At 65.9% G+C, this 55721-nt stretch carries 59 protein-coding genes (1 of these 59 running past the window's edge); 33 read left to right on the top strand and 26 right to left on the bottom strand.

Annotated elements, in window-relative coordinates; translation table 11 throughout:
- Positions 1–929, bottom strand: partial view of an acyl-CoA dehydrogenase IpdE1 gene (gene ipdE1, locus CSQ99_RS18970; protein ID WP_099040555.1) — the 5' portion only. 220 nt of this gene lie to the left of the window's left edge; the window shows 929 of its 1149 coding nt (coding positions 1–929); the start codon lies at positions 927–929; its stop codon lies beyond the left edge, outside the window.
- Between the two features lie 47 nt (positions 930–976).
- Between ipdE1 and fadD3 the strand changes: the two genes are divergently transcribed.
- Genes fadD3 through ipdE2 form a run of 4 tightly spaced genes read left to right on the top strand, consistent with a single transcriptional unit; the run spans position 977 to position 5549 of the window.
- Positions 977–2521: a 3-((3aS,4S,7aS)-7a-methyl-1,5-dioxo-octahydro-1H-inden-4-yl)propanoate--CoA ligase FadD3 gene (gene fadD3 / locus CSQ99_RS18965; protein WP_099040554.1), complete on the top strand. Its 1545-nt coding sequence runs from the start codon at positions 977–979 to the stop codon at positions 2519–2521.
- A 7-nt stretch (positions 2522–2528) separates the two neighbouring features.
- Positions 2529–3653 (top strand): acyl-CoA dehydrogenase family protein, encoded by a 1125-nt coding sequence (locus CSQ99_RS18960; RefSeq protein WP_099040553.1) that lies wholly within the window; start codon positions 2529–2531, stop codon positions 3651–3653.
- Between the two features lie 4 nt (positions 3654–3657).
- Positions 3658–4611: an acyl-CoA dehydrogenase family protein gene (locus tag CSQ99_RS18955; RefSeq protein WP_099040552.1), complete on the top strand. Its 954-nt coding sequence runs from the start codon at positions 3658–3660 to the stop codon at positions 4609–4611.
- The gene (ipdE2, locus tag CSQ99_RS18950) at positions 4608–5549 is read left to right on the top strand and encodes an acyl-CoA dehydrogenase IpdE2 (RefSeq protein WP_099040551.1); all 942 of its coding nucleotides are present in this window, start codon (positions 4608–4610) and stop codon (positions 5547–5549) included. Before CSQ99_RS18955 ends, ipdE2 begins: the two co-directional genes overlap by 4 nt.
- Here the strand turns inward: ipdE2 and CSQ99_RS18945 are convergent.
- The gene (locus CSQ99_RS18945; protein ID WP_099040550.1) at positions 5546–6355 is read right to left on the bottom strand and encodes an alpha/beta fold hydrolase; all 810 of its coding nucleotides are present in this window, start codon (positions 6353–6355) and stop codon (positions 5546–5548) included. The two genes, ipdE2 and CSQ99_RS18945, sit on opposite strands and share 4 nt — an antisense overlap.
- Positions 6356–6415: 60 nt before the next feature.
- Here CSQ99_RS18945 and CSQ99_RS18940 point away from each other — a divergent pair, with 60 nt between their 5' ends.
- Together CSQ99_RS18940 and CSQ99_RS18935 are read left to right on the top strand one after the other, a co-directional pair.
- Entirely contained in the window at positions 6416–7153 is a 738-nt protein-coding gene (locus tag CSQ99_RS18940) for a phosphate/phosphite/phosphonate ABC transporter substrate-binding protein (RefSeq protein ID WP_099040549.1), read from the top strand.
- Positions 7153–8307 (top strand): pyridoxal phosphate-dependent aminotransferase, encoded by a 1155-nt coding sequence (locus CSQ99_RS18935; RefSeq protein WP_099040548.1) that lies wholly within the window; start codon positions 7153–7155, stop codon positions 8305–8307. Before CSQ99_RS18940 ends, CSQ99_RS18935 begins: the two co-directional genes overlap by 1 nt.
- Here the strand turns inward: CSQ99_RS18935 and CSQ99_RS18930 are convergent.
- From CSQ99_RS18930 to CSQ99_RS18910, 5 genes are read right to left on the bottom strand one after another with little or no spacing between them, the layout of a single operon-like run.
- Positions 8304–9737, bottom strand: coding sequence for an HNH endonuclease signature motif containing protein (locus CSQ99_RS18930; RefSeq protein WP_099040547.1), 1434 nt, complete (start codon positions 9735–9737; stop codon positions 8304–8306). The two genes, CSQ99_RS18935 and CSQ99_RS18930, sit on opposite strands and share 4 nt — an antisense overlap.
- Positions 9738–9793: 56 nt before the next feature.
- A complete protein-coding gene (locus CSQ99_RS18925) occupies positions 9794–10531 on the bottom strand; it encodes a class I SAM-dependent methyltransferase (protein ID WP_245908990.1) in 738 nt (245 codons plus the stop codon).
- A 2-nt stretch (positions 10532–10533) separates the two neighbouring features.
- Positions 10534–12429 carry an acetoacetate--CoA ligase gene (locus tag CSQ99_RS18920; protein ID WP_099040546.1) on the bottom strand — a complete coding sequence of 632 codons (1896 nt, stop codon included), beginning with the start codon at positions 12427–12429 and terminating at the stop codon, positions 10534–10536.
- Positions 12426–13172: a 3-hydroxybutyrate dehydrogenase gene (locus tag CSQ99_RS18915; protein WP_099040545.1), complete on the bottom strand. Its 747-nt coding sequence runs from the start codon at positions 13170–13172 to the stop codon at positions 12426–12428. The genes CSQ99_RS18920 and CSQ99_RS18915 overlap by 4 nt, the downstream gene beginning before the upstream one ends.
- Positions 13169–14545: an MFS transporter gene (locus tag CSQ99_RS18910; RefSeq protein WP_099040544.1), complete on the bottom strand. Its 1377-nt coding sequence runs from the start codon at positions 14543–14545 to the stop codon at positions 13169–13171. Before CSQ99_RS18910 ends, CSQ99_RS18915 begins: the two co-directional genes overlap by 4 nt.
- A 108-nt stretch (positions 14546–14653) precedes the next feature.
- Between CSQ99_RS18910 and CSQ99_RS18905 the strand changes: the two genes are divergently transcribed.
- From CSQ99_RS18905 to CSQ99_RS18890, 4 genes are all read left to right on the top strand, one after another.
- Positions 14654–15577 (top strand): LysR family transcriptional regulator, encoded by a 924-nt coding sequence (locus CSQ99_RS18905; protein ID WP_176561092.1) that lies wholly within the window; start codon positions 14654–14656, stop codon positions 15575–15577.
- Positions 15578–15666: 89 nt separating this feature from the next.
- On the top strand, positions 15667–16860 hold the full coding sequence (locus CSQ99_RS18900) for a L,D-transpeptidase (protein ID WP_099040542.1): 1194 nt from the start codon (positions 15667–15669) through the stop codon (positions 16858–16860).
- Between the two features lie 240 nt (positions 16861–17100).
- A complete protein-coding gene (locus CSQ99_RS18895) occupies positions 17101–17874 on the top strand; it encodes an alpha/beta fold hydrolase (protein ID WP_099040541.1) in 774 nt (257 codons plus the stop codon).
- 4 nt (positions 17875–17878) lie between these two features.
- Positions 17879–18127: a fibronectin-binding protein gene (locus CSQ99_RS18890; RefSeq protein ID WP_099040540.1), complete on the top strand. Its 249-nt coding sequence runs from the start codon at positions 17879–17881 to the stop codon at positions 18125–18127.
- Here the strand turns inward: CSQ99_RS18890 and hsaB are convergent.
- Genes hsaB through hsaA form a run of 4 tightly spaced genes read right to left on the bottom strand, consistent with a single transcriptional unit; the run spans position 18124 to position 21670 of the window.
- Complete coding sequence (gene hsaB, locus CSQ99_RS18885; RefSeq protein WP_099040589.1) at positions 18124–18675, bottom strand: 3-hydroxy-9,10-secoandrosta-1,3,5(10)-triene-9,17-dione monooxygenase reductase subunit; 552 nt, start codon at positions 18673–18675, stop codon at positions 18124–18126. The two genes, CSQ99_RS18890 and hsaB, sit on opposite strands and share 4 nt — an antisense overlap.
- Positions 18676–18686: 11 nt before the next feature.
- Complete coding sequence (gene hsaC / locus CSQ99_RS18880; RefSeq protein WP_099040539.1) at positions 18687–19586, bottom strand: iron-dependent extradiol dioxygenase HsaC; 900 nt, start codon at positions 19584–19586, stop codon at positions 18687–18689.
- Complete coding sequence (gene hsaD / locus CSQ99_RS18875; protein ID WP_099040538.1) at positions 19583–20473, bottom strand: 4,5:9,10-diseco-3-hydroxy-5,9,17-trioxoandrosta-1(10),2-diene-4-oate hydrolase; 891 nt, start codon at positions 20471–20473, stop codon at positions 19583–19585. Before hsaD ends, hsaC begins: the two co-directional genes overlap by 4 nt.
- Before the next feature lie 12 nt (positions 20474–20485).
- Positions 20486–21670, bottom strand: coding sequence for a 3-hydroxy-9,10-secoandrosta-1,3,5(10)-triene-9,17-dione monooxygenase oxygenase subunit (gene hsaA / locus CSQ99_RS18870; RefSeq protein WP_099040537.1), 1185 nt, complete (start codon positions 21668–21670; stop codon positions 20486–20488).
- A gap of 157 nt (positions 21671–21827) precedes the next feature.
- On the opposite strand from hsaA, the gene CSQ99_RS18865 reads away from it, so the two are divergent.
- Positions 21828–22892 (top strand): ferredoxin--NADP reductase, encoded by a 1065-nt coding sequence (locus CSQ99_RS18865; protein ID WP_099040536.1) that lies wholly within the window; start codon positions 21828–21830, stop codon positions 22890–22892.
- A 39-nt stretch (positions 22893–22931) separates the two neighbouring features.
- Positions 22932–23480: a hypothetical protein gene (locus tag CSQ99_RS18860; protein WP_099040535.1), complete on the top strand. Its 549-nt coding sequence runs from the start codon at positions 22932–22934 to the stop codon at positions 23478–23480.
- Here CSQ99_RS18860 and CSQ99_RS18855 read toward each other — a convergent pair.
- Positions 23477–25582 carry an acyl-CoA dehydrogenase family protein gene (locus CSQ99_RS18855; RefSeq protein ID WP_099040534.1) on the bottom strand — a complete coding sequence of 702 codons (2106 nt, stop codon included), beginning with the start codon at positions 25580–25582 and terminating at the stop codon, positions 23477–23479. The two genes, CSQ99_RS18860 and CSQ99_RS18855, sit on opposite strands and share 4 nt — an antisense overlap.
- Before the next feature lie 264 nt (positions 25583–25846).
- Between CSQ99_RS18855 and kstR the strand changes: the two genes are divergently transcribed.
- The 3 genes from kstR to CSQ99_RS18840 are packed head-to-tail and all read left to right on the top strand — an operon-like array spanning position 25847 to position 28126.
- Positions 25847–26452 carry a cholesterol catabolism transcriptional regulator KstR gene (gene kstR, locus CSQ99_RS18850; protein ID WP_176561090.1) on the top strand — a complete coding sequence of 202 codons (606 nt, stop codon included), beginning with the start codon at positions 25847–25849 and terminating at the stop codon, positions 26450–26452.
- Between the two features lie 2 nt (positions 26453–26454).
- Positions 26455–27201: a trehalose-phosphatase gene (gene otsB / locus CSQ99_RS18845; protein WP_099040533.1), complete on the top strand. Its 747-nt coding sequence runs from the start codon at positions 26455–26457 to the stop codon at positions 27199–27201.
- Positions 27188–28126 (top strand): phosphotransferase, encoded by a 939-nt coding sequence (locus CSQ99_RS18840; RefSeq protein WP_099040587.1) that lies wholly within the window; start codon positions 27188–27190, stop codon positions 28124–28126. Before otsB ends, CSQ99_RS18840 begins: the two co-directional genes overlap by 14 nt.
- Here the strand turns inward: CSQ99_RS18840 and CSQ99_RS18835 are convergent.
- Positions 28123–29220, bottom strand: a complete 1098-nt coding sequence (locus CSQ99_RS18835) for an Rv3575c family transcriptional regulator (RefSeq protein WP_099040532.1) — start codon at positions 29218–29220, stop codon at positions 28123–28125. The genes CSQ99_RS18840 and CSQ99_RS18835 overlap by 4 nt on opposite strands.
- Before the next feature lie 90 nt (positions 29221–29310).
- Between CSQ99_RS18835 and CSQ99_RS18830 the strand changes: the two genes are divergently transcribed.
- From CSQ99_RS18830 to CSQ99_RS18820, 3 genes are read left to right on the top strand one after another with little or no spacing between them, the layout of a single operon-like run.
- A complete protein-coding gene (locus tag CSQ99_RS18830; RefSeq protein WP_099040531.1) occupies positions 29311–30216 on the top strand; it encodes a metal ABC transporter solute-binding protein, Zn/Mn family in 906 nt (301 codons plus the stop codon).
- Positions 30217–30224: 8 nt separating this feature from the next.
- Positions 30225–31034: a metal ABC transporter ATP-binding protein gene (locus tag CSQ99_RS18825; RefSeq protein ID WP_099040530.1), complete on the top strand. Its 810-nt coding sequence runs from the start codon at positions 30225–30227 to the stop codon at positions 31032–31034.
- Positions 31027–31899, top strand: a complete 873-nt coding sequence (locus CSQ99_RS18820; protein ID WP_099040529.1) for a metal ABC transporter permease — start codon at positions 31027–31029, stop codon at positions 31897–31899. Before CSQ99_RS18825 ends, CSQ99_RS18820 begins: the two co-directional genes overlap by 8 nt.
- Here CSQ99_RS18820 and CSQ99_RS18815 read toward each other — a convergent pair.
- Positions 31873–32679, bottom strand: a complete 807-nt coding sequence (locus CSQ99_RS18815; protein ID WP_099040528.1) for a sulfurtransferase — start codon at positions 32677–32679, stop codon at positions 31873–31875. The two genes, CSQ99_RS18820 and CSQ99_RS18815, sit on opposite strands and share 27 nt — an antisense overlap.
- A gap of 30 nt (positions 32680–32709) precedes the next feature.
- On the opposite strand from CSQ99_RS18815, the gene bluB reads away from it, so the two are divergent.
- Together bluB and CSQ99_RS18805 are read left to right on the top strand one after the other, a co-directional pair.
- Positions 32710–33384, top strand: a complete 675-nt coding sequence (gene bluB, locus CSQ99_RS18810; RefSeq protein WP_245908989.1) for a 5,6-dimethylbenzimidazole synthase — start codon at positions 32710–32712, stop codon at positions 33382–33384.
- Positions 33372–34136: a LamB/YcsF family protein gene (locus CSQ99_RS18805; protein ID WP_176561096.1), complete on the top strand. Its 765-nt coding sequence runs from the start codon at positions 33372–33374 to the stop codon at positions 34134–34136. Before bluB ends, CSQ99_RS18805 begins: the two co-directional genes overlap by 13 nt.
- A gap of 10 nt (positions 34137–34146) precedes the next feature.
- On the opposite strand, the gene CSQ99_RS18800 is transcribed toward CSQ99_RS18805, so the two are convergent.
- Genes CSQ99_RS18800 through rpmB form a run of 4 tightly spaced genes read right to left on the bottom strand, consistent with a single transcriptional unit; the run spans position 34147 to position 35912 of the window.
- Positions 34147–35184, bottom strand: coding sequence for a CobW family GTP-binding protein (locus CSQ99_RS18800; RefSeq protein ID WP_099040586.1), 1038 nt, complete (start codon positions 35182–35184; stop codon positions 34147–34149).
- A gap of 22 nt (positions 35185–35206) precedes the next feature.
- Positions 35207–35512: a 30S ribosomal protein S14 gene (rpsN, locus tag CSQ99_RS18795; protein ID WP_099040525.1), complete on the bottom strand. Its 306-nt coding sequence runs from the start codon at positions 35510–35512 to the stop codon at positions 35207–35209.
- Positions 35512–35676, bottom strand: coding sequence for a 50S ribosomal protein L33 (gene rpmG, locus CSQ99_RS18790; RefSeq protein WP_099040524.1), 165 nt, complete (start codon positions 35674–35676; stop codon positions 35512–35514). The genes rpsN and rpmG overlap by 1 nt, the downstream gene beginning before the upstream one ends.
- Complete coding sequence (gene rpmB, locus CSQ99_RS18785; RefSeq protein WP_099040523.1) at positions 35676–35912, bottom strand: 50S ribosomal protein L28; 237 nt, start codon at positions 35910–35912, stop codon at positions 35676–35678. Before rpmB ends, rpmG begins: the two co-directional genes overlap by 1 nt.
- 64 nt (positions 35913–35976) lie before the next feature.
- Between rpmB and mrf the strand changes: the two genes are divergently transcribed.
- From mrf to CSQ99_RS18765, 4 genes are all read left to right on the top strand, one after another.
- Complete coding sequence (gene mrf / locus CSQ99_RS18780) at positions 35977–37158, top strand: ribosome hibernation factor-recruiting GTPase MRF (protein WP_099040522.1); 1182 nt, start codon at positions 35977–35979, stop codon at positions 37156–37158.
- Positions 37159–37188: 30 nt separating this feature from the next.
- Entirely contained in the window at positions 37189–38109 is a 921-nt protein-coding gene (locus CSQ99_RS18775; protein WP_099040521.1) for an MBL fold metallo-hydrolase, read from the top strand.
- A complete protein-coding gene (locus CSQ99_RS18770; RefSeq protein WP_099040520.1) occupies positions 38100–39341 on the top strand; it encodes an SLC13 family permease in 1242 nt (413 codons plus the stop codon). Before CSQ99_RS18775 ends, CSQ99_RS18770 begins: the two co-directional genes overlap by 10 nt.
- A 104-nt stretch (positions 39342–39445) precedes the next feature.
- Complete coding sequence (locus CSQ99_RS18765) at positions 39446–40249, top strand: SGNH/GDSL hydrolase family protein (RefSeq protein WP_245908988.1); 804 nt, start codon at positions 39446–39448, stop codon at positions 40247–40249.
- Here the strand turns inward: CSQ99_RS18765 and rlmB are convergent.
- Genes rlmB through carD form a run of 4 tightly spaced genes read right to left on the bottom strand, consistent with a single transcriptional unit; the run spans position 40246 to position 43588 of the window.
- A complete protein-coding gene (gene rlmB, locus CSQ99_RS18760) occupies positions 40246–41187 on the bottom strand; it encodes a 23S rRNA (guanosine(2251)-2'-O)-methyltransferase RlmB (RefSeq protein ID WP_099040518.1) in 942 nt (313 codons plus the stop codon). The two genes, CSQ99_RS18765 and rlmB, sit on opposite strands and share 4 nt — an antisense overlap.
- The gene (cysS, locus tag CSQ99_RS18755) at positions 41187–42587 is read right to left on the bottom strand and encodes a cysteine--tRNA ligase (RefSeq protein WP_099040517.1); all 1401 of its coding nucleotides are present in this window, start codon (positions 42585–42587) and stop codon (positions 41187–41189) included. The genes rlmB and cysS overlap by 1 nt, the downstream gene beginning before the upstream one ends.
- A gap of 20 nt (positions 42588–42607) precedes the next feature.
- Positions 42608–43084, bottom strand: coding sequence for a 2-C-methyl-D-erythritol 2,4-cyclodiphosphate synthase (gene ispF, locus CSQ99_RS18750; protein WP_099040516.1), 477 nt, complete (start codon positions 43082–43084; stop codon positions 42608–42610).
- A 15-nt stretch (positions 43085–43099) separates the two neighbouring features.
- Positions 43100–43588 carry an RNA polymerase-binding transcription factor CarD gene (gene carD, locus CSQ99_RS18745; RefSeq protein WP_006243789.1) on the bottom strand — a complete coding sequence of 163 codons (489 nt, stop codon included), beginning with the start codon at positions 43586–43588 and terminating at the stop codon, positions 43100–43102.
- Positions 43589–43827: 239 nt separating this feature from the next.
- Between carD and CSQ99_RS18740 the strand changes: the two genes are divergently transcribed.
- The 3 genes from CSQ99_RS18740 (at position 43828) to disA (ending at position 46981) form a co-directional block, all read left to right on the top strand.
- Entirely contained in the window at positions 43828–44391 is a 564-nt protein-coding gene (locus CSQ99_RS18740) for a copper chaperone PCu(A)C domain-containing protein (RefSeq protein WP_099040515.1), read from the top strand.
- Between the two features lie 78 nt (positions 44392–44469).
- Positions 44470–45852 carry a DNA repair protein RadA gene (gene radA / locus CSQ99_RS18735; RefSeq protein ID WP_099040514.1) on the top strand — a complete coding sequence of 461 codons (1383 nt, stop codon included), beginning with the start codon at positions 44470–44472 and terminating at the stop codon, positions 45850–45852.
- Between the two features lie 10 nt (positions 45853–45862).
- Positions 45863–46981: a DNA integrity scanning diadenylate cyclase DisA gene (disA, locus tag CSQ99_RS18730; protein ID WP_099040513.1), complete on the top strand. Its 1119-nt coding sequence runs from the start codon at positions 45863–45865 to the stop codon at positions 46979–46981.
- On the opposite strand, the gene CSQ99_RS18725 is transcribed toward disA, so the two are convergent.
- Entirely contained in the window at positions 46978–47733 is a 756-nt protein-coding gene (locus CSQ99_RS18725) for a hypothetical protein (protein ID WP_176561089.1), read from the bottom strand. The genes disA and CSQ99_RS18725 overlap by 4 nt on opposite strands.
- 61 nt (positions 47734–47794) lie before the next feature.
- Positions 47795–48415 carry a carbonic anhydrase gene (locus CSQ99_RS18720; RefSeq protein WP_099040512.1) on the bottom strand — a complete coding sequence of 207 codons (621 nt, stop codon included), beginning with the start codon at positions 48413–48415 and terminating at the stop codon, positions 47795–47797.
- Between CSQ99_RS18720 and CSQ99_RS18715 the strand changes: the two genes are divergently transcribed.
- Positions 48414–49292, top strand: a complete 879-nt coding sequence (locus tag CSQ99_RS18715; RefSeq protein WP_099040511.1) for an HhH-GPD family protein — start codon at positions 48414–48416, stop codon at positions 49290–49292. The genes CSQ99_RS18720 and CSQ99_RS18715 overlap by 2 nt on opposite strands.
- Positions 49293–49305: 13 nt before the next feature.
- The gene (locus tag CSQ99_RS18710) at positions 49306–50664 is read left to right on the top strand and encodes an adenylate/guanylate cyclase domain-containing protein (protein ID WP_099040510.1); all 1359 of its coding nucleotides are present in this window, start codon (positions 49306–49308) and stop codon (positions 50662–50664) included.
- Positions 50665–50671: 7 nt separating this feature from the next.
- On the opposite strand, the gene CSQ99_RS18705 is transcribed toward CSQ99_RS18710, so the two are convergent.
- On the bottom strand, positions 50672–51652 hold the full coding sequence (locus CSQ99_RS18705; protein ID WP_099040509.1) for a helix-turn-helix domain-containing protein: 981 nt from the start codon (positions 51650–51652) through the stop codon (positions 50672–50674).
- Between the two features lie 71 nt (positions 51653–51723).
- On the opposite strand from CSQ99_RS18705, the gene CSQ99_RS18700 reads away from it, so the two are divergent.
- Positions 51724–51978 carry a hypothetical protein gene (locus tag CSQ99_RS18700; RefSeq protein WP_099040508.1) on the top strand — a complete coding sequence of 85 codons (255 nt, stop codon included), beginning with the start codon at positions 51724–51726 and terminating at the stop codon, positions 51976–51978.
- Here the strand turns inward: CSQ99_RS18700 and CSQ99_RS18695 are convergent.
- On the bottom strand, positions 51952–52716 hold the full coding sequence (locus CSQ99_RS18695) for an alpha/beta fold hydrolase (RefSeq protein WP_099040584.1): 765 nt from the start codon (positions 52714–52716) through the stop codon (positions 51952–51954). The two genes, CSQ99_RS18700 and CSQ99_RS18695, sit on opposite strands and share 27 nt — an antisense overlap.
- A gap of 40 nt (positions 52717–52756) precedes the next feature.
- On the opposite strand from CSQ99_RS18695, the gene mhuD reads away from it, so the two are divergent.
- The 3 genes from mhuD to CSQ99_RS18680 form a co-directional block, all read left to right on the top strand.
- Positions 52757–53080, top strand: a complete 324-nt coding sequence (mhuD, locus tag CSQ99_RS18690) for a mycobilin-forming heme oxygenase MhuD (RefSeq protein ID WP_099040507.1) — start codon at positions 52757–52759, stop codon at positions 53078–53080.
- Positions 53081–53090: 10 nt separating this feature from the next.
- Positions 53091–54413, top strand: coding sequence for a serine hydrolase (locus tag CSQ99_RS18685; protein ID WP_245908987.1), 1323 nt, complete (start codon positions 53091–53093; stop codon positions 54411–54413).
- Positions 54414–54485: 72 nt separating this feature from the next.
- Positions 54486–55721 (top strand): HNH endonuclease signature motif containing protein (locus tag CSQ99_RS18680; RefSeq protein WP_141562700.1); only part of this gene is annotated, 1236 nt, incomplete at its 3' end.

Raw genomic sequence — 55721 nt, 5'->3', positions numbered from 1 at the left:
ACGTTATCTTGTCCCGGCTGTTCGACGTCCATGGTCGCCAGCGCGTAGGACCGCATCGTGCGGAGGCCGACCCAGGACCGGGTCAGCCGTTCGCGAATCAGCGGATCGTCGGCGGCGCCGTTGCGCTTGGCGAGCTCGGCGACGCCGGAAAGCTCACGGGCATACTCGATCTGCTGGCCCAGTGTCGAAACACCACGCTCGAAGGTGAGTGTGCCCATCGCCACGCGCCAACCATCGCCGGGCTCACCGACCACCAGATCGGCATCGGTGCGGGCGTCGTCGAAGAACACCTCGTTGAATTCCGAGTCGCCGGTCAGCTGGACGATGGGCCGGACCTCGACGCCGGGCTGGTCCAGCGGCACCAGCAGATACGACAGCCCCGCGTGACGTTTGGAACCCTTCTCGGTGCGGGTGACGACGAAGCACCAGTCCGCCCAGTGCGCCAGCGACGTCCACACCTTCTGTCCGTTGATCACCCACTGGTCGCCGTCCAGCTCGCCGGTCGTCGCGACGTTGGCCAGATCGCTGCCCGCGCCGGGCTCGGAGTAGCCCTGGCACCACAATTCGGTGACGTCGAGGATCTTCGGGAGAAACCGCTGCTGCTGCTCGGGGGTGCCGAAGGCGATCAGCGTCGGCCCGAGCAGTTCCTCACCGAAGTGATTCACCTTCGCGGGAGCGTTGGCGATCGCGTATTCCTCGTAGAACGCAACGCGATGCGCGACGGTCAGGCCGCGACCGCCGTGCTCGGACGGCCAGCCAAGACACGTATAGCCGGCGGCCGCGAGATGCTGGTTCCATGCCCGTCGTTCCTCGAACGCCTCATCCTCGCGACCCGGGCCTCCTAGGCCTTTGATCGCGGCGAATTCGCCGGCGAGATTGTCGGCGAGCCAGTCGCGGACCTCGGCCCTGAACTCCTGGACCTCTATCACCCCTGTAGGCTAACCTACCAAGCACTTGCTTTGTTAGAGGAGCATCGATGACGGACCTCCCGCGGACGATTCCGCAGGTGTTGGACCGGATTGCCGACGAGTTCTCCGACCACGACGCGCTGGTGACGCACGATCGCGGGCTGACCTACGCGCAGTTGCGCTCCGAGGTGCGGCGGGCCGCCGCAGCCATGATCGACCTCGGCGTGCAGGCCGGGGACCGGGTCGCGATCTGGTCGCCGAACACCTGGCACTGGGTGGTGGCGTGCCTTGCCACGCACTACGCGGGCGGGGTGATGGTGCCGCTGAACACCCGCTACACGGCCAACGAGGCCAGCGACATCCTCGCGCGCACCGCTGCTCCCCTCCTCTTCGCGGCGGGCGAGTTCCTCGGTGCCGACAAGGCCGCGTCCATCGATCGTGATGCCCTTCCAGACCTGCGGCACGTCATCCGTGTCCCGATCGAGAAGGCCGACGGCACGTGGGATGAGTTCGTGGCGCGCGGTGGAAAAGAGGGGGCCCTCGAAGCGGTCGACGCCCGCGCCGCGGCCGTCACCGCCGACGACGTCTCCGACATCCTCTTCACGTCCGGCACCACCGGCCGCAGCAAGGGCGTGCTGTGCGCACATCGCCAATCGCTCGACGCCCCCGCGGCGTGGGCCGCCTGCGGCGAGCTCACCAGCGCCGACCGCTACCTGTGCATCAATCCGTTCTTCCACAACTTCGGCTACAAGGCCGGCATCCTGGCGTGCCTGCAGAGCGGCGCGACGTTGATCCCGCAACTGACGTTCGACGCCGAGCAGGCCATGGCCGCCGTGGCCGAACACCGCATCACCGTGCTGCCAGGCCCACCCACGATCTACCAGACGCTGCTGGACCATCCGAAGCGCGGCGACTACGACCTGACATCGCTGCGGTTCGCCGTCACCGGTGCGGCGACGATCCCCGTGGTGCTGATCGAACGCATGCAGACCGAACTCGACATCGACATCGTGCTGACCGCCTACGGCCTGACCGAGGCCAGCGGGTTCGGCACCATGTGCCGCGCCGAGGACGACGCGGTCACGGTGGCCACAACGTGCGGGCGCCCGATCGCCGACTTCGAACTGCGCATCGACGCCCCCGCCGAAGACGGCTCGGGAGAGGTGCTGCTGCGCGGGCCCAACGTCATGTTCGGCTACCTCGACGATCCCGAGGCCACCGCCGCGGCCATCGACTCCGAGGGCTGGCTGCACACCGGCGACGTCGGCCGGCTCGACGAGCGCGGCAACCTGCAGATCACCGATCGGCTCAAGGACATGTACATCTGTGGCGGCTTCAACGTGTATCCCGCCGAGATCGAACAGGTGCTGGCCCGGCTCGACGGCGTCGCCGAATCGGCGGTCATCGGGGTACCCGACGAGCGGCTCGGCGAGGTGGGTAAGGCGTTCCTGGTCCTGCGACCCGGCACGCAGCTCGATGAGAAGACGGTAATCACGTACGTGCGCGAGCATCTCGCGAACTTCAAGGCACCAAGATCGGTGGAGTTTCTCGATGTGTTGCCGCGTAATCCGGGCGGCAAAGTGGTCAAGCCGCTGCTGCGGGAAAGGGCTTGAACATCTAATGGACCTGAACTTTGACGACGCGACACTGGAATTCGGAAGCGAGGTCCGCGATTTCCTCGCGGCGAACTCCGACGCGTTCCCGACGGAGTCCTACGACACCGCCGAGGGCTTCGAACAACACCGGCGGTGGGACAAGGTCCTCTTCGACGCCGGCCTTTCGGTGATCACGTGGCCCGAAAAGTACGGCGGCCGTGACGCGTCGCTGCTGCAATGGGTGGTCTACGAGGAGGAGTACTTCCGCGCAGGCGCCCCAGGACGGGCAAGCGCCAACGGCACGTCGATGCTCGCGCCGACACTATTCGCGCATGGCACCGAAGAGCAGCTCGACCGCGTACTGCCGAAAATGGCCAGCGGCGAAGAGATCTGGGCCCAGGCCTGGTCTGAACCGGAGTCGGGCAGTGATCTGGCGTCGTTGCGGTCCACCGCCACCAAGACCGACGGGGGCTGGCTGCTCAACGGCCAGAAGATCTGGAGTTCGCGGGCGCCGTTCGGCGAGCGCGCATTCGGGTTGTTCCGTTCCGATCCCGAGGCGCAGCGCCACAAGGGGCTGACGTACGTCATGTTCGATCTGAAGGCCGACGGCATCACGGTGCGCCCGATCGCCCAACTGGGTGGCGACACCGGGTTCGGGGAGATCTTCCTCGACGACGTGTTCGTTCCCGACAATGATGTGATCGGCGAGGTACACGAGGGCTGGCGCGCCGCGATGAGCACGTCGAGCAACGAACGCGGGATGTCGCTGCGCAGCCCGGCACGCTTCATCGCACCGGCTGAAAGGCTTGTGGCGCAGTGGAAGTCGAATCCCGACCCCGCGTTCGCCGAACGCGTCGCAGACGCGTGGATCAAGGCGCAGGCCTACCGGCTGCACACCTTTGGCACCGTGACCCGCGTGAGCGCAGGCGGTGAGCTGGGCGCCGAGTCGTCGGTCACCAAGGTGTTCTGGTCGGACCTCGACGTGGCGATTCATCAGACGGCGCTGGACATGCGCGGCGCAGATGGGGAGCTCGCTGACGCGTGGAGCGACGGGCTGTTATTCGCCCTAGGTGGCCCCATCTATGCCGGCACCAACGAGATTCAGCGCAACATCATCGCCGAGCGCCTACTGGGCCTGCCCCGGAAGTAGAAACATGAACTTTGAGATTGACGAACAGCAGCGCGACTTCGCCGCCAGCATCGACGCGGCGCTGGGCGCAGCCGACCTGCCCGCCGCGGTGCGGGCGTGGGCCGCCGGCGACACGGCGCCCGGCCTCAAGGTGTGGGCGCAGCTGGCCGGACTCGGTGTGACCGCGCTGATGGTTTCCGAGAAGTTCGACGGCATCGAGGCGCACCCCGTCGACCTGGTGGTCGCTGCCGAGCGGCTGGGCCGATGGTGCGTTCCCGGGCCGGTGACCGAATCCATCGCGGTGGCACCGGTTCTGCTCGCGGATGACGAGCGCAGCGCGGCCCTGGCGTCGGGTGAGCTCATTGCCACCGTCGCATTGCCTCCACAGGTGCCGCGGGCGGTGGACGCCGACACCGCCGGGCTTATCCTGGTGGTGGCCAACGGCAACGTCAGCGACGGCACCGCGGGCAAGCAAGTCGAATCGGTTGATCCCAGCCGGAAACTTTTCGACGTCAATGCTTCCGGTGAAGGCAGGGCCGCCGATGTGGCACGCGCATACGAATTCGGCGCATTGGCGACCGCGGCTCAACTGGTCGGGGCGGGGCAGGCCCTGCTCGACTCGTCGGTCGAGTACGCCAAGCAGCGCAGCCAATTCGGCAAGGTGATCGGTACCTATCAGGCGATCAAGCACAAGCTCGCCGACGTGCACATCGCGCTCGAATTGGCCAGACCCCTTGTGTACGGGGCGGCACTGTCGGTGGCCGACGAGTCGCCGGTGACCGCGCGAGACGTCAGCGCCGCCAAGGTCGCCGCGTCCGACGCCGCACTGCTGGCGGCGCGCTCTGCTCTGCAGACACACGGCGCGATCGGATTCACCCAGGAGCACGACATGTCGCTGTCACTGCTGCGGGTGCAGGCGCTGCGGGCGGCGTGGGGCGATCCCGCGTTGCATCGGCGACGGCTTCTGGAGGCATTGTGAGCGAAGAACGGGAACTGTTGCGGGGCACGGTCGCAGCGCTGGTCGAGAAGCATGCGTCGCCTGAAGCAGTGCGACAGGCGATGGAGTCCGAGCGCGGCTACGACGAGTCGCTGTGGAAGTTGTTGTGCGAGCAGGTGGGTGCCGCCGCGCTGGTGGTACCCGAGGAACTCGGCGGTGCTGGCGGCGAGCTCGCCGATGCGGCCGTCGTACTCGAGGAGCTGGGCAAGGGACTGGTACCGACACCGCTGCTCGGCAGCACGCTGGCCGAGCTGGCGCTGTTGAGCCTCGATGAGCCGGACGCCGAGGCCCTCGAGGAACTCGCGGCCGGCACGAAGATCGGCACCGTCGCGTTCGACACGGACTACGTGGTCAGCGGCGACGTCGCCGACATCGTGATCGTCGCGGACGGTGCGCAGCTGAAGCGACTGACGCAGTTCACCGCGCACGCCGCAAAGCCCATGGACCCGACGCGCCGGTTGGCGCGTATCGAGTCACACGACGGCACCGACATCGGCACCGACCCGGGCTTGGCCGACACCGCCGCGATCCTGCTGGCTGCCGAGCAGATCGGCGCTGCTGCACGCTGTCTCGAGCTCACCGTCGCGTACACGAAGGACAGGGTTCAGTTCGGCAGGCCGATCGGCAGCTTCCAGGCACTCAAGCACCGAATGGCCGATCTGTATGTCGCGGTGCAGTCGGCCCGCGCAGTGGTCAACGACGCGATCGCCGAGCCTTCCCCGACATCAGCGGCCCTGGCGCGGTTCTCCGCGAGCGAGGCGTTCTCCAAGGTCGTGGCCGAAGCGGTCCAGATGCACGGTGGTATCGCGATCACGTGGGAGCACGACATCCAGCTGTATTTCAAGCGGGCGCATGGCAGCGCGCAACTGCTCGGGCCGCCGCGGGAACACCTGCGCCGCCTCGAATCCGAAGTGCTCTAGCCGCCGCGCAGGAAGCCGGTCACGTGCCGGGCCACCACGTCAGGTTGCTCGAGCCACGGCCAATGTCCTGCTCCCGGAACGATTTCCACCCGGGCATTTCGGAAGATCTGCCGTTGTTCGGACGCCTGCTCCGTCGCGATGTAGGCGTCGCGGTCGCCCCAGACGATGAGCACCTCGCCGGTGAACCGAGCGAGCCGGTCGACGTAGGGTTCGATGGCGTTCTCGCCGGTCGAGCGGTACAACTCGATGACCGTGCGTTTGGTGCCGGGCACCAGCATGTGTTCGATGATCTGGTCTCGGTGCTCAGCGGGAAGCCCGGGATCGGTGCGTTTCATCACCGTTCGGATCGTCGGGGCATTCGCGGTGAGGACGGAGAGCCCGCCGAGGAGCGGGGTTCGCCAGATCTTGGCGGCAGTGTGATTGATGCGCCGCGGGGTGTTGATCAGGGTGATGCTCGCGGTCCGGTCCAGATGGTCGGCGGCCCAAGCGAGCGCGAAGGGTCCGCCGAAGTCGTGCGCCACCAGATGTACAGGTCGGGTCTCGAGTTGGCCCAGCACTGCGTCGAGGTGCGTGGCGTAGTGCGCGACGGTGTAGCCCCAGTCGGAGGGCTTGTCGGCGGCGCCGAAACCCGGAAGTTCGGGCGAGATGACGCGGGCGAACTCGGCGACCGGGGTCATCAAGGGGTCCCAGTCGGCGCCGGCGTTGTTGCCATGGACGAAGACGACCGGCTGACCCGATTCGGGTCCGCCGATTCGCACCGGACTGCGGGTGCCGTCGACGGCGACCACATGGGTTTCCCAGGCCATAGAGAGATTCTGGCAGGTAAGTCACCGCGGTCGTTCCGCTTCCGACGTAGGCTCGCCGCAATGTTGAGCTTCGTCTTGGACCAGAATCTCGGACTGCCCGCGTGCGACGAGCCGTGGAAGACGATCCTCAGTACCGCCGGCGTCACCGCACACCAAACCGCCGACCTCGCCGCCATCGACCAGGCCCTCGCTGAACACCAGCCGGATATCGCCTACGTCCCGACCGCGGACTTTCACCGGCTGGTGCGAAGTGGTGACCAGTACTACCGCGGACTGGCGATCGCGACGTCGAAGTTCACCGGCGATCCCCGTCAGAGCAGCCTGCTCGTGGTCAGAAGCGACGACCCCGCGGCGGGGCTGGACGATTTGGCCGGCGCGGACTACGGATTCATCAACACGTCGTGCACATCGAGCTACTTTTCACCCGCCATTCTGTTGACCGGACTGGGCAAGACATGGGACAAGTTCCTGCATTTCATTCCGGTCCCGGCGTGGCAGGGGCAGATCGATGCCGTTGTCTCCAAGAAGGTCCGGGCGACGATGGTCCTCGAGGACGTATGGAGAGCAACACCAGAGAACGCGGCGAGCACGAAAGTCATCGGCCGGTACGACAACTGCAAACCACCGGTGGTCATCGCGCGCAAGGACCTTGACGACGGCACTCGCGGAACGCTTCTCGACGCGCTGGTTTCCTGGGAACCTGTCTGGGACGGCATCTTCGGCGGTCTCAAGCCGTATTACTACGCCGACGTACACCCGTTCTTCCATGACCTCGATCAACTCCCGGCCGGTATGTGATGGGTGTCGCCCTGCGTGCGGGCATTCCGCCGTTCTACGTGATGGATGTGTGGCTGGCGGCAGCGGAGCGTCAGCGCAGCCACGGCGACTTGGTGAATCTCTCGGCAGGCCAGCCGAGTGCCGGCGCGCCCCAGGCGGTGCGCGCGGCAGCGAAGGCGGCGCTGGATGAGACGGTTCTCGGATACACGGTCGCGCTTGGTATTCCGGAGTTGCGTGCTGCGATTGCAGCGTCGTATCGAGACCGGCGAGGGCTGAGCGTCGATCCGGCGGACGTGGTGGTGACGACCGGTTCGAGCGGTGGATTCCTGCTGGCGTTCCTCGCGTGCTTCGACGCGGGCGACCGGGTGGCGATTGCGAGCCCGGGCTATCCGTGTTACCGGAACATCCTGTCGGCGCTGGGGTGTGAGGTGGTGGAGATCCCGTGCGGGCCCCAGACCCGGTTCCAGCCGACCGCGCAGATGCTGGCCGAGCTCGATCCGCCGGTGGCTGGCGTGATCGTCGCGAGTCCGGCCAACCCGACCGGGACGGTGATCCCGCCCCAGGAATTGGCGGCTATCGCGTCGTGGTGTGAATCCTCGGGTGTGCGGCTGATCAGCGACGAGGTGTACCACGGACTGGTGTACGAGGGTGCACCAGAGACGAGCTGCGCCTGGCAGACCTCGCGGGAAGCCGTTGTGGTGAACAGCTTTTCGAAGTATTACGCGATGACGGGCTGGCGGCTGGGGTGGCTGCTTGTACCGAAGGAGCTGCAGCGCGCCGTCGACTGTCTGACGGGCAACTTCACCATCTGTCCGCCGACGCTCTCTCAGGTCGCCGCGGTGGCGGCGTTCACGCCGGAGTCGATCGCGGAGGCCGACGCGCTGCTTGGACATTATGCGAGCAACCGGACCTTGTTACTCGACGGACTGCGGGCAATTGGTATCGACAAGCTCGCGCCGACCGATGGCGCATTCTATGTGTATGCCGACGTGTCACACCTGACCACAGACACGTTGTCATTCTGCTCGAAACTTCTGGCCGACACCGGCGTTGCGATCGCGCCCGGCATCGACTTCGACACCGTGCGGGGCGGGTCGTTCGTCCGACTGTCCTTCGCCGGACCATCAAGTGATATCGAGGAGGCAGTGCGCCGCATCGGCGCGTGGCTCGTCTAGAACGGTGGGGGCGAGTTGTTTCGTTCGCGTTCGGCTTTGATGCGCGCCGCGCGGTATTGGGCTCGGGTGCATGTACGTTGGGGCATCATCAAACCCCGGTCGGTGCTGAACGTCTCCGGCGGTGGTGGGGGTGGAAGGTCGCCGGTGGCGGTATCCCATTCCGGGAAGTAACATCTCGACCCCGGATACGTCGTATAGGTGTGTCCGGTCGGCGACGTCCACACCGCCGCACCATCGGGCAGAAGTTCCAGTTCCCAGTCGCCGGTCCAAAACGTCTTGAGGTGGTGATGTTTTCGACATAAGCAGGCCAGATTCGACGGATGCGTCGCCCCGCGCGGATACGGAATCACATGATCGATATCGCAGAACTCCGCCGGTGCGGTGCAACCGGGAAACCGGCACGTCAAATCACGGGCCCGCACAAACCGATCCAGCGTGGCCGACGGCCGATACCTCGACTCCGGCTCCTCGGCCGGCGTGCACACAGGGCGTAATTTCGCGCCGCTACGCAACAACTCGGCCAGCAGCGGTGTCGGCATCACGTCTGTACCCGACAACAACGCCGTACCCGCGGATTTGGGGTTCGGGGCCGCGGGAGTCGAGGGTGGCTTCTGCAGTCCGTCGAGGGTGGCTTGGTCGGTATACACATTCACGACCAACGAGGACTTCGGGACCGGCTGCGCTTCACGGGCAGGGCAATCCTGCATATCGCATGCGCACGGCAGATGATCATTACCGTGGCTCCACGCGCCTATCGCATCGGCGCGCCGCTCGGGCGCCGAGCGGGGATCGTTCTCGCACACCGTGGCCACCATCGCCGCGATCCTCTTCTTCAGCACCGCCGCATCGGCCGAGGACAGCCGGCCCCACACCGACGTCGTCCCAGCCTCATCCTCACGATCACCAACCACGAAGTCGCGGCCGCGCGCCACGGTCGTACTCACCATCAGCGCACGGGCATCGAACTCCAACACCAGGGCATCCACCGCCGCGCTCAGCTTGTCCTCGGCAAGCGGACCCCACGTACCTGCCCGCTCAGCGATGGCGCGATCGATCACCGCCCACACCGCCTCATCAGTGATGAACTGCGTCCGCCAGGTGATCGCACCCACCACCCGCGCACTGAGCTCACCTCGCCCGAACAACCCAGCCACCGCAGGCAGATGATCGCGCAACGCCACCGCGATACGCATCTGACCAGAAGCCCTACGCGCACTGATATTCATCGCCGCGCCCACCTCCGCAGCCGCGCAATCCCACCAATCACACGCCCACCGCGCACGTTCATCATCGTCAAGGACACGGCGACGCTTGAGCTCAGCGACCGCCGCCAACCGACGCGCCCCAGTAGCCGCCTCAGCTCGCGTCAGGTCCGCGATAGCAGCCACGACAGCGGCATCGTCAGCCCCGGCAAACTCTGACTCGAACATGTGTTCGACTTTATACCCGCACTCAGACACGCCTCGATCGGAGACCGATTGAGCAGCTAGAGACCGTTTGCGCGCGGATTCGGGACAGCTCGGATGGCAAGAAATCCGGTGGGCTCGCGACTCAGACGCTCATATTTCTCAGGGTCGATATCTGCCGCGTGGGCAGTCGGCCGCGGCTCCAGTAATCGCTCGATGAGGAAGCCGGCCTCATGCAGTTCCTCGCACGTCTGCTCGAGCGGTGCCAGCCAGTATCGAACCCGCCATCCGCGGCTCCACGTTTCATCTACGACACGGGCTTCGAAATAGTCTCCGCCATGTCGGAGCCAGTCGCCGGTGGGATGCTGGCGCGACAGTACGAGCGCGCCGTCGCGGCGAAGAACGCGCCGAAACTCGCGCAACGCAGCGGCCCTGTCATCTACATACTCGAGCGCCAGCGCGAATAGCACCATGTCGACTGATTGGTCGTCGAGCCAGTCGAGCGGGTCGGCCAAGTCGTGGGTACGAAACTTCCCCCCAGGAACTCGCTGTTGGGCCAACTCGATCATTCGGGAACTCTGATCGAAACCAACCACACTGGCGCCACGTTTCGTCAACTCTTCGGCGTACAGCCCGGGCCCACAGGCTGCGTCCAAGACGTCTGCGCCGGCGACATCGCCCAGTAGCGAGAGACATGCCGGGCGGTCATAATGCGCGTTGAACAGGCCATCGTGAGCGTGTTCGAGGAATTCGTCTGCGAAGACGTCGTACTGAGGATGAGTTCCGACAGCATCGTGCACCGCCTCATTCTCCGACACCGCTAGCGCTTCAGGGTGGCGTACCAATCCAGCAGATCAGGGTCATCGACGGCGGTGCGCTCCACGACCTTCGCGGCGTCCGCACCCGCGAACAGCTTCTTGATCGGCACCTCGAGCTTCTTACCGGTACGGGTGTGCGGAATTCCGGGAGCCTCGATGATCTCGTCGGGAACGTGGCGCGGAGACACCTCATCGCGGATCGTCTTCTTGATCCGCTCGCGCAGATCGTCGGTCAGCTCTGCACCTTCGGCCAGCACGACGAACAACGGCATCCAATACCCACCGTCATCCTGCTCGCAGCCGATCACCAACGCCTCAGCAATTTCGGGAAGCCGCTCCACGGACTGATAGATGTCGGCGCTGCCCATCCGGATGCCGTGCCGGTTGAGCGTCGAGTCCGACCGCCCATGCACGATGACGCTGCCGTGATCAGTGAAGGTGATCCAGTCACCATGCCGCCACACTCCAGGAAACATTTCAAAATATGCACTGCGATACCGCGATCCGTCGTCATCGTTCCAGAAAAAGATCGGCATCGACGGCATCGGTCTGGTGATGACCAACTCACCGACCTCACCGCGCACGGGATTACCCGACTCGTCCCAGGCGTCCAACGCGCACCCGAGGAACGGGGCCGACAACTCTCCGGGCCATACCGGCACGGTGCGCACACCGCCGATGAACGCCGATACGACGTCGGTGCCCCCGCTGATCGACGCCACCTGGACATGTTCGCCGACGTTGTCGCGCAACCACAGCGAGGACGACGGGGGTAGTGACGATCCGGTGATACCGACCGTCCGCAACGCCGACAGGTCGTGCTCCTTACGCGGGACGGCACCCGCCTTCGCGCATCCGAGCACATACCCGGGACTGGTACCCAGGACAGTCGCTCCAATCCGGGCGGCGATGTCCCACAATGCATCTGGCCGTGGAGCGCTAGGGCTGCCCGAATAGCAGACAATCGTCGCGCCAACCAAGAGTCCCGCGATCTGGAAGTTCCACATCATCCAGCTCGGGCTGGTGTACCAGAAGAACGTGTCGTCGGGACCGATATCCGATTGCAGAGCAACGGCTTTTAAATGCTCGAGCACGACACCACCGTGGCCGTGGACGATTCCCTTGGGCTTACCGGTCGTGCCCGACGAGTACAGGATCCACAGTGGATGGTCGAAGTCGACGGCCACCGTCGAGAGCTCGCCACCGGTCGCTATGAGTTCGGATGCCAACACAGTTGCCTTCAGTGTCGGCAATCCTGCGCGCAGCGCCTCGACATCCTCGCGTTTGTCGTAATGCTTACCGCCGAAGTCATAGCCGTCGGCCGTCACCAGCACCACGGGCTCGAGCTGACCCAACCGGTCCAGCGCCGCCTTGGCCGAGTAGTCCTGGCCGCAGGCACTCCAGATCGCGCCGACACTCGCGGTCGCCAGAAACGCGATGACGGCCTCGGGGATGTTCGGCAGGTATCCGGCGACCCGATCGCCGACTCCGACGCCGAGGGAGCGGAGCGTGTCGGCGAACGCCGCAGTGCGACCGAGCAATTCATCCCACGAGAGTTCGACCGAGCTACCGCCCTCGGCGACATGGACGATCGCGGGCCGATCCGTGCGCGCATTGCGGATGACCTGATCGACGTAGTTCACCTTGACACCCGGAAACCATTGCGCTCCCGGCATCGTCTCGTTCTCGAGGATCTTGTCGCCACGGTCGCCGAGGTCGAAGTAGTCCCACAGCGTGGCCCAGAACGCGGCAGGATCGTCCACCGACCACTGCCACAGCGAACGGTAATCGGTTGTCGTCACACCCGTCTGCTCTCCCACGAAGCGCGCGAAGTCGGTCACGCGGGCAGTAGCGACGTCCTCGTCAGTCGGCACCCATTGCGGTGCGGAACCGGTCATCGCGCGCTCCAGCCCCCGTCCATCGTGTACGACGCCCCCGTAACCATTCCCGCAGTCGGTGACGCCAACCAACCCACCAGGGCCGCTACTTCCTCGGGTTCCACCAGACGCTTGATGGCGCTCTCCTTCAGGAGGATGTCGGTCACCACCTTATCCTCCGGAATGCCGTGCACCTTGGCTTGATCGGCGATCTGCTTGGTCACCAGCGGGGTTCGCACGTACCCGGGGCTCACACAGTTGCTCGTGACCCCGTGCGGCGCGCCCTCGAGAGCGGTCACCTTCGAAAGGCCCTCGAGTCCGTGCTTGGCGGTCACGTACGCGACTTTGAACTCCGACGCCCGGATCCCATGTATCGAGGAGACGTTGATGATCCGGCCGAAGTTCTGCCTGCACATGTGTGGCAGCGCGGCGCGGATGAGCAGGAACGGCGATTCGACCATGAGAGTCATCAGGTGACGGAATCGATCGGGCGCAAAGTCGGAGATGGGGCTGACGTGCTGAACGCCGGCGTTGTTGACAAGGATGTCCGCGTCCAGTTGCAGATCTTCGAGCGCTGAGACATCGGAAAGGTCTACGGGCCAAGCCTTTCCACCGATATCGTCCGCGACCGACTTGGCGCCGATGTCGTCGCGATCGGCGACGGTGACCACCGCCCCACGCGCGGCGAGCTCCCGCGCGCAGGCCTCGCCGATACCGCTCGCGCCACCGGTGACAAGCGCGGAGCGGCCCGCGAGGTCGGTCATACGACGCCGGCCTTCGCGAGTTCCGCACGATCCGCCTCGTCGACGCTTTCCAGGTCGATTCCGTTCGTCTCGCGCATGCAAAGCACCGCGACGAGGGTGACCGCTGCGGCCGCCGCGAGGTAGATCGCGACAGGGACCCAGGAGTTGTAGATCTCGAGCAGCTTGACCGCGATGATCGGCGCAAGCGAGCCCGCGACTATCGAGGTGACCTGATAACCAAGGGACACACCGGAATAGCGCATCCGGGTCGGGAACATCTCGGCCATGATCGCCGGCTGCGGCGAATACATCAATGCGTGGATGACAAGGCCGATGACTATCGCGGCGATGATGAGTAGATAGTTCGCGGTGTCCATCATCGGGAACGCGAAGAAGCCCCATGTCGCCGCCAGCACCGTTCCGACAAGATAGATGGGCCGTCGACCGTACCGATCGGCCAGCTTACCGACAAGCGGTATCACGGCGAAGTGCACAGCATGCGCAACCAGCATGTACCGCAGGATCGCGTTGGTGTCGACGCCGACCTGCACGCTGAGGTACGTGATCGACACAATGACCACGAGGTAATACATGATGTTCTCCGCGAATCGGAGTCCCATGGCGGTGAACACTCCGCGCGGATACCGCTTGAGCACCTCGACCACTCCGTAGGAGACGGCCTTGACCCTCTCCACTTCCTGCTGCGCCTCAACGAAAATCGGCGCATCGCTGACTTTCGTCCGGATGTAGTAGCCAACTAGGACGACGATCGCTGACAGCCAGAACGCGACCCGCCATCCCCACGACAGGAAGTCCTGTTCCGACAGTGTCGCGGTCAGCGCCCACAGCACGACCGTAGCGAGCATGTTGCCCAGCGGCACTGCGGCCTGCGGCCAACTGGCCCAGAACGCTCGACTCTTGTTCGGGCTGTGTTCGGCCACCAGCAGGACGGCCCCACCCCACTCACCACCGACTGCGAAACCCTGCAGGAAGCGAAGGACCACCAACAGCGCCGGTGCCCACATCCCGATCTGACCGTACGTCGGCAAGCAGCCCATCAGGAACGTGACGGCACCGACAAGCAGGATCGCGAACTGCAATAGCTTCTTGCGACCGTACTTGTCGCCGAAGTGACCGAAGACGATCCCGCCGAGTGGGCGGGCGAGGAAGCCGACGGCATAGGTCAAAAACGCGGCGAAGATCGCGCCGTAAGCGCTGTCGCTCGCGGGAAAGAACACCTTGTTGAAGACCAGGGTGGCGGCCGTGCCGTAGAGGAAGAATTCGTACCACTCGACGACGGTGCCCGCCATCGATGCAGCGACGACGCGTTTGAGGCCGGTCGGAACGGAGTCGGAGTCGCTTCCGGTGGGCGGTGGTTCGTTGTGAGTAGTCATCGAACGCTCCTAGATTGTGATGCACCGCACAGACCTCTGTGAGTATTCATGCAGGTACCCCCACCTGCAATGATCAAAACTGCAGGAACCATCTGCAAAAATGCAGATATGGCTGTGCCTTCTCGCTCATCAGACCGCAAACCCAGCGCCGACGACCTTCTCGTGTTGCTCGCCGTCGGTCGTTCGGGCCGCTACAACATCGCTGCGGAGGAGCTCGGCCTCAACCACACCACCATCTCGCGCCGTATCGCCGCACTCGAGCAGTCGATCGGTGGCCGGGTGCTGGCCCGGGTCGCCGGCGGCTGGGAGTTGACCGACCTCGGGCGCGAGGCACTGTCGGCCGCCGAGGCCGTCGAATCCGCCGTGCGCTCGCTGAGCGTCCACACCGCTGGTCAGCCCGCACTCGAGGGCGTGGTCCGGATATCGGCGACCGACGGCTTCTCCGCGTACATCGCCGCGCCAGCGGCCGCACAGGTGCAACGGGACCACCCCAACGTCGCGGTCGAAATCGTCGCCGCGACCCGGCGCGCCACCCAGCAACGCTCCGGCCTAGACGTCGAAGTGGTGGTCGGCGAACCGAAAGTGCACCGCGCCAAGGCGATCCGGCTCGGCGACTACTGCCTCGGCCTGTACGGCGCGCGCGGCTACCTGGTCGACAACGGCACACCGACGAGTATCGCGGACCTCGCCCGATATCCGCTGGTGTACTTCATCGACTCGATGCTGCAGGTCGACGACCTCGACGTCGCCACCAGCTTCGCCCCCGCCATGCGTGAGTCCGTCACCTCGACCAACGTCTTCGTCCATGTCGAGGCGACGCGTGCGGCGGCGGGAATCGGTCTGCTGCCGTGTTTTATGGCCGACCGGCACGACGATCTCGTACGGGTGCTGTCCGACGAGGTCGCGGTCCGGTTGACGTACTGGCTCGTCACCCGCGCCGAGACGTTGCGCAGACCTGAGGTCGCGGCCGTCGTGAATGCGATCGCGCAGCGGATGGCCGAACAGCGCGACGTGCTCCTCGGCGGCGGCTAGGTTGACCCGCACCACGTCCGACCTGCATCTACGTAGTAGCTACGTAGGATGGTGGCTCAACTGCTTCGACGAGCGACGGGACAACACCTATGCGGCGGGTCTACTGGTGGACGACGGCGACCCTCGTGACCATCGCCGCCGTCGTCGGGCTCTCTGCCTGTGGCAGCGCGACGCCTGCGCCACCGCCGCAGGCGATCATCGACAAGGGCACGCCGTATGGCGACCTACTCGTTCCGAAACTGCAGACGTCGGTCACCGATGGCGCTGTCGGAGTGCCCGTCGAATCACCGATAACAGTCAATGCCGAAGACGGCGTGCTGGGACCCGTCACATTGGTCAACGCCGCGGGCCGGATGGTCAAGGGCGAGGTGAGTCCCGACGGCCTCACCTGGCGTTCGGCAGAACCGCTTGGCTACAACAAGGAGTACACCCTGACCGCCGAAGCGTTGGGTCTCGGCGGTGCGAGCCAGAGCAATGCCACGTTCGAAACCCACTCGCCCCAGAATCTGACGATGCCCTACGTGTTCCCCAAGGAGGGGGAGGTGGTGGGCGTCGGACAACCGCTGGCGGTGCGGTTCGACGAGAACATCCCCAACCGCTTCGCCGCCCAGCAGGCCATCACCGTGACGACAGAGCCTCCGGTCGAGGGTGCGTTCTACTGGGTGAACAGTCGCGAAGTCCGCTGGCGCCCAGCCGAATACTGGAAGCCGGGGACCAAGGTCACCGTGATTGTCAAGACCTACGGCGTCGATCTCGGTGACGGACTGTTCGGACAGGACGACGTGACGAGTCACTTCACCATTGGCGACCAGGTAATCGCGACCGCCGACGACGCCACCAAGACGATGACTGTGCGGATCAACGGCGAAACCGTCAAGACCATGCCGATATCCATGGGTAAGGACAAGACTCCCACCGACAACGGCACCTACATCATCGGCGACAGGCACTACTTCCTCGTCATGGACTCGTCGACCTACGGCGTTCCGGTCAATTCACCCGACGGCTACCGGACCGAGGTCAACTGGGCGACGCAGATGTCCTATAGCGGCATCTATGTCCATTCCGCACCGTGGTCCGTTGGCAGCCAAGGTCGTTCGAACGTCAGCCACGGATGCCTGAACGTCAGTCCGCAGAACGCCCAGTGGTTCTACGAGACCACCAAACGCGGCGACATCGTCGAGGTCATCAACACTGTGGGGCCGACACTTCCCGGCACCGACGGACTTGGTGACTGGAACATCCCCTGGGAGCAGTGGAAAGCTGGAAACGCCGGGGTGTAGCAGCTGTAGTCGTCAGTGATTACAGAGAACGTTGACGACGACGGGAGCGCTGACGATCGCCGACATGGTGGCTGACACCGCGGCGGGTGAGCCGGCCGCGTCGAAAGCACTGTCGTATAGGCAATCCGACGCTCATCGGCGAGCCCAGACACGTTCCATGACAGTCGCCTCGAGATCACCGAATCCTCGCTGCTGCATCTTTCCAATTTAAGTCCATTGCCGAAGGACTAGCGTCAACCCATGCCGTTCATCGACCATCCCAAGGGCCGCGCGTACTACCGGCACTGGGCCGCAGCCGAGCCGCGTGCCGCTGTCATCTTCCTGCACGGCTTCGGCGAGCACACCGGGGTCTATCACCGCTACGGCTTCGCGCTCAACGCCGCTGGCATCGATCTGTGGGCGGTCGACCACTTCGGCCACGGGCTCAGCCCGGGCGCCCGCGGTGACTTCGGCTCGATCGAAGACAGCTCCGATCTCGGCGACACCCTCACCGAGTTGGCCGAAGGGGCGCAGCCCGATCTGCCGTTGATCGCACAGGGCCACTCCTACGGATCGGTGGTCACGCTGTTCCGGCTGCTGAACCAGCCCGGCCGCTACCGGGCCGGCGTCATCTCCGGCGCGCCGCTGGTACCGGTCCCTGAGCTACTGGACGCCGACAGTACTTTCGACCTCCAGCCCGGCTGGCTCTCGGCGGACCCCTTCTATGTCGATTCGCTCGAGAACGACCCGCTGGCATTCGTCGACGCCGATGGTGCGCCGCTCGCCCGCGAGCTCGACAGGGCGTGGGACAGGTTCGGCGCGGAGCTGCCGAAGCTGACGGTGCCGACGTTGGCGGTGCACGGCGTCAACGATGCGATCGCACCGGTGGGGGCCGTGCGGGCCTATGCCGAGCAGATCGAGGCGTTGCAGCTCACGGAGTTTCCCGGGGCCCGCCACGACATCCTCAACGAGACCGTTCACCGTGAGGTGACCCAGACAATCGTCGAATTCATCGAATCGAGAGTTGTAGGCTGAGCCGATGCTGACGAGAGTGGCGATCGCTGTGCTGATCGGATTGGGCGCGACGTTGGCGTTCGCCGCCCCGGCCCAGGCGCAGCCCGGGCGCCCGCCCTGCGACCTCGCGCTCAGCTTCATCTGCAATATCATCCCGTCGGCACCGGACCTCGACCACAATGTCGATCTGTCCACACAGCTGCCGGTCGATCCGAACGCACCGAACCCCGAATTACTGCCGCCGCTCGACCCGTGCTCGGCGGGCTGCATCTAGAGCCAGGTGTCGTCGGTGGTGGCCGTGAGGAACGCCTCGAGGTCATCGCGCCAGTGCGCCGGGCTGTTCTTGTCCGGCTCGATGCCTGTGTACTGCCCCTTGTAGAACAACAGCGGGCGAGGTTTCTTGTGCGGCACGTCGGATAGCGAGTGCACGGCCCCGAACACCACCAGGTGATCGCCGCCGTCATGCACCGAATGCACCGTGCAGTCGATGTGTGCCAGCGTGTCCTTGATGATCGGCGATCCGAGTTTCGAAGGATGCCAGTCGAGTCCGGCGAACTTGTCGGGCTCCTTGGATCCGAAGCGTGCCGAGACGTCCTTCTGCTTCTCGTGCAGCACGTTGACGCAGAAACGCCCGCTGGCCTCGATGGCCTTCCAGGATCGCGATACCTTCGTCGGGCAGAACAGCACCAGCGGAGGTTCGAGCGACAGCGCGGCGAACGACTGACACGCAAAGCCGACCGGCTCCTCGTCATGCATGGTGGTGATGACGGTGATGCCCGTGCAGAACTGCCCCAGCACATTTCGGAATGTGCGGGGGTCCATCGGCTCAGCCACTACTTGAAGCCGATGCTGAAGTCGTGACCCCACAGACTGACGGCGGTGCTCTCCCTGGCGACCCAGTCGTCGTCGGTGACCTGCAGGCCCTCACAACCGAATTCGACGTCGAACCCGCCGGGGGTCTTCATGTAGAACGAGAGCATCTTGTCGTTGACGTGGCGGCCCAGGGTGGCCGACATCGGAACCTTGCGACGAAGCGCACGATCCAGGCACAGCCCGACGTCATCGGCCTCACCGACCTCGACCATCAGATGCACGATGCCGCTTGGCGTCTCACCCGGCATGAAGGCCAGGCTGTGGTGGCGCGGGTTCACGCCGAGGAAGCGCAGCCATGCCGGCGCACCATCGGCGGGCCTGCCGACGAGTTGCGGAGGCAGCTTCATCGAGTCGCGCAGGAAGAAGCCGAGCACATCGCGGTAGAAGTGCAGCGTTTCCGCGTCGTCGCGCGTGGTCAACACCACGTGACCGAGACCCTGTTCCTCGGTGATGAACTTGTGGCCGTACGGGCTGACGACGCGGCGGTGTTCCAGGGCGACCCCGTGAAAGACCTCAAGGGTGTTGCCGGAGGGGTCGTCGAACGTGATCATCTCGTCGACGCGGCGCTCAGCGAGTTCGGCGGCCGAGGCCTCCTTGTACGGAGTGCCATGGATGTCGAGGCGGTTGCGGATCTCCTGCAGCGCAGCGGCATTGGCCGTCTCCCAGCCGGACTGCACCAGCCGGTCATGCTCACCGGGGACGATGACCAGACGTGCGGGAAACTCGTCCATCCGCAGGTACAGCGCACCCTCGGTCTGACCGGATCCCTCGACCATGCCGAGCACCTTCAGGCCGTACTCGCGCCAGGCGCCGACGTCGGTGGATTCGATGCGCAGGTAGCCAAGAGACTTGATACTCATGACGTACCTCCCAGGAAGTCGATGGTCAACTTGTTGAATTCGTCGAACTTCTCCAGCTGGGCCCAGTGTCCGCACTGTCCGAACACATGCAACTGAACCTTCGCTATCTGCTTGAGCGCCACCAGCGCTCCGTCGAGCGGGTTCACCCGGTCCTCACGGCCCCAGATGAGAAGTACCCGCTGGCGCAGCTTGTATACCTCGCGCCACATCATGCCGAGTTCGAAGTCCGCGCCTGCGAACGACTTTCCCATCGCGCGGGCGGCGGCCAGCGATTCAGGCTGACTCGCGATAGCAAACCGCTCGTCGATCAGCTCCGGCGTCACGAGTTTCTGGTCGAAGACCATGATGCGCAGGAACTTCTCCATGTTCTCGCGCGTGGGCTCTGCGGTGAACTTGCCAAGCAGCTTCACCCCCTCGGTGGGATCCGGTGCGAAGAGGTTCACCGACAAACCGCCGGGACCCATCAGCACCAGCCGGCCGGCGCGCCTTCCGTTGTCCAACGCGAAGCGCACCGCTGTGCCACCGCCTAGCGAATTGCCCACCAGGTCGGCACTTTCGATGCCGAGGTGGTCGAAGAGGTTCAGCAGTGCGGTCGAGCTGTAACGGTTGTACTGCTCGTGCTCGGCGTGTTTGTCGGAATGCCCGTAGCCCGGTTGATCCACCGCAAGGACGTGGAAGTGCTGCGCCAGCACAGCGATGTTGCGCCCGAAGTTCGACCAGCTCGACGCGCCAGGTCCGCCGCCGTGCAGAAGCACGATCGTCTTCTCGTGCCCGACGCCGGCCTCGTGGTAGTGCAGGCGCATGTCATCACGCACCTGCGCAAAGCGCGAGGTCGACTCGAACGTGATCTCTTGCTGTTGAGCAGTTTCGGCAGCGAAGGAGGTCATCAGTCCTTCCAGTTAAACCATCGTGTCCTGCGCAGGCAGGCCGAACTCGTTGTTCCCGAAGATCAGGTAGGCGCGTTCGGGGTCGTTGGCGGCGTGCACGCGGCCTGCGTGCGCATCGCGCCAGAACCGTTGCACCGGTGCGTCGTTGTTGAGCGCCGTCGCACCCGAGGCCTCGAAGAGCCGGTCGATCGACGCGATGGCACGGCCGGTGGCGCGGACCTGGTCGCGGCGGGCGCGGGCGCGCAGCTCGAACGGAATCTCCTGGCCCGCCTGCAACAGCGCGTACTCGTCGCCGACATTGCCGATCAGCTGCCGCCACGCGGCGTCGATGTCACTGGCCGCCTCGGCGATCCGAACTTTAGCGAACGGGTCGTCCTTGGCCTTCTCGCCCGCGAACGCGGCGCGAACGCGCTTGCCCTGATGCTCGACGTGGGCATCGTAGGCGCCATACGCCATGCCGACGATCGGCGCCGAGATGGTCGTGGGATGCACTGTGCCCCAAGGCATCTTGTACACCGGCGCGGTGTTGGTGGTGAGACCACCCGCAGTACGGTCGTTCATCGACTTGTAGGACAGGAAGCGATGACGCGGAACGAACACGTCCTTGACCACCAGCGTGTTACTTCCGGTGCCCTTGAGCCCGACGACATGCCAGACATCATCGATCGTGTAGTCCCCGAGCGGCATCAGGAAACTGCCGAAGTCGACCGGTTTGCCGTCCTTGATCACCGGGCCACCGGCGAATGTCCACGTGGCGTGGTCACATCCCGATGACCAGTTCCATGAGCCGTTGACGAGGTAACCGCCGTCGACGACGGTGCCAGCCCCCATCGGCGCATACGACGATGAGATCCGGGTCGTCGGATCTTCGCCCCACACGTCTTCCTGGGCCTGCTGGTCGAACAACGCGAGGTGCCAGTTGTGCACGCCGATGATCGAACTGACCCACCCGGTCGAACCGCAGGCGCTGGCGATGCGGCGGACGGCTTCGTAGAAGACCGTCGGATCGCACTGCAGGCCGCCCCACTGCTCGGGCTGCAGAAGCTTGAAGAACCCGACCTCGTTGAGTTCGGCGACGGACTCGTCGGGCAGGCGGCGCAGATCCTCGGTCGCCTGCGCCCGTTTGCTAATCCGAGGCAGCAGATCGTCGATGCCGGCTAGGACCGACTGCACGTCACGCTGTTCAATAGACGTCACTGGATTGCCTCCCGGGAGTATGAGCCTAGATGAAGATTAGAACACGTTACGATTTGTGTCGAGAAGGGCATACCTGCGGGGGCTGGACCTGGGCACATACGTTTCTGTAACCTGTTCTAGTTATTGGCCCGGATTTCTACATGAGGAAGGGTGCACGGTGACGGACGAGCCGCTCGGTAGCCACGTGCTCGAGCTGCAGCTGACCGACGTCGTCGAGGAGACCACCGACGCGCGCTCGCTGGTGTTCGGCGTCCCTGACGGCCCCGACGCTCCTGACATCCCCGCTGACCGGTTGCGTTACTCACCCGGTCAGTTCCTGACGCTGCGGATACCCAGCGATCGCACCGGCTCGGTCGCCCGCTGCTACTCGCTGTGCAGTTCGCCCTTCACCGGCGACCCGTTGACCGTGACCGTCAAGCGCACCGAGGACGGCTACGCCTCGAACTGGCTGTGCGACAACGCGCATGCCGGCATGAAGATGCATGTCCTGGCGCCCTCGGGCACTTTCGTCCCCAAGACGCTGGACACCGACTTCCTGCTGTTGGGCGCCGGCAGCGGAATCACGCCGATGATGTCGATCTGCAAATCAGCGCTGGCCGAGGGTAGCGGCAAGGTCGTGCTGGTTTATGCCAATCAGGACGAGAACTCGGTGATCTTCGGCCCCGCCCTGCGCGAGCTCGCGGCCAAGTACCCGGATCGGCTGACCGTCGTGCACTGGCTCGTGAGCGTGCAGGGGCTGCCGAGCGCCGCGGCGCTGGCCGGCCTGGCCGAGCCGTATTCCGGCCACGATGCGTATATCTGTGGTCCGGGTCCGTTCATGGTCGCGGCCGAGGAAGCGCTCAAGGCCGTCGGCGCGGAACGCATCCACATCGAGGTGTTCAAGTCACTGGACTCCGATCCCTTCGCGGCGGTGGTCATCGATGACTCAGACGACGGCGACCAGGGACCGGCCACCGCAATCGTCACCCTCGACGGTGAGAAGCATGAGATCACGTGGCCACGCAAGGCGAAGCTGCTCGATGTGCTGCTCGACAAGGGCCTCGATGCGCCGTTCTCCTGCCGGGAGGGCCACTGCGGCGCCTGCGCAGTGCTGAAGAAGAGCGGCGACGTCGAGATGGAAATCAACGACGTGCTCGAGCAGTCCGACCTCGACGAAGGCCTGATTCTCGGCTGCCAGGCACTGCCGGGATCCGATTCGGTCGAAGTCACGTACGACGAGTAACGCTCAGGCTACGATTCGCGCACCGAAGGGAGCACCTCTGTGATTAAGCGGTTGACCGGCGCGTTCGTGGCGATCTCGGCGACATTGCTGACACTGGCATTCATCACACCGACGGCGCCGTCGTCGGCCGCGCTCGACACGGCGAACTCCTCGATCCCGGTCAACCCGGTCGACACACTCGAGATGCGTGTGACGGCGAATTGCATTACGGCCGAGGCGAGATGCTTGTTCGACACCGTCGCAAACCTGCGCACGCCGCAGGGTGTCATCGGCTTCCCCGGTGATCTGTGGGCCCGGCAGAACGTGACGCTGCGCTCGATGGATCGTCATATGTACATCAATTCGAATGTCGAAACACCGAACACCCGGATTTTCAAGTCGCTGACCGACAACGAGATATCGACGGTCTACTTCGGTGGCGGACCGCCGGACAGGGTCACCCTTCGCGGGGTCGCATGGCCCATCGACGCGTACACCGGTCGGCCCAAGACCGACGTCCCGCTGATCGTGTGTTCCTACATCCAGGTGGTGTATGCCGGCGTCAACCTCACGTCACCCAACGCCTGCGCACAGGCCGCCTTCAGCTAGCGCGGAAGACCCAGTAGACGCTCACCTGCCATGGTGAGCAGAATCTGCTCGGTGCCGCCCGCGATCGTCAGGCAGCGGGTGTTCAGGAAGTCGAACACGGTTTTGTTGTCGACGACGCCCGCACCCTCGGAGAGCTCCATCCGGAGTTCAGCGAGGCCTTGGCGGTACCGCACACCGATCAGCTTGCGTGCGCTGGCCTGCGGACCCGGATCCTGGCCTCCCACAGCCAGTTCCGCGATCTTGCGGTCCAACAGCGACCCCACCTGGGCGGCAAGGATCATCTCGCCGAGGTGATGCTGGCCGGTCGAATCGAGTTCGAGGTCAGCGACCGTGCGGAGCAACTCCTCCATCGGATTCCCCAGCGCGGTGCCGTGAGACATCGCGACCCGCTCGTTGGCCAGTGTCGTTCGCGCCAGCCGCCAGCCGTCGTTGACCGGTCCCACCACCATCTCGTCGGGCACGAAGACCTCGTCGAAGAACACCTCGTTGAACAGGTTGTCGCCGGTGATCTCGCGCAGCGGCCGGATGTCGATGCCCGGCGATTTCATATCGATGAGGAAATAGGTGATGCCCTTGTGCTTGGGCGCGTCGGGATCGGTCCGCGCCAGGCACACACCCCATGCCGCCTTGTGCGCCGCGGACGTCCACACCTTCTGGCCGGTGAGATTCCAGCCGCCGTCGGTTCGCACCGCTTTGGTCCTCAGCGCCGCCAGGTCCGACCCCGCACCAGGCTCGCTGAACAGCTGACACCAGATGAAGTCGCCTCGCAGTGTGGCGGGGACGAATTGCTCGATCTGCTCCGGGCTGCCGTGCTCGAGGATCGTCGGCACCGCCCACCATCCGATCACCAGGTCGGGCCGGACGACCTCGGCCTTGGCGAGTTCCTGGTCGATGAGTAACTGCTCCGCCGGGCCGGCCTCGCGGCCGTGCGGGCGGGGCCAGTGCGGCGCCAGCAGCCCCGCGCCGGCCAGGGCGATCTGTCGCTTCTCGGTCGGCTGCGCGGCGACTTCTGCTACCGCAGAAGCGATTTCGGGACGCAGGTGCTCTACCGATTCAAGATCGATACGCAGATCGCGGCGCACTCCCTGCTGGGTGAGTGTCGCGATGCGACGCAGCCACTTTTCGGCGCCGCCCAGGAAGTGCGCGATGCCGTACGCGCGCCGCAGATACAGATGCGCATCGTGCTCCCAGGTGATCCCGATGCCGCCGAGCACCTGAATGCAGTCCTTCGCGTTCGCCTTCGCGGCGTCGATGCCCGCGGTCGCGGCCACCGCCACGGCGATGGAGAGCTGTCGCTCGTCGGCCTCGGACACCGCTCGGGCCGCGTCAGCCGCGGCCACCGAAGCCTGCTCGGAACGCAACAGCATCTCGGCGCACATGTGCTTGATGGCCTGGAAACTGCCGATGGGCTTGCCGAACTGCTCGCGAACCTTCGCGTACTCCGTCGCGGTCTGCAGCGCCCAGCGCGCCAGGCCGGCGGCTTCGGCGGCCGCCACCGTTGCTGCCACGTCGACGAAACGTTGCCTCGACGCGGACAGCTGCTGCGCGGGCGCAGAGTCCAGCACGACGCGCCCCAGTGGCCGCGAGAAATCGGTGGGGGTCAGAAGTTCGACCGTGACGCCGTCAGCCGCGGCGTCGACCAGCACAACGGAATCTCCGGCGGGTAGCAGCAGCACCCCTGCGGGATCGGCACCAAGTACGTAATCAGCGGTGCCGGACGCCCGGTCGCCTTCGAATTCCACGTCGGCTGTCAGTGCAACGCCGGCAACGCGCTCGCCGGTGATCAGCAACTCCAGCACGTCCGACTGCTCGACCAGCAAAGTGGCCAGCGCCGTCGTCGCAACCGGGCCCGGAACCAGGGCGGCCGCTGCTTCGTCGACCATCGCGCACAGATCCTCGACGGTGCCGTCTGCGCCGCCTTGTTCCTCGGAGAGTGCGACACCGAAGATCCCCAGCTGGGCCAATCCGTCGTAGGCGACCCGCCACGCGTCCGGCTGGCCCTGCTCTACCTCGCGTGCGGCCTCGGCGGCGCTGGTTGCAGCTGCCCAGCTACGGACCAGTTCGCGCGCGGCAAACTGCTCGTCGGTGATAGTGGCTGACACCGTCTGCTCCTAGCGTTTGGGCGAGAAGTCCATGCTTCCCACTAGAACGTGTTCTAATAGTGCCAGCGATCGACCGTCAAGTCGACCGCCATACCAGCAGGACACATCGGTGCCGCGAAGGTGCTGAAGTGAGAAAATGGAGTTCGGTATGCGTATCGTTTTCCACCGATACGCACGATGAAGGAGCGCCTCGATCCGATGTCCGGCCTGTCACAACCAAACCCGGGGGCGGGGTCGGAGTCGCGACCACGCCAGGTGATGAACGTGGCAGTACTGGCCGAGTCCGAACTCGGATCCGAAGCGCAGCGGGAACGCCGCAAGCGGATCCTGGACGCCACCCTGGCCATCGCGTCAAAGGGTGGCTACGAGGCTGTTCAGATGCGTGCGGTCGCAGAGCGTGCTGATGTCGCCGTCGGCACGCTGTACCGATACTTCCCATCCAAGGTCCATCTGCTGGTGTCCGCCTTGGGCCGCGAGTTCGAGCGCATCGACGCCAAAACCGACCGCGCGGCGTTGTCCGGTGGGACCCCATACCAGCGGCTGAACATCATGGTCGGCAAGCTCAACCGCGCGATGCAGCGCAATCCGCTGCTGACCGAGGCCATGACGCGAGCGTTCGTGTTCGCCGACGCGTCGGCGGCCGGTGAGGTTGATCACGTCGGCAAGCTGATGGACTCGATGTTCGCCCGCGCGATGAGCGACGGTGAACCGACCGAGGACCAGTACCACATCGCGCGCGTCATCTCCGATGTCTGGTTGTCGAACCTGCTGGCGTGGCTGACGCGACGGGCATCGGCGACCGACGTCGCCAAGCGGCTCGACCTCGCTGTGCGGCTGCTGATCGGTGACGGCGAGCACCCTAAGATCTAGGCGTGCTCCCGGTCGAATTGCAACGCGCGCTCGACTCGATCTCCCGCACTCCCCGGCTACTCGTCACCTGCGACTTCGACGGCACGCTCGCGCCCATCGTCAGTGACCCCGCCGAGGCACGGATGCTACCCGCCGCCGCGGATGCACTGAATGCGCTTGCCTCGCTCCCCGCCACCGAAGTGGCCCTGGTGTCCGGGCGCGCTCTCGGCGTGCTGCGGACGCTGTCCGGGATGCCGGCGACAGTCCATCTGGTCGGCAGTCACGGCGCCGAGTTCGACACCGGCTTCGCCCACGACATCGACGAGGCTCTGCTGACGCGAATCATCCACACGCTTAACGAGATCGCAGCCGGCAGGCCCGGTGTCGCAGTGGAGACCAAACCGGCCTCGGTCGCGCTTCATGTGCGCAACGCGAGTCCCGCCGACGGTGACGCGGCGCTAGAGGAGGCCCGTCAGGCCTCGGCCGACTGGGCCGCGCATACGACCGCGGGCAAGTCGGTGCTGGAGTTCGCGGTCATCAAGACCGACAAGGGCGAGGCCGTCGACTTCCTGCGCGATCAGACCGGGTCGACGGCGGTGGTGTTCCTCGGTGATGACGTCACCGACGAGAAGGCGTTCGCTCGGATGCGCGAAGGAGATGTCGGCGTCAAGGTCGGCCCCGGCGAGACGTTGGCGGGTTTCCGAATCGAGACGCCCGAGGACGTCGCAGAAGCGTTGGCCTACTTGCTCCATGCACGTGCTCAGCACTGACGAGTTGGCGGCTCGTACCGAAAGGGCCGTTGCGGCCGCAACCGCGGCGGGTCAGGATCTGGGCCTGCCCGTATCGCAGCCGCGCGTCCTCTATGACGTGTTCTCCGTGATCGTGCATCTCGCACCCGCACCAGTCGTCGTTCGGGTTCCCACCGTGCTGCCACCGTCGTATTCGGCCGACCCGGAAACGCAGACAGCGCAGCAGCGTTCGGAACTCGACGTGGCGGGGTGGCTGGCGGACCGCGGCCATCCTGTGGTGCCGCCGAGCCCCCTTGTCCCACGCGAACCCGTTCGGCACGAAGGGTTTTCGATGACGTTCTGGCAGTATGTCGAGGAGGTTTCCGGTGCCGAGCCGGATACCCTGCGCCGTATCGAGCAGACGGCACGCCTGCATGCCGCATTGCGCGAGTACGACGGTGAGCTCGGATTCTGGACGCCGTTCGGCACCTACATCCCCGATGGGCTGGCTGCGCTGGAGCACATGCCTGATCTACTGTCCGCGGCCGATCTCGAACGGGCGCAGTCCGAATGGGCCGTGATCGCGCCCGTGCTGACTTCACGCCCGACCTTCGAACAGACCTTTCCCGGTGTCGACGTCCAGCCCATTCACGGGGATGCCCCGTACTACAACATGATCACCACCCCTGACGGCGAACTGTGGTCTGACTTCGAACTCGCGACGTTGGGCGCGATCGAGTCGGACCTGACGATGGTGGGATCCGAAGGTATCGCGGCCTACGATTCGGCGGCCGCGGACGTGGGCCTGCGTGCCGTCGACGAGCGGGTGCTGCGCGTGACGGACGCCGCGAGTCGTCTCGCTGTGGTCGCGGTGCTGGCGATGGTCCCGCAACTGCCGATGCTGCTCGACGGGTTGACGCCGTCACTCGATGCCTGGCGGGTCACGCCGCCCATCACCGAGATCTAGGCAGGCGGACCCGACGTGCGGCCGCGTACCACTTCGGTGTCCAGCACATCGATCACCGGCAGGCCGGAACGCGGCGGGTTGTGCAGCAACCGTCCCGCGCGCCTACCCTTCTCCATGCTCGGTTGCACGACGGTCGTCAGCCCGCGTCGCAGCGCCTCGGGCACCCCGTCGAAACCCGTCACCGTCATCTCCCCCGGCACGTAAATCCCCCGTGCCCGTAGATAATCCATCGCCGACAGCGCCAACACGTCGGCGGTGCACATCAGCGCGGTGATGCGCGGGTTGGCATCGAGGGCCACCTCGGCGGCAGCGCCCCCCGATGTCGGTAGGTGTTCGTAGCTCTCGACCACCGTCAGCGAGTCGGAGTCCAGGCCGGCCGCGGTCATCGCGTCGCGCACGCCAAGAATGCGCTCACGCTGCACGTGAAAGTGCGGGGTCTTGACGCGTTCCGGATCGGCAAGCGCCGGCTTAGCCCCATGCGGCCAATCGCGGTCCAGCCGCATGGTCAGCAGACCGATCTGCCGATGCCCAAGGCCCACAACATGTTCCGCAAGCAGGCGCATGGCTTCACGATCGTCGATGCATACCCGCGAGGCACCGGGCACATCCTTGGGCTGATCCACGACGACGATCGGGAGATGCCGTTGCGCCACCACCGATAGGTAGGGATCGTCGTCGGAGGCGGAGTACACCACGAAGCCGTCCACCCCGGCCGCGAGCACGGCCGCCGAACCGTCGTCGAGGCTCCGATTGGGACCGATCGCCACCAGCAGCAGTCCCTGGCCCGCCTCTTCGCAGGATTCCGCGAGGCCGGCGACGAAGTCCAGGGCGGCGGGATCGCTGAACGAGTAGTTGAGCGGTTCGGTGATCATGAGGCCGACGGCCCCGGCCTTGCGGGTACGCAGCGAGCGGGCGACCGGATCCGGCCCCGGGTAGCCCAGTTGCTTCGCGGTGGCCAGCACGCGATCGCGGAGGTCGGCCGACAGTTGATCGGGCCGGTTGTAGGCGTTGGAGATGGTCGTCCGCGAAACCTTCAGTTCGGCGGCCAGCGAGGCCAGCGTCGCCCGGCGCCGGGGCGCTGGACTCCTGGACATGGTGTGACGTTAGCGGATTGATTTGCCATCCCCGGGACGCTGTGGTCTAGAGTTATTGGAAACGGTTTTCATTAGCTTTAGGAGAACAGTATGCGAGCGAGTTTTGCGGCGGCAACAGCGGTGGTGGTGGCGATCGGCACCGCAGGCTGCACCCAGCAGGAATCGTCGCAACCGGACCACGGCGCAGCGAGCGTCGTCGCCTCCACCGATGTGTGGGGCAGCGTGGCCAGTGCCGTCGCCGGTGATCACGCCGCCGTGACGTCGATAATGAGCGGCGCCGGCGCCGACCCGCACTCGTTCGAAGCCAGTCCCGCCGACACCGCTGCGATCACCGACGCGTCGCTGGTCGTCTTCAACGGCGGCGACTACGACCACTGGGTCTCCCATGTGCTCGAAGACCACCCGGACGTGCCGACCGTCGATGCGTACGCACTGCGGCCCAACGCCCAAGAGCCCGCCAACGAACACGTCTTCTACGACCCGGCGACCGCCAAGGCCGTCGCGACACAGGTCGCCGACCGGCTGTCAGCGATCGACACCGCCCACGCCGACACCTACCGTGCCAACGCCGCGGCATTCGGCGCCAAGGCCGACGAGATCCTGACCCTGGAGCGTTCGATCGGCCAGCAACACCCCGGCACCTCCGTGGTGGCGACCGAGCCCGTCGCGCACTACCTGCTGATGAACGCAGGTATCGCGGACAAGACCCCGGAGGGCTTCTCGAACGCGATCGAGGAGGACACCGACCCGTCGCCTGCCGACCTGGCCGCGATGCTCGACTTGATCGATACCCGGCAGGTGTCCGCGCTGTTGTACAACCCGCAGACCGAAACCGCGGTCACCAAGCAGCTCTCCGACGCCGCCGACCGCGCCGCCATTCCCGTGGTGACCGTGACGGAGACCCTCCCGGACGGCACCGATTATCTGACGTGGCAGCGCCAGACCGCGCAGCAGTTGGCGAGCCAGTTGGATAAGGCGCCACAGACCAACAGATAATCAATCCTGTGCATGCTGACGTCGTCGCCGAGTTGACCGGCGCCCGGCTGGCGTTCGGCGAGCGCGTGCTGTGGGACAAGCTCGACCTTTCCGTGCAGGCCGGCGAATTCATCGCCGTGCTCGGACCCAACGGCACCGGCAAGACGTCCCTGCTCAAGGTGCTGCTCGGCCAATTGCCACTCACCGCAGGCAACGTGATGGTCTGCGGGCAGCCGGTCGAAAAGGGCAGTCGGCGAATCGGTTACGTCCCCCAGCACCGGGCGATCGAGAACGGAGTGTCGTTGCGCGGATGCGACCTCGTCGGCCTCGGTTTCGACGGTCACCGCTGGGGAATGACGACGCTGCGCGACCGCGCGGCCAAACGGGCCGCCGTGCAGCGGGCGATGGACCAGGTCAAGGGCGGGGCCCTGGCGAACGTCCCGGTCGGCGTGATGTCCGGCGGCGAACTCCAGCGAGTGCGGATCGCCCAGGCTCTGACCACAGATCCGGTGCTGTTGTTGTGCGACGAGCCGTTGCTCAACCTCGACCCGGCCAACGCGCGGCTGGTGTCCACCCTCATCGATGCGCGCCGCCGCGACGCGGACACCGCCGTGCTTTTCGTCACCCATGAGGTCAATCCTGTTCTGCCGTATGTGGATCGAGTGCTGTATCTGGTCGACGGCCGATTCCGGGTCGGCACGGTCGAAGAGGTGATGACCTCGGCGACCCTTTCCGAGTTGTATCGCGCCGACATCGAGGTGGTGAAGGTCGGCGAGCGCTACGTGGTACTCGGCGAACACGACCACTCCGCGCACGCGAGCGGACACGACCATGAATGAACGGCTCACCGAACTACTGGCCCACCTGTTCTCGTTCGACATCACTGCCGACCTGCTGCGCCGCGACTTCGTCCAGCAGGCGTTGCTCGCCGCCGCACTGCTCGCATTGGTGTCCGGCTTGATCGGGCCCTTCATCGTGATGCGCCAAATGTCGTTCGCGGTACACGGTTCCAGCGAGTTGTCCTTGACCGGAGCGGCTTTCGCCCTACTCGCCGGATTCAACGTCGGTGTCGGTGCGCTCGTCGGCTGCGCGCTGGCGGCGGTGTTGTTCGGCGTCCTTGGTCAGCGCACCCGCGAACGGGATTCGGCGATCGGCGTGGTGCTGGCGTTCGGGCTCGGTATGGCGGTGCTGTTCATCCATCTCTACCCGGGCCGCACCGGGACGAGCTTCGCGCTGTTGACCGGGCAGATCGTCGGCGTCGGCTACTCGGGACTGGCGTTGCTGGCAGTGGTGTCGGTGATCGTCATCGTCGTTCTTGCGGTGTCCTACCGTCCACTGCTGTTCGCCACCGTCGACCCCGAAGTGGCCGCGGGACGCGGAGTTCCGGTGCGGGCGTTGGGCATTGTGTTCGCCGCTCTTGTCGGGGTCACCGCCGCCCAGGGCGTGCAGATCGTCGGGGCGTTGTTGGTGATGTCCCTGCTGATCACACCCGCGGCGGCGGCAGTTCGGGTGTTCTCGTCACCCGGCGCGGCTATCGCGGCATCGGTGATCTTCGCCGAGGTGTCTGCCGTCGGAGGCATCCTGCTGTCGCTCGCGCCCGGCGTGCCGGTATCGGTGTTCGTCACCACGATCTCGTTCGCGATCTTCCTGGTGTGCTGGCTCGTCGGCCGCCGTGGCTCATCCGCGTTCAACAGGACGCGTTGATTGCGACGACCATTCCGACCACGAACCCGGATACAGCGCGGCGTCGACACCGGCAGCAGCAAGTGCCGCGACCACGACCGAGGCGGTGACACCGGACCCGCAGTAGGCGCCGACGGCGCCGCTGAACTCCGGCACCTCGGGAACGAAGCGCCCGCCGTCGTCCAGCAGACTGGTGCTCGGCACATTGCGGGCACCGGGAATGTGGCCCGCAACCGGATCGATGGGCTCGACATCGCCGCGGAAACGTTCGGGCGCCCGCGCGTCCAGGAGAGTCACCTCGGGTGCACCCGCCTGCTCGGCGGTGAGCGTCGGGAGCGCACCGGTGTACAGGTCGTCGTGCTTCACCGTGAGATCACCGGGCGGCGCCGTCACCGAACCGCTTTCGAGCGGACCTCGCCATGTGGGCAGTCCGCCGTCGAGGATCCGCACGCCTTCGACGCCCGCCGCGGTCAGCACCCACCAGGCGCGTGCCGACCCGGCCCGGTTCCAATCGTCGTAGACGACGACGGGCACACCGCGGCGCACACCCCATCGCCTGGCCGCCGCCTCGAGATCGCGACCGGACGGCAGGGGGTGGCGTCCGCGTCCGCTGACGGTGTGGTCGCTGAGCTCGTCCTCGAGCGAGACGTACACGGCACCGGGAATGTGTCCTTCTTCGTACGCGGCGCGGCCGTCGGGCGCCGCGAGCTGCCAGCGCACGTCGAGGATGGTGACGGGATCGCCGTCAATGAGAAGCTGCTCCAGTTCCGTCGCGCTGATCAGCACCTGGTCATGAGTCACCCTTCGATCGTGCCACCTAGGCTCATCGGCGTGACCGATCACGCGTTCAGCCCCGCGGACCGAAGCGCGATCTACCGGGTGATCGCCGAACGCCGAGACCTGCGCCGCTTCGTCGCCGACTCGGCGATTCCCGAGGAAGTGCTGGTCCGATTGCTACAGGCCGCCCACGCCGCACCCAGCGTCGGGCTGATGCAGCCGTGGCGGTTCATCCGGATCACCGAACCCGCGCTGCGACGAGACATCCACGCCGTCGTCGACGAGGAACGGCTGCGTACGGCGGAGGCGCTCGGCCCGCGCAGCGACGAGTTCCTGGCACTCAAGGTCGAGGGCATCCTGGACTGCGCCGAGCTGTTCGTCGTCGCACTGGGCGACGGCAGGGCCGCCCACGTGTTCGGCAGGCGCACGCTGCCGCAGATGGACCTCGCGTCGGTGTCGTGCGCGATCCAGAACCTGTGGCTGGCCGCGCGCGCCGAAGGTCTCGGTATGGGATGGGTGTCGATCTTCGATCCCCGTCGGCTGGCGCAACTCCTCGGAATCCCCGACGACGCCGAGCCCGTCGCCGTTTTGTGCCTCGGACCGGTGCCGGAGTTTCCCGAACGTCCGCAACTCGAGATTGACGAGTGGGCGGTCGGGCGGCCGCTGAGCGAGTTCGTGTCCGAGAACACCTGGGTCACTCCCGCGCCGATCGTAGGCTGGTCGACGTGACCGTCGACCTCAACGCCGATCTGGGCGAGAGCTTCGGAGTGTGGAAACTCGGTGACGACGACGCCATGCTCGATCTCGTCACCAGCGCCAACGTCGCCTGCGGCTTCCACGCCGGTGACTCTGCGCTGTTGCTCCGGACGTGCCGGGCGGCCGCCGAACGCGGTGTGCGGATCGGCGCGCAGGTCAGCTATCTCGACCTTGCCGGCTTCGGCAGACGCTTCATCGATGCCGATCCAGAAGATCTGAAGGCCGACGTGATCTACCAGATCGGCGCTCTGCAGGCGATCGCCCGCGTCGCCGGCTCGGCGGTCAGCTACGTGAAACCCCATGGCGCGCTGTACAACGCGATCGTCACCAATCACGATCAGGCGCGGGCGGTCGCCGAGGCGGTACACGCCGTCGACCCGGCCCTGCCCGTGCTGGGCCTGTCCGGCTCGGTGTTCTTCGGCGAAGCGCAGGACCTTGGCCTGCGCACCGTGCCCGAGGCGTTCGCCGACCGCGCATATCGCTCCGACGGGCAGCTGGTGTCACGACGACTGCCCAACGCTGTGCTGCATGACGTCGAGGAGATCGCCGACCGGGTGTCATCGATGGTGACGGCCGGACGCGTCGCAGCGGCCGACGGATCCACGATTCCGATCACCGTCGAATCGGTTTGCGTGCACGGGGATTCACCTGGCGCGGTTCAGATCGCCAACGCGGTCCGTGAGCGGCTGAAGGTCGACGGAGTCGAGCTCAAGGCGTTCGCCTAGGTGGCCGCTCTCACAGGCTGAGACGGCGATAGCGCTGCAGACGGCGAATAGCGTCGGCCGGAGCATTGCCATCCTTTGGACCAAGCGCCTCGTGAAGGCGGTCGCGCACGCGCTCCGTGTCGAGATCCATACCGATGGCGACGAGACTGTTCGGCGTCGCCGTTGTCACAGCGGTGGCGATATGAATGGCCGGGCCAACCAGATTCGCGACGTAGGTCCGCACTGCGGTTCGATATCGGACGGCGATCGTGCCCTTGAGTCGATACACCCCGGACGGTGGATCCTCCATCAGATCGAGAAGTTTGCCCGGGTCGATACATCCCGAGCTGGTGGCCGTGACCGCGTCGGCGTTGGCATGGCCGTCGTCCGCGTGAGCGCGCGGCGCCTCGTCCGTCGCGGAGTCGAAGAGGAGTTCGCGTAACGAGAGCTGGCCCGGCTCGTCCCCCGACACAGGCAAGTCGTACAGGAGTGCGGGGTCTATTCGTGCTCCGACCGTCCCGACGACAGGGGCTACCGGATTGCGTTCGCGGACACGCCGCTCGATACGCTCGAGCATCGGTGCCCGATCCGCTGCGGGTAGTTGATCCAGTTTGTTGACGACCACCAACGATGCCGCGGCATAACGCGCAGGCGGACTGGAATTGCAATCCACGACATCGAAATGGGTGACGGCGTCGATGACATCCACAATGCCACCTGGCCGCACGCCGGCAACGCCGCTGAAGCGGATCAGCCGCGTTACGGCGACTGGGTCGGCCAGGCCGCTGGTCTCGACGATGATGGCGTCGAGGTCAAGCCGTGGATCGGCGAGCTTGGTCAGCGCATCGTCGAGTCCGCCGTTGTCCGGTAGACAGCACACACAGCCACCGGTGATCGAGCTGGGTTCGTCGATCTGGCCGGTGACCAGCCCGGCATCTACGTTGATCGCGCCAAAATCGTTGATGATCACGCCAACTCGCGCTCTCGGGGTCCGCAGGACATGGTTGAGAAGGCTCGTCTTACCCGCGCCGAGGTAACCGGTCAACGCGATGACGGGGATATTCGTCACGCGCACGACGCGAAGAATACCGCTAGGGCAACAGTGCCATCTCCCCCGTGCGTTCTTGATCGCGAGTCGCAGGCCTTTTCTTGCCCATCACTCGGGACAATCCGAACTTGCGCAGATGTCCACGCGGCCTGCCGTCGATCACATCGCGATTCCGCAGCCGTACCGGGCTGGCATCGCGCGGTAGTCGTTGGAGTGCAGCCACTGCCGCGGCCCGTTCCTCGGGCGTCCCCCGGCGGATGGCGTCCTTCAGTTCGGCACGCCGTTCGGCGTAACGCGCGACCGCACGACGGCGCTGCCCGTTCTTGGCGATCTTCGATTTTTTGGCCATCAGCGTTCCTCCCGGAAGCCGACGTGGCGGCGAATGACCGGGTCGTACTTGCGGAGCACCAATCGGTCGGGATCATTGCGGCGGTTCTTCCGGGTTACGTACGTATAGCCCGTTCCTGCAGTCGATTTCAGCTTGACGATCGGCCTGATGTCAGTGCGCGCCATCAGATTTTCGTCCCTTGACGACGCAGTCGGGCGACGACGGCCTCGATGCCGTCGCGGTCGACAACCTTGATTCCCGTGGTGCTGATGCGAAGTTTGATCCGGCGGCCCTCCGATGGCAGGTAGTACGTCTTCGTCTGAATATTGGGGTTCCACCGTCGGCGGGTGCGCCGGTGGGAGTGCGACACCGTGTTGCCGAAGCCGGGTACGCGACCGGTGACCTGACAATGCGCGGACATACATCTCCTTTCCTCGTGCTCTAATGTAAATGATAATCGTTTTCATTAGTCAAGGAGGGTAACGATGCGGACTCCGGTGGTCCTGGTCTGCGGCCAGGGCGATACCGAGGGCGTCGTCGAGGTCGTTGGAAATCGGCCACGCACCGTCGTCGTCGAGCACAGGTTCGACGGTCAGGTGGTGGTGCGGCGCGTGAGCGTGGCCGGTGACACGTCGGAATGGCCGCTGGAGCTCAAGAAGGGCTGCGTCACATGCACGGTGCGCAACGACCTTCTCGTGCTTCTGCGCAGATTGCACCGCCGAGACGATGTCGACCGCATCGCCGTACGCCTGATGCCCTGGCTGGAACCCGAACCTGTCTGCTGGGCCATCAACAACGTCCGGGTCCGCGTCGGCCCCGGCTACCTCGACGGACCGGCCGCGTGTGACGTACGAATCGACGCGGTGATCGCGTGCATTGACTCCACCAACTGGCTGAGTCAATCCCTCGGTGAGGACGATCTCGCCGACGGGCGCACCGTGGCGCAGGTGGTGGTGGCTCAGGCCGAGTTCGCCGATGCTTTGGTACTGACCGAACCCGACCCACGGACGTTGTCGGTGTTGCGAAGGCTGGCACCGCTCGCACGACTCACCGTCGGATCAGCACGCGTCGAGACGGCGCTGGCCAATCTCGAGCCCGACAGCCGTCGCGGGCGCAGCGACAACCCCCACGATCCACTGCTCGCCGGTCAGCCGTCGCTGCACGCCGATGGCGACATCGGACTCGTCTTCTTCTCGGCCCGGCGGCCGTTTCACCCCGAACGCCTACACGCCGCGTTGGACCTCCTCCTGGACGGCGTCGTGCGAACGCGGGGCAGGATGTGGCTGGCCAACCGCTTCAACGACGCCATGTGGATCGAATCCGCCGGCGGTGGACTGCGCACCGAGTACGCCGGAAGATGGCTGGCCGCAATGACTTCGAGTCAGCTGGCCTATGCGGATCCGCAGCGGTGCGCGCTGGCCTCAGCCGACTGGGACGAGGTTGTCGGTGATCGCCACGTGGCGTTGACGGTTCTGGTCTGCGGGGCCGAACCCGGGACCATCGTCGATGGGCTGCAGACGGCACTGCTGACCGACGAGGAGATGGCGCGGCCACACCAGTGGCCCGCTTACACCGATCCGTTCGGCGATTGGCACTCCGACCCGTGCGACGACATGACCGAACACGCCGGCGACATAGCCAGAAACCACGAAGGAGACGAGCGATGAAGCCCGGGAGCCGCGCCTAAGGTTGGCGCTATGCGCCTCAGACTGGGCAGGCCGAACCTTGCCGACTACGCCGGCTACTTCGACGCGCCTGCCGCGCGCGACGGCGCGCCGTTGACGGTCACCTGGGCGGGCGTCACCACGCTGCTGATCGATGACGGCGAATCGGCCGTGATGACCGACGGTTTCTTCTCCCGGCCGAGCCTCGCCGAGGTCGGGCTGCGGTCGTTGTCGCCGTCGGCACCCCGCATCGACGGATCCCTGGCGCGCATCGGGATCCAGCGCCTGGAGGCGGTGATGCCGGTGCACACCCATTTCGACCACGCGATGGACACTGCGGCCGTCGCCGAGCGCACCGGCGCGAAAGTGGTCGGCGGAAAGTCGGCGAGACAGGTGGGCCTCGGGCACGGCTTGCCCGACGACCGCCTCGTCGTGGTCACGCCGGGCGAGGCGATAACCCTTGGGGCATACGACGTCACGCTGGTCGAGTCCGAACACTGCCCACCCGATCGCTTTCCCGGCGTCATCACCGAACCGATCGCACCACCCGCGCGGGCGTCGGCCTACAAGTGCGGTGAGGCATGGTCGACCCTGGTGCATCACCGGCCGTCCGACCGGCGGCTGCTGATCGTCGGCAGCGCCGGCTTCGTTCCCGGTGCGCTGGCCGGTCAACGCGCAGACGTCGTGTACCTCGGGGTCGGCCAACTCGGCGTCCAGCCGGAGCAATATCTGCTCGACTACTGGGCACAGGCGGTACGCGCTGTCGGAGCACGCCGCGTCGTGCTGACCCACTGGGACGACTTCTTCCGGCCCCTGCACAAGCCGCTGCGCGCATTGCCGTACGCGGGCGACGACCTCGACGTCACTATGCGGGTGTTGTCCCGGCTGGCCGGGGAGGACGGTGTCGCGCTGCATCTGCCGACGCTCTGGCAGCGCGCAGACCCGTGGAATTGAGTCTGGCGCTCGTCGCACTCGCCGTCGTGCTGCTGTTCGCCATCATGCGCCCGCACGGCTGGCCCGAGGCCATCGTCGCAATCCCCGCCGCGGCAACGCTTATCGCGGCAGGCGTCATCACCGCACCCGAGGCCCTCGCCGAGGTGAACCGGCTCCTGCCGGTCGTCGGATTTCTCGCCGCGATCCTGGTGTTGGCGCGGCTCTGCGATGACGAGGGACTGTTTCGCGCGGCCGGGGTCGCGATGGCGCGGTTCAGCGCGGGCAACCCCAAGCACCTGCTGTCCATGGTGTTCGTCGTCGCATCGGCTACCACCGCGATCCTGAGTCTCGACGCGACGGTCGTGCTGCTTACGCCCGTCGTGCTCGCGACGGCGCGCACGTTGACAGTGCCCGCCAGACCGCACGTGTATGCCACCGCTCACCTGGCGAACAGCGCGTCGCTGCTGCTGCCGGTGTCGAACCTGACCAACCTGCTGGCTTTCACGGCTGCGGGCCTCTCGTTCCTGCATTTCGCCGCCCTCATGACTCTGCCGTGGCTGGCGGCCATCGCCGTCGAATTTCTGCTCTTGCGTTGGCTTTTCAAGCGCGACCTGTCGATCGCGCCAAGTCGGGTCGACGACTCCGAGCGGGTGCACGTGCCGATTTTCGTACTGCTCGTGCTCGCGCTCACCCTCGTCGGCTTCGCGGTGACCTCGCTCTTCGGGCACTCCCCCGCGTGGGCGGCCCTGGCCGGTGCGACTGTCCTCGGCATCCGCGCCCTCGCCCGCCGCGACACCACGGTCACGCGCATCGCCAAAGCCGTCGATGCTCCGTTCCTGGCATTCGTGCTGTGCCTCGGTGTGGTCGTCGATGCGGTGATGCTGCACGGCCTCGACGCCGCGATGTACGACGTGCTGCCCACCGGCAGCACTCTGCCCGCGCTTCTCGGGATCGCGGCGATCGCTGCCGTGTTGTCCAACCTCGTCAACAACCTGCCCGCGGTCCTGGTGATGCTTCCCCTGGTCGCGGGGTCGGGCCCCGCCGCCGTGCTCGCGGTGCTGATCGGGGTCAATGTCGGGCCGAATCTGACCTACGTCGGATCATTGGCCAACCTACTGTGGCGTGGCGTCGTTCGCAGGGAGATGCCCGCCGGGTTCGTCGAGTTCACCCGCATCGGGCTGTGCACGGTGCCGTTGACTCTGCTGGCGTCCGTATCGAGCCTGTGGCTCGGCATCAAATTGTTCGGTGTGTAGGTCGGGTTACCTGCGCTCAAACGACGGTGAGACAACGCATGTCGATTGGGCCACTGGCGGCGCTGCGGGATGCGCGCCGCCATAGTATCGGCCAGATTGGTGCTATGGCTGTGTCCCGATTGCCGGCTCAGCCGCCGGTGTTCAGCAGGTACGTGGCGCTCGGGGATTCCTTCACCGAGGGTTGCGGCGACCCTAGCCCAGCCCACCCGAACGGCTTGCGCGGCTGGGCCGATCGCGTCGCAGAAGTGCTCGGCCAGAACAACCCGGACATGCGCTATGCAAACCTGGCCGTGCGCGGGCGCACCATGGACGAGATCCTCGCCGAACAGATCCAGACCGCCGTAATGCTCGAGCCGGACATCGTGACCATCTATGCCGGCATGAACGACCTGCTGGTGGTGCGCAACAACATCGACGCGATGATGGCGCGCTATGCCGATGCCCTCAAGACCCTGCAGCAGACCGGCGCGGTGGTGCTCACGTTCACCGCGGCCGACCTCGGCACGGTGCCACTGTTCCGCCGGCTGCGCGGCCGCGCCGCAATCTACAACGAGCTGCTACGCACCGTCGTCGACGACATCGGCGTGCAGCTTGTCGACTTCTGGCGATTCTCCGAGTTTCGCGATCCGCGGCTGTGGGACTCCGACCGTATTCACCTTTCGCAGCTGGGCCACGAACGGATGGCTGCCAAAGTCCTTGACACACTGACTATTCCACACAGCCTGACCTCGCGGTCGGCCGCGCTGCTGGCGTCTTCGCCGCCAGTGCACAGTTGGTGGCAGAATCTGCGCTGGGCCACCGCGTTCGCGGCGCCGTGGGTGGCACGGCGGCTGCGACGCGTGACGCCGGGTGCGGGTATCGAACCGAAGTTGCCTGCGCTGACCGAGATTCTCCAGCCTGCGCGCTAACTCCTGCGCTGGCGGGCGATTTCGGCGAGTACGACGCCCGCGGCCACCGAAGCGTTCAATGATTCGGTCGGACCGGCCATCGGGATCGACAAGATGGCGTCGCAGTTCTCCCGGACCAGCCGCGACAGTCCCTTGCCCTCCGAACCGACGACAACGAGTATCGGGCCCAACCCGTCCAGTTCGTCGATGGTGATGTCTCCACGGGCATCCAGACCGACCACCTGCAGGCCCGCGTTACCCCAATCCTTCAGCGTGCGATTGAGATTCGTTGCCCTGGCGACCGGGAGCCGCGCCGCAGCACCCGCACTGGTACGCCACGCGACCGCGGTCACCGACGCCGACCGTCGCTGGGGAATCAACACGCCGTGGCCGCCGAATGCAGACACCGACCGCACAATGGCGCCGAGGTTGCGCGGATCAGTGATGTTGTCCAGGGCGACCAGCATTGCCGGCGACACGTCCGTGGTCGCCGACTTCAGCATGTCGTCGGGATGCGCATAGTCATACGGTGGCACCTGCAACGCGATGCCCTGGTGCAACCCGTTGGTGCTCATCCGGTCGAGATCGGGCTTGGGCACCTCGAGGATGGGAATTCCGGTATCCGCTGCCCGAGTGACTGATTCGGTCAGGCGTTCATCGGAGTCCGCGCCGAGTGCGACGTAGAGCGCGGTGGCGGGAACGCCTGCGCGCAGGCACTCCACGACGGGGTTGCGCCCGAGCACCAATTCGACGTCATCTGTCTTGCGTTGGCGGCTGCGCTGCTGCTTGGCCGCCTTCGCGGCGCGTTTCGCCGCCGGGTGGTGGGAGCGGTCCTTGGCGGCCGGCGTGGCACCCTTGCCCTCGAGGCCGCGACGGCGCACGCCGCCCGATCCGACGGTCGGCCCCTTCTTGGTGCCGGCTTTGCGTATCGCGCCTCGGCGTTTTGAGTTTCCGGCCATTATTTGGTGTAACCGTCCAGCAGTGTCCATTGCGGTCCGTCACCGGTATCGGTGACTTCGATCCCTGCGTCCTTGAGGCGGTCTCGGATCGCGTCGGCCTCCGCCCAGTCGCGTCGTGTCCGAGCATCCGCGCGACGCTGCACCTCAGCCTGCACGAGGACGTCGACGGCGGCCAGCGCGGCCGAGGTCTCGTCCTTGGATTCCCAGCGCTCGTCGAGCGGATCGGCGCCGAGGATGCCCATCATGGTTCGGATCGACATCGCCTGCGCCAGTGCGGTTTCGTGGTCTCCGGCGTCCAGCGCCCGGTTCCCCTCTGCACGCGCGGCGTGGACTTCGGCCAGCGCGATCGGCACCGCGAGGTCGTCGTCGAGCGCTGCCGCGAACTTCGGCGTCCACTCGCCCGGAACCACCGCGCCGACCCGGTTGCGCACCCGATGCAGGAAATCCTCGATCCCCGTATAGGCCTTCGCGGCGTCCTGCAGAGCGGTCTCGCTGAATTCCAGCATCGACCGGTAGTGCGCGCTGCCGAGATAGTAGCGCAGTTCGGCGGCCCGAACCCGTTGCAGCACAGCCGGGATGGCCAGAACGTTGCCCAGCGACTTGCTCATCTTCTCGCCGCCCATGGTCACCCAGCCGTTGTGCAGCCAGAACCGGGCGAACGGATCGCCTGCGGCCTCGGCTTGGGCGATCTCGTTCTCATGGTGCGGGAACACGAGATCCATGCCGCCTGCGTGGATATCGAACTCGGCGCCCAGATACGCCTCGCACATGGCGACGCATTCGGTGTGCCAGCCAGGGCGGCCGCGTCCCCACGGCGTCGGCCAGGACGGCTCGCCCGGCTTCGCGCCCTTCCACAGCGTGAAGTCGCGTTCGTCGCGCTTACCGGTCGCGACACCTTCGCCCTGGTGCACGTCGTCGACCCGGTGACCAGAGAGCTTTCCGTAGTCGGACAGGCTCAGAACGTCGAAGTAGACGTCACCGCCACCGACATAGGCATGGCCACGCTCGATCAGTCGCTCGATCAGCTCGATGATCTGGGTGATGTGCCCGGTGGCGCGCGGCTCGGCCGACGGCGGAAGCACGCCCAGAGCGTCGTAGGCGGCCGAGAACGCGCGCTCGTAGGTGGCTGCCCACTCCCACCACGGCCTGCCCGCATCGGCGGCCTTGTTCAGGATCTTGTCGTCGATATCGGTGACGTTGCGAATGAACGCGACGTCCAGCCCCTTGGCCATCAGCCAGCGCCGCAGGACGTCGAACGCCACCCCGCTGCGGACATGTCCGATATGGGGCAAGCCCTGGACGGTGGCGCCGCAGAGATAGATCGATACGTGACCGGGGCGCACCGGCACGAAGTCGCGGACGGCGCCCGTCATCGTGTCGTATAGCCGCAATTCGGTCACGACGGGCCAGCTTACCGGGACTATTCGGCCGGAATCACCAGTGCGGTCGCGATGGCGGCCAAACCTTCACCGCGCCCGGTCAGACCCAGGCCGTCGGTCGTGGTCGCCGACACCGATACCGGGGCATCGAGGAGCTCGGACAGCAACTTCTGGGCCTCCGCCCGGCGGGGACCCACCTTCGGCTGATTACCGATGACCTGTACCGCGGCGTTGCCGACGCGATAACCCTCGGCAGCCAGCAGTCCACCCACGTGACGCAGCATGTTCTCGCCGCTGGCATCGCGCCATTCGGGACGTCCGGTGCCGAAGACCTCGCCGAGATCTCCGAGTCCGGCGGCCGAAAGCAGGGCATCGCACAATGCATGAGCGGCTACGTCGCCATCGGAATGCCCGGCACAGCCGTCAGCGTCAGCGAACAGCAGGCACAGCAGCCAGCACGGCCTACCTGCCGCGATCGGGTGTACGTCGGTGCCGAGCCCGACTCTGGGCAGAGTCACTGCTCGTCATGGCCTTCAGGAGGCGGCGGCAAGTGCCTCGTCGAGAATGGTCGCTGCCTTCTCGTCGTCGGTGTTCTCCGCGAGTGCGAGCTCACCGACGAGGATCTGGCGCGCCTTGGCCAGCATCCGCTTCTCGCCGGCGGACAGGCCACGCTCCTGATCGCGACGCCACAGATCGCGGACGACCTCGGCCACCTTGTTCACGTCGCCGGAGGCCAGCTTCTCGAGATTGGCCTTGTAGCGGCGCGACCAGTTGGTCGGCTCCTCGGTATGCGGTGCACGGAGCACCTGGAAGACCTTGTCGAGGCCTTCCTGTCCGACGACGTCTCGCACGCCCACGTATTCGGCATTCTCCGCAGGGACTCGAACGGTGAGATCACCCTGGGCGACCTTCAAGACGAGGTATTCCTTCGACTCGCCTTTGATGGTCCGGGTTTCGATCGCCTCGATCAATGCGGCACCGTGGTGTGGATAGACGACGGTGTCTCCGACCTTGAAAATCATCAGATTAGAGCCCCTTTCACAACCCAATGTTAGCACGGGCTCCGGACAGGCGTGGATCAACGGTGCAGGTCAGGGGCACTCCAGGTCGAGACTAGGGGTTGACAGGGTGATGAATACGTGCCACACGCTGCTGCCTTCGGAAAAACCGCCGGCTGTCTGTCGGCCCTCAGCTACCGCCTGCTAGGAGTAGCTACTACAGTCCATAGTCGAATCCAAAGTCCGTCGAGCAGGAGGCACGTGTGGACCGCTTCAAACTGGCCGCCTGTGGACTGGCGGCTGCCGTCGTGCTGAGCGCCTGTAGCGCCGGGCAGGTCTCCCAGACGGCCACCCAGGAAGCCGCAGTGAACGGCACCAGCGCGAACATCGGGAAGATCGCGGTGCGCAACGCTCACCTGCGGGTCGACCTGACGACGGATTATGCCCAGCCGGGCACCGACGTCGAGCTGATCTTCACCGCCTCCAACGACTCGCCCGACGTCAACGACAAGCTCGTATCGATCACGTCCGACGTCGGAACGGTGTCGCTGACCGGAGACACCGCGCTGCCCGCGTCGGGCACGCTGGTCGTCGGCGCCCCCGACGGGCAAATCACCGCGCTGGAAAGTGTCGACACGGCCGAGGCTGCCGAGGCCACGGTGCAGCTGTCGAAGCCGGTTACCAACGGCTTGACGTACAACTTCACGTTCACGTTCGAGCAGAGCGGTGAGGGCACGTTCGCCGTGCCGATCTCCGCCGGTGAAAGCCCCCGGCGCGAAGAAGGCGGCAGCGCGGGCCACTCGGGCGGCGGCGAAGGCGGTCACTGACCGCAACACTCTGCGACACGGCACGTCACCACTGGGTTTTCTCGGGTTTCTGTCGGTCCCTGCGGCTACCGTCTTGTCGTGGCCAAAGCGCGTTCGCAGTATCGCTGCTCGGAATGCCACCACGTCACTGCGAAATGGGTTGGCCGCTGCGCGGACTGCGGCACCTGGGGCACTGTCGACGAAATCGCGGTGCTGTCCGCGGTCAACGGCTCAGCGATGCGACGTGCGGTGGCCCCCACGTCGTCCGCGGTGCCAATCAGCTCGATCGATCCCGGCCAGACGCGCCACATCCATACCGGAATCTCCGAACTTGATCGGGTTCTCGGAGGCGGGGTGGTCCCCGGCTCGGTGATACTGCTGGCTGGTGATCCGGGAGTCGGAAAGTCGACCCTGCTGCTGGAGGTCGCGCACCGCTGGGCAGAGGCCGGCAAGCGGTCCCTGTATCTGTCGGGCGAGGAATCAGCGGGCCAGATCCGGATGCGGGCAGAGCGCACCGGTTGCACACACGACGAGCTCTACCTGGCCGCCGAATCGGACCTGCAGATGGTGCTGGGCCATATCGACGAGGTACAGCCCGGCCTCGTTGTCGTCGACTCGGTGCAAACCATGTCCACGACGGAGGCCGAGGGCGTCACGGGTGGCGTCACCCAGGTGCGCGCGGTGACCACGACGCTGACCATGGCCGCCAAAACCTCCGGCATCGCCATGATTCTGGTCGGCCACGTCACCAAGGACGGCGCGATCGCGGGGCCGCGCTCACTCGAGCACCTCGTCGACGTAGTTCTGCACTTCGAGGGCGACCGTCAGTCCTCGCTTCGCATGGTTCGCGGCGTCAAGAACCGCTTCGGCGCCGCCGACGAGGTCGGTTGTTTTCTGTTGCACGACAACGGGATCGAGTGCGTCTCCGACCCTTCGGGCCTGTTCCGCGATCAGCGCCCCAAGCCGGTTTCGGGTACAGCCGTCACGGTTGCGCTCGACGGTAAGCGACCGCTCATCGGTGAGGTTCAGGCACTGATCGGCTCACCAGCCAGCGGGTCACCACGACGGGCGGTCAGCGGTATCGACTCGTCGCGCGCGGCAATGATCACCGCGGTGCTGGAGAAGCGGGCCAAGCTACCCGTCGGCGCCAATGACATCTACCTGTCCACCGTCGGGGGTATGCGGTTGACGGATCCGTCCGCGGACCTGGCGGTGGCGCTGGCGATCGCGTCGTCGTACACGGACCTGCCAATGCCCGCCGCGGCCGTGGCGATCGGTGAGGTCGGTCTGGCCGGCGATCTGCGGCGCGTGACCGGCATGGATCGGCGTCTTGCCGAGGCCGCGCGGCTGGGCTTCACCTCGGCGGTGGTGCCTCCCGGCGTGACGTCTGTGCCGGCCGGGCTGCGCGCGATTCCGGCGGACGATATCGGCTCGGCATTGCGGGTGCTGCGGGAGATCGCGCAGAATAACGGCCGATCCTAGGAGGGGACCGATGGCGGTCAAGCCAGGTGGGAGGTCTAGCCGCACTGTTGTGCAGCTGGCGCGCCCGACTTTGCGCGAGACAATCTCGCGACTGGCACCCGGGACGGCGCTACGCGACGGGCTCGAGCGCATCCTTCGCGGCCGCACCGGCGCCCTGATCCTCGTCGGCTACGACGACAGCGTCGAGGCGATCTGCGACGGTGGCTTCTCACTCGACGTCCGCTACGCACCCACACGGCTGCGCGAGCTGTCGAAGATGGACGGCGCCGTGGTGCTGTCCAGTGACGGCAGCCGCATCCTGCGGGCCAACGTGCAGCTGGTGCCCGACCCGTCGATCCCCACCGAAGAATCGGGCACCCGGCACCGGTCCGCGGAACGCACGGCCATCCAGACCGGCTACCCGGTGATCTCGGTCAGCCATTCGATGAGCATCGTGACCGTTTACGTGGCCGGCGAGCGCCACGTGATCCCCGACTCGGCGACCATCCTGTCGCGCGCCAACCAGACCATCGACACGCTGGAGCGCTACAAGGCGCGCCTCGACGAGGTCAGCAGGCAACTGTCGACGGCCGAGATCGAGGACTTCGTCACGCTGCGCGACGTGATGACGCTCGTGCAGCGCCTGGAGATGGTCCGGCGGATCAGCCTCGAAATCGACTCCGACGTAGTCGAACTCGGGACCGACGGGCGTCAGGTCAGGCTGCAGCTCGAGGAGTTGGTCGGCGACAACGAAATCGCCCGTGAGCTGATCGTGCGTGACTATCACGCCAACCCCGACCCGCCAACGGCCGCCCAGGTGAGCGCCACGCTGGACGAACTGGACCACCTTTCCGACAATGAACTGCTTGATTTCACCGCCCTGGCAAGGGTTTTCGGCTACCCATCGACTGCCGAGGCGCAGGATTCCGCGATGAGCTCACGCGGATATCGCGCTATGGCGGGCATTCCGCGGTTGCAGTTCGCCCATGTCGATCTGCTGGTGCGCTCGTTCGGATCGCTTCAGGGATTGCTGGCCGCGAGCGCGAGCGATCTGCAGAACGTCGAGGGAATCGGATCGATGTGGGCGCGCCACATCCGGGAAGGGCTGTCGCAGTTGGCCGAATCGACGATCGCCGACCGGTTGGCTTAGCCCACCGCGGCTGGCGGCGGTGCGCCCTCACCGGGCGGGGGTGCCGGCGCGGGCTGGGCGAGCATGAACGGAACCGTCGCCGAACGCAGGTTGCCCAGCTGGACCACCAGGTTGTACATCCCGGCCCCGATCGGCTGACGCGGCAGCGGGCAGTTCGGCGCCGAGCCCATGCCCGTCCAGGTCACTTCCGTCGTCACCTGCTCGCCCGGCTGGAACGTCTTGACCAGCGTCTCGTTCGATGGTGCGCAGTCCAGGTTCGACCACAGCCGACCATTTTCCAGCGTGTAGACATAGGCAGCCAGGACTGCGGCGCCCACATCGCGTTTGCACGCCACCAGCCCGATATTGGTCACCACCATGGTGAACTTCGGCTGATCGCCGACGACGTACTGCGGCTGGTTGGTGATGCCCTTGACGGCCAACGTCGAATCCGGGCAGTCGTCGCCCTCGTTGAGAATCGGTGGTGGTGCGACGGCCGCGGTTGGGGTCGGAGTTGGCGGCGGGGCGTCCTGAGCCGGCGGCATCACCGGGGTCTTGACCTCGGGGTTCTCACCTGGCAGCGGGGTCGGAGTGGCGGCGGCAGGAGCAGGCTGTTCAGCGGCCGTGTTCTCGGTGCCCGAAGTGGTCTTGACGATGACGACCGCGAGGGCAGCGATGATGCCGATCACCACTACAGCAACGCCCATCGCCAGCGCTCTGCGGCGCCAGTAAATCTGAGTGGGTAAGGGGCCCTGCGGCTCTAGATCCAGCACAATTCACACGGTAAGCCCAGGTCATGCCTGATCGTCCGACGTCGCTCGGCGTGTCGCGCCCTCAGCTCTCGCCGATGTCACCCACGTGGTCCCGCAAAACCACCCGGCCATCGCCCAGACGGTACGTCAGTCCGACGATCGCCAGCGTGCCCGCCCTGACCCTTTCGGCGATGGCTGTCGATCGAGCCACCAGTTGCGTGCCGGTCTCCGTGACGTGCCGCGCCTCGAACTCGTCGACCCTGGTCAGCCCATCGCGCCGACCCAACAGGATCGACGGCATCACCCGTTCGACGATGTCACGCACGTAGCCGCCGGGAACCACGCCGTCATCGAGCGCCGACAACGTCGCCTTCACTGCGCCGCAGCTGTCGTGGCCGAGTACCGCGACGAGCGGCACGTTGAGCACCGTCACCGCGTACTCGATGGACCCCAGCACCGCAGAGTCGATGACATGGCCCGCGGTACGGACCACGAACATGTCACCGAGGCCCTGATCGAAGATGAGTTCGGCAGCCACCCGGCTGTCCCCGCAACCGAACACCACTGCGGTCGGCTTCTGCGCCTCGGCCAGGCTCGCGCGGTGCTCGACTCCTTGGCTCGGGTGCTCGGGCTTACCCGCGACGAAGCGCTCGTTACCCTCCTTGAGTGCTTTCCACGCGGTCACTGGGCTGGTGTTGGGCATGACCGACATTGTGCCTCAGCTGCTCGCTTGGTATCGCTGCGAGCAGCGCGACCTGCCGTGGCGGCGCCCAGGGGTCACGCCGTGGCAGATCCTGGTCAGCGAGTTCATGCTCCAGCAGACACCTGTCGCCCGCGTCGAGCCGATCTGGCTGACATGGATCGCGCGCTGGCCGACCCCGTCGGCGACCGCCGCCGCAGGCGCCGCTGACGTCCTGCGCGCCTGGGGAAAGCTCGGTTATCCGCGTCGCGCCAAGCGGCTGCACGAGTGCGCGACGGTGATCGCCACAGAGCACGAGGACGTGGTTCCCGCAGATGTCGAAACGCTGCTGACACTTCCTGGCGTCGGCTCGTACACCGCCAGGGCGATCGCGTGCTTCGCCTACCGCGAGCGGGTGCCGGTGGTGGACACGAATGTCCGCCGCGTGGTGGCCAGGGTGGTGCACGGGCGCAGCCATGCTCCAGCCTCGCCGACGTCGGTTCGCGACCTCAACGATGTCGCAGCCATGTTGCCCGATGGCGCCGACGCGCCAACATTTTCGGTCGCCCTGATGGAACTCGGAGCGACGGTGTGCACGGCGCGCTCACCGCGGTGCGGGCTGTGCCCATTGAGTGTCTGCGCGTGGCGGTCGAACGGGTATCCGGAAGCCGCGGCTCCCGTCCGCCGAGCGCAGCGGTATGCCGGAACGGACCGCCAGGTGCGCGGCCGGCTGCTGGATGTGTTGCGCGGCAACGACTCTCCGGTCCAACGGGCGGAGCTCGACCTGGCGTGGGTGACCGACACCGCTCAGCGGGATCGCGCGCTGGACTCGCTGCTGGTCGACGGGTTGGTGGAGCAGACCGCAGACGGACGTTTCGCACTTGCCGGAGAAGGCGACTAGTTAGCCTGGTGTTGTGGCTGTGACCAGTTCGGGGGCGCCGCGGACCCGCTACGCATCGCGTGGCGACTTGGACATCGCGTATCAGGTCCTGGGCGACGGTCCCCTCGACGTCGTCGTCATGCCGGGGCCGTTCATCCCGATCGACTCCATCGACGCCGAACCCTCGATGTACCGATTTCATCGTCGGCTGTCGTCGTTCTGCAGGCTGATCAGATTCGACCACCGCGGCATGGGGATGTCTTCGCGGATCGGGGCCGACAAGATCACACCGGCCTGCTGGGCCGAGGACGTCGTCGCGGTGATGGACGCCGTCAGATCAGAGCACGCGACGATTTTCGCGACGGGGTTCTCGGCGATGAGCGCGCTTTTCCTGGCTGGCGACCGGCCAGAGCGGGTGTCCAACCTGGTGATCGTCAACGGCGCCGCCAGGGCCTTGTGGGCGCCGGACTACGAGGTGGGATCACGCGCGAACGCGGCGAGCCCGTTCACCACTGTCGCGATCGAACCCGACGCGGTCGAGCAAGGTTTCGATGTGCTGGCCTACCTCGCACCGTCGGTCGCCGACGACGTCGCGTTCCGCACATGGTGGGATGCGGCGGGGAATCGGGCGGCATCGCCGAGTATGGCCCGCAGATCGAGCCAGGCGCTGGCGGAGAGCGACGTGCGGGACAAGCTGGCGCAGATCACCGCACCGACGCTGGTGATGCATCGCAGGGATACGGCCTTCGTCCCGGTCGGCCACGGTCGATACCTGGCCGAGCACATTGCCGACGCCCGCTACGTCGAGTTGCCTGGTGGGGACGCGCTCTACTGGGTGGGTGACAGCTCACCGATAGTCGATGAGATCGAAGAGTTCATCACCGGAACCCGCGGCGGCGCGGAATTCGAACGCGTCCTGACCACAATCGTGTTCACCGACATCGTCGGGTCGACTCAGCGTGCCGCGGCCCTCGGCGACGGCCGGTGGCATGCCCTACTCGACAACCACGACACCATGGTCCGCCGCGAGCTCGAGCGGTTCCGCGGAATCGAGGTCAACACGGTCGGCGACGGCTTCGTCGCGATGTTCCCCAGCCCCAGTGCGGCCATCCAGTGTGCATCCGCGATCGTCGACGCGGTACGACTGCTGGGCATCGAGGTGCGGGCGGGCATCCATGCCGGAGAGGTCGAGGTGCGCGGGGACGACATCGCCGGGATGGCAGTGCACATCGGCGCGCGGGTGTCGGCGCTGGCGGGGGCGAGCGAGGTGCTGGTGTCCTCGACGGTGCGCGAGATCGTCACGGGCTCAAGGCAGACCTTCGACGATCGCGGTGAGCACGATCTCAAGGGTGTGCCAGGCCGCTGGCGGGTATACGCGGTTGTGCGTGAATAGCGATTCGTCAGGCGCTGGCCGCGGTTTCGTCGCCGGAGTCGTTGCAGCAGAACCTGCGTCGGTAGTCCGAAGGCGTCACCCCGACGGTCCGGCGGAAATGATGGCGTAAGAGCGTGGCGGTGCCGAAGCCGGAACGCTCGGCGATGCGGTCGACGTCGAGGTCGGTCTCCTCCAGCAGTGTGCGGGCGTAGAGCACGCGCTGATCGGTGACCCACTGCATCGGTGTGCGGCCGGTCTCCTCGACGAATCGCCGCGCGAAGGTGCGGGCCGACATGTGCGCACGGGTAGCCAGAGCGGCGACCGTGTGCTGTTGGTCGAGGTGGGACTGGATCCAGTCCAGATGCGGCGCAAAGCGTTCCGAGCACCGCACCGGTATCGGTTGATCGATGTACTGCCGTTGGCCGCCGTCGCGCTGAGGTGGCACCACCATCCGACGGGCGATCGTGTTGGTGACCTCACTCCCGAGTTCACGACGGACCAGGTGCAGACACGCGTCGATGCCAGCTGCGGTGCCGGCGCTGGTGATCAGGTTCCCGTCGTCGACGAAGAGCACGTTACGGTCGACCTTCGCGGTCGGATACTGACGGGCCAGATCGTCGGCGTGCATCCAGTGCGTCGTGCACGGCCGGCCATCGAGAAGCCCGGCGGCGCCCGCAAAGAATGCACCCGAACACACCGTGAGAATGATCGACCCGGAATCGGCGGCGGCTTTCACGGCCTCGAGCGCCTCGGGCAGGTATTCCGTTCCGCCGATCGCCGGGATCGCCACCAGATCCGCTCCCACCAGGCCATCAAGGCCGTGATCGGGGATGATCGTTGCGCCGACCGAGGTCCGCAGTGGCTTGCCCGCCTCCGGCCCACAGACCTTGAAATCGAAGTTCGGCACCCCGTCTGCTGAGCGGTCGATGCCAAAGACTTCGCAGATCACGCCGAACTCAAAAATCGCTAGACGGTCCAGCACCAGCACCGATACGCTCTTTATCGCCATGGCAGCATTTTATCCCAAGGTGTCCTTTCTGCCACTGTTGGCGGGATATTTATCAGCGGAGCATTACTGCCATGACGATTGCACTGTCACTTTTGATCCTGGTCGCCCCGTTCGCTGTCGCAGCAGGACTCGGTTGGGTGGCCCACAGGACCGGAATTTTCCGGTTCAGAATCGACCAGTTCCGGGTGGCCGGCCCCATGTCGGGCCGCTACTTCGAGGACGACCGCGACGCCTTCCGCATCGACCATGACGTCGACGCCATCCGCACGCGGTTCGAGAAGCAGCCGTTGTGGCCCGGCTCAGGCTCGCTGCGCGAGGGTCGTTAAGAACGACTCGACCCCCTGCTGGTAGATCTGTGGCGCATCATCGTGGATCAGATGACCGGCGCCGGGCACGTGCAAGTACGTGGACCGGTGGCCGGTTTCCGCCATGGTGCGCATCTGCCCCGCGGGCGTGACCGAGTTGCCCGCCTCCAGCAGTAGTGCTGGCGACCGCACCAGTGACCACTGATGCCAATAGTCGCGGGTGCCCCACTCGGCGGCGATCTCGATCCAGGTACTCGGATGGCCGTGCAGCCGCCAACCGGTAGCGGTCCGGTCGAATGCCTCGAGGAAGTACTGTCCCGCGACGGGTCCGAACTCGTCGTAGATCCTTTGGGCCGTGTCGAATTCGACGGGAAGCGCGTGCAGCCACGGTTCCCACGGGCCGGTGGTGCGACCGCGGAAATCCGGTGCCATGTCCTCGACGACGAGAGCACTGACCAGCTCCGGCCGGCACGCCGCCAGACACCACGAGTGCAGCGCACCCATCGAGTGACCGACCATGACGGCCGGGGAGCCCAGCGACTCGACGGCCTCGCCGAGGTCGTCGACGAACCGCTCGGTGCTGATCGGATGCGTATCCACGACGTCGCGCCCGCGGTGCCACGGCGCGTCGTAGGTGTAGACCTTGCCCAGCCGGGTGAGCCACGGCAGTTGCCGCGGCCACGTGCTGCCCCGTCCCATCAGGCCATGGACGAGGACCAGCGGTTGGCCCTCGCCGCCGTGGGCGGTCAGGTATCGCATGCCGTAATCATGCCGAGTGGCATTCGGTAGCCTGAATCCCATGCCCTCCCCGAACGTAGTGGTGAAGATCAACGCAATCGAGGTGCCGCCCGACGCTGGTCCGGAACTGGAGAAGCGGTTCGCGCACCGCGCGCACGCCGTTGACAACCAGCCCGGTTTCCTGGGCTTTCAACTGCTGCGCCCGATCAAGGGCGAGGACCGCTACTTCGTGGTGACGCAGTGGGAGTCCGAGGAGGCATTTCAGGCGTGGGCGACGGGCCCGGCGATCGAGGCACACAAGGGACAGGCCACCAACCCCGTGGCCACCGGCGCATCGCTGCTGGAGTTCGAGGTTGTCCTGGACGTTGCGGGCGAAAAGGCTTAGCGCGCGCCGCGTGGCGCGCCTGCCGCTTGCCGTCGCGGTGGTTGTCGCGCTGGCAAGCGGCTGTACCAACAGCGCAACCCCGGCGCCGGCGGCGGACGCGGCTTACGGCGTGCCCATCGAGGTCAACACCCCACCGGGCCTACGTGCCAAGCAGACCATCGACATGCTCAACTCCGAGTGGCCCATCGGAACCGTCGGAGTACGCACGCTGGCTGCCCCGGCACAGGTCAACGGCGTCACATCCGCAATGGGCAACCTGTGGTTGGACCGCCCGATCACCGTGGCGGGAATCGACATCGGAGCGGGCCAGGCGACGCTGCATGTGCTGACGTCTTACGGTGTCGCACAAGACATTGCGCTTCGCACCAACGACGATGGCCTCGTCGACCGTTTCGAGGTGTCACTGAAACAGCCGGCGATCAAGACGTGGGCCGACATCGACGCCGAACTGTCGAAGACGGGTGCGCGGTACTCGTACCAAGTCTCGAAAGTAAACGACGGCAAGTGCTCGACGGTCGCAGGCGCGAACACCGACCTCTCACTGCCACTGGCCTCGATCTTCAAACTCTATGTGCTGCTTGCGGTTGCCGAAGCCGTCCATGCCGGCACTGTGGAATGGAACGACCAGCTCACCATCACCGAAGAGGCGAAGGCCGTCGGATCCGCCAGCCTCGAGGAGCTGCCCCCCGGCGCGCAGGTGTCGGTGCGCAAGGCGGCGCAGGAGATGATTTCGGCGAGCGACAACATGGCGACCGACCTGCTCATCGCGCGGCTGGGGCCCGGCGCCGTCGAGCGTGCCCTGGTCACCGCGGGTCATCATGACCCCGCGAGCATGACGCCGTTCCCGACCATGCATGAGCTGTTCTCGATCGGCTGGGGCCAGCCGGATCTTCGCGAGCAATGGAAGCAGGCTTCTCCACAGGGTCGTGCGCAGCTGCTGGAGCAGACGAATTCCCGCCCGTTCCAACCAGATCCAATCCGTACCGGAACACCTGCATCGGAGTTCGGCGCCGAGTGGTACGGCAGCGCCGCAGACATCTGCCGCGTCCATGCCGCGCTACAGGCGACGGCGTTCGGTGCAGCCGCCCCGGTCCGGGAAATACTTTCCGCCGTTCCCGGTATCTCGCTGGACGAGTCGAAGTGGCCCTACATCGGCGCAAAGGGCGGGAACCTGCCGGGCGACCTGACCTTCAGTTGGTATGCGGTCGACCGCACAGGCCAGCCATGGGTGGTCAGCTTCCAGATGAACTGGCCGCAGTTCCGCAGTCAGACCGCTGCCGGCTGGCTGTTGGCGATCGCGCACCAGACGTTCGACCTGGTTCCGACGGGCTAGTGTCGCTGAGCGACATTGTCGCTATCAGCTTGTGGCCCAGGACTTGTCGGACCCTTCTGTTTTGATGGGGTTATGTCCTCGACCGCCACTTCTGACGCACCTGTTATGCGTCCGGTGGATCGTCTGGAGGTGTTGTTCGGCGAGTTGGGCGAGTTGATGGGTCAGCGCAACGCCATCGATGGGCGCATCGTGGACATTGTGGCCGAGCTGGACCATGACAATCTGGTGGGCATCACCGGGGCCCGCTCGATCGCGGCGCTGGTGGCGTGGAAGACCGGTAGCTCGGCCAGAAACGCCGCGAAGGTCGCCACCATCGCCCACCGGCTGCCGCAGTTCCCGCGCTGCGCGCAAGGGATGCGTGAAGGATGGCTATCGCTGGATCAGGTGGGCATCATCGCCGAGAAGGCCGGCGAGGGATCTGATGAGCATTACGCGGGCCTGGCCCGGTGCGCGACCGTCAGTCAGCTGGGCACCGCTTTGAAGGCCGAACCACCGCTAGAACCCGAACCCGACCCCTGGAGCAATACCGACCCCGACCCTGACTGCGCACCCCCACCTGAGCCCGAGCGGCACCCTTTGCTCACCAAAACCCACAGCGACGAGCATTACACCTACTGGAAAATCCAACTGTCTTCCCTGGACGCCGCGATGTTCGATGCCGCCGTGCAGTCGCATCTGGATGCCGCGATCGCCGAATGGACACGCGCACACGACAACGACGGTTTGCCTGCAGAACACCGGCCGCCGTTTCCCACCACCGGTGCGGCGTTGATGAGCCTGATCGAAGCCGGCTGGGACGCCGAGGTGGCCCGCCGCCCGCACGGGCAGCGTTCCACCGTCATCGCCCACCTCGACGTCAAGGATCAGGTCGCCCAGTTGCATCTGGGTCCGCTGCTGTCCGACGCCCAACGCCAATACCTGACCTGTGACGCGACGTGTGAGGTGTGGTTCGAACGCGACGGCCAACCCATCGGCGCCGCACGCGCCACCCGCACCATCAGCCGCCGCCTGCGCCGTGCTCTGGAATACCGCCACCGGACCTGCGCGGTGCCCGGCTGCGGAGCCACCCGCGGTCTACACGCCCACCACATCCGGCACTGGGAAGACGGCGGCCCCACCGACCTGCACAACCTGGTCCTGGTCTGCCCGTATCACCACCGCTGCCATCACCGCGGCGCCATCACCATCACCGGACCAGCACCCAACATCACCGTCACCGACAGCGACGGGCGAGAACTCAGCCCCGGATCGCTGGCCCGACCACCCAACAGGCCCCCACCCTGGCTCTTATACACATCCCCGAGCCAA

Source organism: Mycobacterium neglectum, from assembly GCF_002591975.1.
Taxonomy (GTDB): domain Bacteria; phylum Actinomycetota; class Actinomycetes; order Mycobacteriales; family Mycobacteriaceae; genus Mycobacterium; species Mycobacterium neglectum.
Note: the sequence above shows the minus strand (reverse complement) of the source record. Positions and strands in the feature narration are given on the sequence as shown.

Excerpts from the sequence above, each read along its gene's own strand:
- fadD3 (WP_099040554.1), top strand. The coding sequence starts at position 977 with ATGACGGACCTCCCGCGGACGATTCCGCAGGTGTTGGACCGGATTGCC.
- CSQ99_RS18960 (WP_099040553.1), top strand. The coding sequence starts at position 2,529 with ATGGACCTGAACTTTGACGACGCGACACTGGAATTCGGAAGCGAGGTC.
- CSQ99_RS18955 (WP_099040552.1), top strand. The coding sequence starts at position 3,658 with ATGAACTTTGAGATTGACGAACAGCAGCGCGACTTCGCCGCCAGCATC.
- CSQ99_RS18945 (WP_099040550.1), bottom strand. The coding sequence starts at position 6,355 with ATGGCCTGGGAAACCCATGTGGTCGCCGTCGACGGCACCCGCAGTCCG.
- CSQ99_RS18940 (WP_099040549.1), top strand. The coding sequence starts at position 6,416 with ATGTTGAGCTTCGTCTTGGACCAGAATCTCGGACTGCCCGCGTGCGAC.
- CSQ99_RS18935 (WP_099040548.1), top strand. The coding sequence starts at position 7,153 with ATGGGTGTCGCCCTGCGTGCGGGCATTCCGCCGTTCTACGTGATGGAT.
- CSQ99_RS18930 (WP_099040547.1), bottom strand. The coding sequence starts at position 9,737 with ATGTTCGAGTCAGAGTTTGCCGGGGCTGACGATGCCGCTGTCGTGGCT.
- CSQ99_RS18920 (WP_099040546.1), bottom strand. The coding sequence starts at position 12,429 with ATGACCGGTTCCGCACCGCAATGGGTGCCGACTGACGAGGACGTCGCT.
- CSQ99_RS18915 (WP_099040545.1), bottom strand. The coding sequence starts at position 13,172 with ATGACCGACCTCGCGGGCCGCTCCGCGCTTGTCACCGGTGGCGCGAGC.
- CSQ99_RS18910 (WP_099040544.1), bottom strand. The coding sequence starts at position 14,545 with ATGACTACTCACAACGAACCACCGCCCACCGGAAGCGACTCCGACTCC.
- CSQ99_RS18905 (WP_176561092.1), top strand. The coding sequence starts at position 14,654 with ATGGCTGTGCCTTCTCGCTCATCAGACCGCAAACCCAGCGCCGACGAC.
- CSQ99_RS18900 (WP_099040542.1), top strand. The coding sequence starts at position 15,667 with ATGCGGCGGGTCTACTGGTGGACGACGGCGACCCTCGTGACCATCGCC.
- CSQ99_RS18895 (WP_099040541.1), top strand. The coding sequence starts at position 17,101 with ATGCCGTTCATCGACCATCCCAAGGGCCGCGCGTACTACCGGCACTGG.
- CSQ99_RS18890 (WP_099040540.1), top strand. The coding sequence starts at position 17,879 with ATGCTGACGAGAGTGGCGATCGCTGTGCTGATCGGATTGGGCGCGACG.
- hsaB (WP_099040589.1), bottom strand. The coding sequence starts at position 18,675 with ATGGACCCCCGCACATTCCGAAATGTGCTGGGGCAGTTCTGCACGGGC.
- hsaC (WP_099040539.1), bottom strand. The coding sequence starts at position 19,586 with ATGAGTATCAAGTCTCTTGGCTACCTGCGCATCGAATCCACCGACGTC.
- hsaD (WP_099040538.1), bottom strand. The coding sequence starts at position 20,473 with ATGACCTCCTTCGCTGCCGAAACTGCTCAACAGCAAGAGATCACGTTC.
- CSQ99_RS18835 (WP_099040532.1), bottom strand. The coding sequence starts at position 29,220 with ATGTCCAGGAGTCCAGCGCCCCGGCGCCGGGCGACGCTGGCCTCGCTG.
- CSQ99_RS18830 (WP_099040531.1), top strand. The coding sequence starts at position 29,311 with ATGCGAGCGAGTTTTGCGGCGGCAACAGCGGTGGTGGTGGCGATCGGC.
- CSQ99_RS18820 (WP_099040529.1), top strand. The coding sequence starts at position 31,027 with ATGAATGAACGGCTCACCGAACTACTGGCCCACCTGTTCTCGTTCGAC.
- rpsN (WP_099040525.1), bottom strand. The coding sequence starts at position 35,512 with ATGGCCAAAAAATCGAAGATCGCCAAGAACGGGCAGCGCCGTCGTGCG.
- rpmG (WP_099040524.1), bottom strand. The coding sequence starts at position 35,676 with ATGGCGCGCACTGACATCAGGCCGATCGTCAAGCTGAAATCGACTGCA.
- rpmB (WP_099040523.1), bottom strand. The coding sequence starts at position 35,912 with ATGTCCGCGCATTGTCAGGTCACCGGTCGCGTACCCGGCTTCGGCAAC.
- mrf (WP_099040522.1), top strand. The coding sequence starts at position 35,977 with ATGCGGACTCCGGTGGTCCTGGTCTGCGGCCAGGGCGATACCGAGGGC.
- CSQ99_RS18775 (WP_099040521.1), top strand. The coding sequence starts at position 37,189 with ATGCGCCTCAGACTGGGCAGGCCGAACCTTGCCGACTACGCCGGCTAC.
- CSQ99_RS18765 (WP_245908988.1), top strand. The coding sequence starts at position 39,446 with ATGGCTGTGTCCCGATTGCCGGCTCAGCCGCCGGTGTTCAGCAGGTAC.
- rlmB (WP_099040518.1), bottom strand. The coding sequence starts at position 41,187 with ATGGCCGGAAACTCAAAACGCCGAGGCGCGATACGCAAAGCCGGCACC.
- carD (WP_006243789.1), bottom strand. The coding sequence starts at position 43,588 with ATGATTTTCAAGGTCGGAGACACCGTCGTCTATCCACACCACGGTGCC.
- disA (WP_099040513.1), top strand. The coding sequence starts at position 45,863 with ATGGCGGTCAAGCCAGGTGGGAGGTCTAGCCGCACTGTTGTGCAGCTG.
- CSQ99_RS18715 (WP_099040511.1), top strand. The coding sequence starts at position 48,414 with ATGACCGACATTGTGCCTCAGCTGCTCGCTTGGTATCGCTGCGAGCAG.
- CSQ99_RS18720 (WP_099040512.1), bottom strand. The coding sequence starts at position 48,415 with ATGCCCAACACCAGCCCAGTGACCGCGTGGAAAGCACTCAAGGAGGGT.
- CSQ99_RS18705 (WP_099040509.1), bottom strand. The coding sequence starts at position 51,652 with ATGGCGATAAAGAGCGTATCGGTGCTGGTGCTGGACCGTCTAGCGATT.
- CSQ99_RS18700 (WP_099040508.1), top strand. The coding sequence starts at position 51,724 with ATGACGATTGCACTGTCACTTTTGATCCTGGTCGCCCCGTTCGCTGTC.
- CSQ99_RS18695 (WP_099040584.1), bottom strand. The coding sequence starts at position 52,716 with ATGCGATACCTGACCGCCCACGGCGGCGAGGGCCAACCGCTGGTCCTC.
- mhuD (WP_099040507.1), top strand. The coding sequence starts at position 52,757 with ATGCCCTCCCCGAACGTAGTGGTGAAGATCAACGCAATCGAGGTGCCG.